General features: G+C 71.5%; 52 protein-coding genes (2 of these 52 running past the window's edge). 27 read left to right on the top strand and 25 right to left on the bottom strand.

Features of this window, described 5'->3' with window-relative positions; all coding sequences use genetic code 11:
* The 7 genes from pucD to ACQPZQ_RS26500 form a co-directional block, all read left to right on the top strand.
* Positions 1 to 796 carry the end of a xanthine dehydrogenase subunit D gene (pucD, locus tag ACQPZQ_RS26530; protein ID WP_433285022.1) on the top strand. 1,532 nt of this gene lie to the left of the window's left edge, so the window shows 796 of its 2,328 coding nt (coding positions 1,533-2,328); the start codon falls outside the window, past its left edge; it ends in the stop codon at positions 794 to 796.
* Between the two features lie 23 nt (positions 797 to 819).
* A complete protein-coding gene (locus ACQPZQ_RS26525; protein ID WP_433285021.1) occupies positions 820 to 1,197 on the top strand; it encodes an allophanate hydrolase-related protein in 378 nt (125 codons plus the stop codon).
* Complete coding sequence (allB, locus tag ACQPZQ_RS26520) at positions 1,194 to 2,516, top strand: allantoinase AllB (RefSeq protein ID WP_433285019.1); 1,323 nt, start codon at positions 1,194 to 1,196, stop codon at positions 2,514 to 2,516. Before ACQPZQ_RS26525 ends, allB begins: the two co-directional genes overlap by 4 nt.
* Positions 2,517 to 2,570: 54 nt before the next feature.
* Positions 2,571 to 3,596 carry an allantoicase gene (alc, locus tag ACQPZQ_RS26515; protein ID WP_433285017.1) on the top strand — a complete coding sequence of 342 codons (1,026 nt, stop codon included), beginning with the start codon at positions 2,571 to 2,573 and terminating at the stop codon, positions 3,594 to 3,596.
* A gap of 146 nt (positions 3,597 to 3,742) precedes the next feature.
* A complete protein-coding gene (locus ACQPZQ_RS26510; RefSeq protein ID WP_433285015.1) occupies positions 3,743 to 4,549 on the top strand; it encodes a hydroxypyruvate isomerase family protein in 807 nt (268 codons plus the stop codon).
* A gap of 16 nt (positions 4,550 to 4,565) precedes the next feature.
* Positions 4,566 to 5,522: a 2-hydroxy-3-oxopropionate reductase gene (locus ACQPZQ_RS26505; protein WP_433299380.1), complete on the top strand. Its 957-nt coding sequence runs from the start codon at positions 4,566 to 4,568 to the stop codon at positions 5,520 to 5,522.
* 140 nt (positions 5,523 to 5,662) lie between these two features.
* The gene (locus tag ACQPZQ_RS26500) at positions 5,663 to 6,805 is read left to right on the top strand and encodes a serine hydrolase domain-containing protein (RefSeq protein WP_433285014.1); all 1,143 of its coding nucleotides are present in this window, start codon (positions 5,663 to 5,665) and stop codon (positions 6,803 to 6,805) included.
* Between the two features lie 9 nt (positions 6,806 to 6,814).
* Here the strand turns inward: ACQPZQ_RS26500 and ACQPZQ_RS26495 are convergent, their stop codons facing one another.
* A complete protein-coding gene (locus tag ACQPZQ_RS26495) occupies positions 6,815 to 8,053 on the bottom strand; it encodes an ROK family protein (protein ID WP_433299378.1) in 1,239 nt (412 codons plus the stop codon).
* Positions 8,054 to 8,165: 112 nt separating this feature from the next.
* On the opposite strand from ACQPZQ_RS26495, the gene ACQPZQ_RS26490 reads away from it, so the two are divergent.
* The 10 genes from ACQPZQ_RS26490 to ACQPZQ_RS26445 all read left to right on the top strand — a co-directional run bounded on the left by ACQPZQ_RS26490 (position 8,166) and on the right by ACQPZQ_RS26445 (position 18,565).
* Positions 8,166 to 9,710 (top strand): sugar ABC transporter ATP-binding protein, encoded by a 1,545-nt coding sequence (locus tag ACQPZQ_RS26490; RefSeq protein ID WP_433285012.1) that lies wholly within the window; start codon positions 8,166 to 8,168, stop codon positions 9,708 to 9,710.
* Entirely contained in the window at positions 9,703 to 10,785 is a 1,083-nt protein-coding gene (locus ACQPZQ_RS26485; RefSeq protein ID WP_433285010.1) for an ABC transporter permease, read from the top strand. Before ACQPZQ_RS26490 ends, ACQPZQ_RS26485 begins: the two co-directional genes overlap by 8 nt.
* Before the next feature lie 35 nt (positions 10,786 to 10,820).
* Positions 10,821 to 11,894 carry a substrate-binding domain-containing protein gene (locus tag ACQPZQ_RS26480; protein ID WP_433285009.1) on the top strand — a complete coding sequence of 358 codons (1,074 nt, stop codon included), beginning with the start codon at positions 10,821 to 10,823 and terminating at the stop codon, positions 11,892 to 11,894.
* Positions 11,895 to 11,929: 35 nt separating this feature from the next.
* Positions 11,930 to 13,072 carry a Gfo/Idh/MocA family protein gene (locus tag ACQPZQ_RS26475; protein ID WP_433299376.1) on the top strand — a complete coding sequence of 381 codons (1,143 nt, stop codon included), beginning with the start codon at positions 11,930 to 11,932 and terminating at the stop codon, positions 13,070 to 13,072.
* 27 nt (positions 13,073 to 13,099) lie between these two features.
* On the top strand, positions 13,100 to 14,107 hold the full coding sequence (locus ACQPZQ_RS26470; protein ID WP_433285007.1) for a sugar phosphate isomerase/epimerase family protein: 1,008 nt from the start codon (positions 13,100 to 13,102) through the stop codon (positions 14,105 to 14,107).
* A gap of 65 nt (positions 14,108 to 14,172) precedes the next feature.
* A complete protein-coding gene (locus ACQPZQ_RS26465; RefSeq protein ID WP_433285005.1) occupies positions 14,173 to 15,261 on the top strand; it encodes a sensor histidine kinase in 1,089 nt (362 codons plus the stop codon).
* Positions 15,258 to 16,052 (top strand): LytR/AlgR family response regulator transcription factor, encoded by a 795-nt coding sequence (locus tag ACQPZQ_RS26460; protein ID WP_433285004.1) that lies wholly within the window; start codon positions 15,258 to 15,260, stop codon positions 16,050 to 16,052. The genes ACQPZQ_RS26465 and ACQPZQ_RS26460 overlap by 4 nt, the downstream gene beginning before the upstream one ends.
* 13 nt (positions 16,053 to 16,065) lie before the next feature.
* Positions 16,066 to 16,446: a hypothetical protein gene (locus tag ACQPZQ_RS26455; protein WP_433285002.1), complete on the top strand. Its 381-nt coding sequence runs from the start codon at positions 16,066 to 16,068 to the stop codon at positions 16,444 to 16,446.
* Positions 16,443 to 18,143 carry a cation acetate symporter gene (locus tag ACQPZQ_RS26450; protein WP_433285001.1) on the top strand — a complete coding sequence of 567 codons (1,701 nt, stop codon included), beginning with the start codon at positions 16,443 to 16,445 and terminating at the stop codon, positions 18,141 to 18,143. The genes ACQPZQ_RS26455 and ACQPZQ_RS26450 overlap by 4 nt, the downstream gene beginning before the upstream one ends.
* A gap of 116 nt (positions 18,144 to 18,259) precedes the next feature.
* Complete coding sequence (locus tag ACQPZQ_RS26445) at positions 18,260 to 18,565, top strand: hypothetical protein (RefSeq protein ID WP_433284999.1); 306 nt, start codon at positions 18,260 to 18,262, stop codon at positions 18,563 to 18,565.
* An 87-nt stretch (positions 18,566 to 18,652) separates the two neighbouring features.
* On the opposite strand, the gene ACQPZQ_RS26440 is transcribed toward ACQPZQ_RS26445, so the two are convergent.
* The 7 genes from ACQPZQ_RS26440 to ACQPZQ_RS26410 all read right to left on the bottom strand — a co-directional run bounded on the left by ACQPZQ_RS26440 (position 18,653) and on the right by ACQPZQ_RS26410 (position 28,206).
* Positions 18,653 to 20,851 (bottom strand): hypothetical protein, encoded by a 2,199-nt coding sequence (locus ACQPZQ_RS26440; RefSeq protein WP_433284998.1) that lies wholly within the window; start codon positions 20,849 to 20,851, stop codon positions 18,653 to 18,655.
* A gap of 101 nt (positions 20,852 to 20,952) precedes the next feature.
* Positions 20,953 to 22,392 carry a GH1 family beta-glucosidase gene (locus tag ACQPZQ_RS26435; protein ID WP_433284996.1) on the bottom strand — a complete coding sequence of 480 codons (1,440 nt, stop codon included), beginning with the start codon at positions 22,390 to 22,392 and terminating at the stop codon, positions 20,953 to 20,955.
* A 46-nt stretch (positions 22,393 to 22,438) separates the two neighbouring features.
* On the bottom strand, positions 22,439 to 23,326 hold the full coding sequence (locus ACQPZQ_RS26430) for a carbohydrate ABC transporter permease (protein ID WP_433284994.1): 888 nt from the start codon (positions 23,324 to 23,326) through the stop codon (positions 22,439 to 22,441).
* Complete coding sequence (locus tag ACQPZQ_RS26425; protein WP_433284992.1) at positions 23,323 to 24,312, bottom strand: carbohydrate ABC transporter permease; 990 nt, start codon at positions 24,310 to 24,312, stop codon at positions 23,323 to 23,325. The genes ACQPZQ_RS26430 and ACQPZQ_RS26425 overlap by 4 nt, the downstream gene beginning before the upstream one ends.
* A gap of 4 nt (positions 24,313 to 24,316) precedes the next feature.
* Positions 24,317 to 25,618 (bottom strand): ABC transporter substrate-binding protein, encoded by a 1,302-nt coding sequence (locus ACQPZQ_RS26420; RefSeq protein WP_433284991.1) that lies wholly within the window; start codon positions 25,616 to 25,618, stop codon positions 24,317 to 24,319.
* 133 nt (positions 25,619 to 25,751) lie between these two features.
* A complete protein-coding gene (locus ACQPZQ_RS26415; RefSeq protein ID WP_433284989.1) occupies positions 25,752 to 27,053 on the bottom strand; it encodes an ABC transporter substrate-binding protein in 1,302 nt (433 codons plus the stop codon).
* A gap of 130 nt (positions 27,054 to 27,183) precedes the next feature.
* Entirely contained in the window at positions 27,184 to 28,206 is a 1,023-nt protein-coding gene (locus ACQPZQ_RS26410; protein ID WP_433284987.1) for a LacI family DNA-binding transcriptional regulator, read from the bottom strand.
* A 281-nt stretch (positions 28,207 to 28,487) separates the two neighbouring features.
* Here ACQPZQ_RS26410 and ACQPZQ_RS26405 point away from each other — a divergent pair, with 281 nt between their 5' ends.
* A complete protein-coding gene (locus ACQPZQ_RS26405; RefSeq protein WP_433284985.1) occupies positions 28,488 to 31,268 on the top strand; it encodes an AAA family ATPase in 2,781 nt (926 codons plus the stop codon).
* Between the two features lie 13 nt (positions 31,269 to 31,281).
* Here the strand turns inward: ACQPZQ_RS26405 and ACQPZQ_RS26400 are convergent, their stop codons facing one another.
* The 3 genes from ACQPZQ_RS26400 to ACQPZQ_RS26390 all read right to left on the bottom strand — a co-directional run bounded on the left by ACQPZQ_RS26400 (position 31,282) and on the right by ACQPZQ_RS26390 (position 33,707).
* The gene (locus ACQPZQ_RS26400) at positions 31,282 to 32,247 is read right to left on the bottom strand and encodes an RluA family pseudouridine synthase (RefSeq protein ID WP_433284983.1); all 966 of its coding nucleotides are present in this window, start codon (positions 32,245 to 32,247) and stop codon (positions 31,282 to 31,284) included.
* Positions 32,248 to 32,287: 40 nt separating this feature from the next.
* A complete protein-coding gene (locus ACQPZQ_RS26395) occupies positions 32,288 to 33,184 on the bottom strand; it encodes a helix-turn-helix domain-containing protein (RefSeq protein WP_433299374.1) in 897 nt (298 codons plus the stop codon).
* Positions 33,185 to 33,494: 310 nt separating this feature from the next.
* Positions 33,495 to 33,707 carry a DUF397 domain-containing protein gene (locus ACQPZQ_RS26390; RefSeq protein ID WP_433284981.1) on the bottom strand — a complete coding sequence of 71 codons (213 nt, stop codon included), beginning with the start codon at positions 33,705 to 33,707 and terminating at the stop codon, positions 33,495 to 33,497.
* Positions 33,708 to 33,820: 113 nt separating this feature from the next.
* Here ACQPZQ_RS26390 and ACQPZQ_RS26385 point away from each other — a divergent pair, with 113 nt between their 5' ends.
* Complete coding sequence (locus ACQPZQ_RS26385) at positions 33,821 to 34,201, top strand: hypothetical protein (RefSeq protein ID WP_433284979.1); 381 nt, start codon at positions 33,821 to 33,823, stop codon at positions 34,199 to 34,201.
* A 22-nt stretch (positions 34,202 to 34,223) separates the two neighbouring features.
* Here the strand turns inward: ACQPZQ_RS26385 and ACQPZQ_RS26380 are convergent, their stop codons facing one another.
* Both ACQPZQ_RS26380 and ACQPZQ_RS26375 read right to left on the bottom strand, forming a co-directional pair.
* Complete coding sequence (locus ACQPZQ_RS26380; protein WP_433284977.1) at positions 34,224 to 36,572, bottom strand: bifunctional salicylyl-CoA 5-hydroxylase/oxidoreductase; 2,349 nt, start codon at positions 36,570 to 36,572, stop codon at positions 34,224 to 34,226.
* 4 nt (positions 36,573 to 36,576) lie between these two features.
* The gene (locus ACQPZQ_RS26375; RefSeq protein ID WP_433284975.1) at positions 36,577 to 38,232 is read right to left on the bottom strand and encodes an AMP-binding protein; all 1,656 of its coding nucleotides are present in this window, start codon (positions 38,230 to 38,232) and stop codon (positions 36,577 to 36,579) included.
* 94 nt (positions 38,233 to 38,326) lie between these two features.
* Here ACQPZQ_RS26375 and ACQPZQ_RS26370 point away from each other — a divergent pair, with 94 nt between their 5' ends.
* Complete coding sequence (locus ACQPZQ_RS26370) at positions 38,327 to 39,172, top strand: PaaX family transcriptional regulator (RefSeq protein ID WP_433284973.1); 846 nt, start codon at positions 38,327 to 38,329, stop codon at positions 39,170 to 39,172.
* Between the two features lie 4 nt (positions 39,173 to 39,176).
* Here ACQPZQ_RS26370 and ACQPZQ_RS26365 read toward each other — a convergent pair whose 3' ends face one another.
* A complete protein-coding gene (locus ACQPZQ_RS26365; RefSeq protein ID WP_433284971.1) occupies positions 39,177 to 39,689 on the bottom strand; it encodes a hypothetical protein in 513 nt (170 codons plus the stop codon).
* A gap of 67 nt (positions 39,690 to 39,756) precedes the next feature.
* Between ACQPZQ_RS26365 and ACQPZQ_RS26360 the strand changes: the two genes are divergently transcribed.
* Positions 39,757 to 40,212, top strand: a complete 456-nt coding sequence (locus ACQPZQ_RS26360; RefSeq protein ID WP_433284969.1) for a MarR family winged helix-turn-helix transcriptional regulator — start codon at positions 39,757 to 39,759, stop codon at positions 40,210 to 40,212.
* Between the two features lie 15 nt (positions 40,213 to 40,227).
* Here ACQPZQ_RS26360 and ACQPZQ_RS26355 read toward each other — a convergent pair whose 3' ends face one another.
* A complete protein-coding gene (locus ACQPZQ_RS26355; RefSeq protein ID WP_433299372.1) occupies positions 40,228 to 40,626 on the bottom strand; it encodes a RidA family protein in 399 nt (132 codons plus the stop codon).
* A 115-nt stretch (positions 40,627 to 40,741) separates the two neighbouring features.
* A complete protein-coding gene (locus ACQPZQ_RS26350; RefSeq protein ID WP_433284967.1) occupies positions 40,742 to 41,500 on the bottom strand; it encodes an SDR family NAD(P)-dependent oxidoreductase in 759 nt (252 codons plus the stop codon).
* Positions 41,501 to 41,545: 45 nt separating this feature from the next.
* Here ACQPZQ_RS26350 and ACQPZQ_RS26345 point away from each other — a divergent pair, with 45 nt between their 5' ends.
* From ACQPZQ_RS26345 to ACQPZQ_RS26335, 3 genes are all read left to right on the top strand, one after another.
* A complete protein-coding gene (locus ACQPZQ_RS26345; RefSeq protein ID WP_433284965.1) occupies positions 41,546 to 42,343 on the top strand; it encodes an enoyl-CoA hydratase-related protein in 798 nt (265 codons plus the stop codon).
* 98 nt (positions 42,344 to 42,441) lie between these two features.
* Positions 42,442 to 43,980, top strand: a complete 1,539-nt coding sequence (locus ACQPZQ_RS26340; protein WP_433284963.1) for a GMC family oxidoreductase — start codon at positions 42,442 to 42,444, stop codon at positions 43,978 to 43,980.
* 67 nt (positions 43,981 to 44,047) lie between these two features.
* Positions 44,048 to 45,730 (top strand): glycoside hydrolase family 13 protein, encoded by a 1,683-nt coding sequence (locus ACQPZQ_RS26335; RefSeq protein WP_433284961.1) that lies wholly within the window; start codon positions 44,048 to 44,050, stop codon positions 45,728 to 45,730.
* Between the two features lie 45 nt (positions 45,731 to 45,775).
* Here the strand turns inward: ACQPZQ_RS26335 and ACQPZQ_RS26330 are convergent, their stop codons facing one another.
* Both ACQPZQ_RS26330 and ACQPZQ_RS26325 read right to left on the bottom strand, forming a co-directional pair.
* Entirely contained in the window at positions 45,776 to 46,639 is an 864-nt protein-coding gene (locus ACQPZQ_RS26330; RefSeq protein ID WP_433284959.1) for a glucose-1-phosphate cytidylyltransferase, read from the bottom strand.
* 154 nt (positions 46,640 to 46,793) lie between these two features.
* Positions 46,794 to 47,786: an aldose epimerase family protein gene (locus ACQPZQ_RS26325; protein WP_433284957.1), complete on the bottom strand. Its 993-nt coding sequence runs from the start codon at positions 47,784 to 47,786 to the stop codon at positions 46,794 to 46,796.
* 67 nt (positions 47,787 to 47,853) lie between these two features.
* Between ACQPZQ_RS26325 and ACQPZQ_RS26320 the strand changes: the two genes are divergently transcribed.
* Positions 47,854 to 48,060 carry a hypothetical protein gene (locus ACQPZQ_RS26320; RefSeq protein WP_241043272.1) on the top strand — a complete coding sequence of 69 codons (207 nt, stop codon included), beginning with the start codon at positions 47,854 to 47,856 and terminating at the stop codon, positions 48,058 to 48,060.
* Positions 48,061 to 48,154: 94 nt separating this feature from the next.
* On the opposite strand, the gene ACQPZQ_RS26315 is transcribed toward ACQPZQ_RS26320, so the two are convergent.
* Together ACQPZQ_RS26315 and ACQPZQ_RS26310 are read right to left on the bottom strand one after the other, a co-directional pair.
* Positions 48,155 to 48,523 carry a DUF2784 domain-containing protein gene (locus ACQPZQ_RS26315; protein WP_433284955.1) on the bottom strand — a complete coding sequence of 123 codons (369 nt, stop codon included), beginning with the start codon at positions 48,521 to 48,523 and terminating at the stop codon, positions 48,155 to 48,157.
* 16 nt (positions 48,524 to 48,539) lie between these two features.
* Complete coding sequence (locus ACQPZQ_RS26310; protein ID WP_433284953.1) at positions 48,540 to 50,156, bottom strand: substrate-binding domain-containing protein; 1,617 nt, start codon at positions 50,154 to 50,156, stop codon at positions 48,540 to 48,542.
* A gap of 192 nt (positions 50,157 to 50,348) precedes the next feature.
* Between ACQPZQ_RS26310 and ACQPZQ_RS26305 the strand changes: the two genes are divergently transcribed.
* Both ACQPZQ_RS26305 and ACQPZQ_RS26300 read left to right on the top strand, forming a co-directional pair.
* Entirely contained in the window at positions 50,349 to 51,083 is a 735-nt protein-coding gene (locus ACQPZQ_RS26305; protein WP_433284951.1) for a DUF3152 domain-containing protein, read from the top strand.
* A gap of 294 nt (positions 51,084 to 51,377) precedes the next feature.
* Positions 51,378 to 52,574, top strand: coding sequence for an ice-binding family protein (locus ACQPZQ_RS26300; protein WP_433284950.1), 1,197 nt, complete (start codon positions 51,378 to 51,380; stop codon positions 52,572 to 52,574).
* Positions 52,575 to 52,663: 89 nt separating this feature from the next.
* Here ACQPZQ_RS26300 and ACQPZQ_RS26295 read toward each other — a convergent pair whose 3' ends face one another.
* The 5 genes from ACQPZQ_RS26295 to ACQPZQ_RS26275 form a co-directional block, all read right to left on the bottom strand.
* Positions 52,664 to 53,551 carry an IS3 family transposase gene (locus tag ACQPZQ_RS26295; protein ID WP_433284948.1) on the bottom strand — a complete coding sequence of 296 codons (888 nt, stop codon included), beginning with the start codon at positions 53,549 to 53,551 and terminating at the stop codon, positions 52,664 to 52,666.
* Positions 53,548 to 53,832, bottom strand: a complete 285-nt coding sequence (locus ACQPZQ_RS26290) for a transposase (RefSeq protein ID WP_433284946.1) — start codon at positions 53,830 to 53,832, stop codon at positions 53,548 to 53,550. The genes ACQPZQ_RS26295 and ACQPZQ_RS26290 overlap by 4 nt, the downstream gene beginning before the upstream one ends.
* Before the next feature lie 103 nt (positions 53,833 to 53,935).
* A complete protein-coding gene (locus tag ACQPZQ_RS26285; protein WP_433284944.1) occupies positions 53,936 to 54,736 on the bottom strand; it encodes a 5-formyltetrahydrofolate cyclo-ligase in 801 nt (266 codons plus the stop codon).
* The gene (locus tag ACQPZQ_RS26280; RefSeq protein WP_433284942.1) at positions 54,733 to 55,551 is read right to left on the bottom strand and encodes an SDR family oxidoreductase; all 819 of its coding nucleotides are present in this window, start codon (positions 55,549 to 55,551) and stop codon (positions 54,733 to 54,735) included. Before ACQPZQ_RS26280 ends, ACQPZQ_RS26285 begins: the two co-directional genes overlap by 4 nt.
* Positions 55,552 to 55,579: 28 nt before the next feature.
* Positions 55,580 to 55,737, bottom strand: the 3' portion of a protein-coding gene (locus ACQPZQ_RS26275) for an alpha-amylase family protein (protein ID WP_433284940.1). It continues 1,435 nt past the right edge of the window; only the last 158 of its 1,593 coding nucleotides appear in the window; its start codon lies off the right edge, out of view; its stop codon occupies positions 55,580 to 55,582.

The raw sequence follows: 55,737 nt of genomic DNA, 5'->3' as shown, positions 1-55,737 counted from the left end.
CACCGTCGAGCAGCAGATCTGCCGCACGGAGCTGGGCGTCGACCGGGTGGTGCTGCACCCCGCCGACACGTCGGTGGGCTCCGCCGGGTCCACGTCGGCGTCCCGGCAGACCTACATGACCGGCGGGGCGGTCAAGGCCGCGTGCGAGGCTGTCCGCGCGGCCGTGCTGCACCGGGCCGCGGTCCTGCTCGGGCGTTCCCCGGTGGAGCTGCGGCTGGACGGCGACAAGATCGTCGACACGACCGGCGAGGTGGGTGCCGCCCTGGCCGAGGTGCTCGGTGACGACGTCGTGGAGGAGACCGTCGAGTTCCGGCACCGGCCCACGGTGCCCTTCGATCCGGAGACCGGTGCGGGCAACGCCCACGTGCAGTACGCCTTCTCGGCGCACCGCGCGGTCGTCGACGTCGACGTGGAGCTGGGGCTCGTGAAGGTCGTCGCGCTGGACACCGCCCAGGACGTCGGCAAGGCGATCAACCCGGACGCCGTGGTCGGCCAGATCCAGGGCGGCAGCGCGCAGGGGATGGGGCTCGCCCTGATGGAGGAGGTGGTCGTCACCGACGGGAAGGTGCGCAACCCGTCGTTCACCGACTACCTCATCCCGACGATCCTCGACATGCCGCCGATGCGTATCGAGGTCCTGGAGTACGCCGACCCGCACGCGCCATACGGTGTGCGTGGCGTCGGTGAGGCCCCGACGATCTCCAGCGGTCCGGCCGTCGCGGCCGCGATCAGAGCGGCGACGGGGAAGGCTCTGCTGCGCGTTCCCGTGCGGCCCGAGCACATCACCGGCACCTGACGAGCACGACGAAGGAGCGCAGGATGCCCTTGATGTTCCTCAACGGCACCGCCATGTCCGGCGGCGCCGACCACCATCTCGTCGGCGACGCGCCGCTGGTCACCCGCACCACCACGGCGCCGCGGTACCGCTTCCACGCCGTCGGCGGGCGCTATCCGGCGCTCGAGGACGTCGGGGACGGGGGAGCGGCGGTGCGCGGCGAGGTCTACGACATGTCCTACGAGCAGCTGCGCGAGGTGCTGCTGCCCGGGGAGCCCGACGGGCTGGAGCTCGGCGTGATCGAGCTGGCCGACGGCACTGGTTCGCTGGCGATGATCCTGCGCCGCGAGTACGCGCAGCTGCCGCCGTTGACGGACATCTCCGAGCAGGCGAGCTGGCGTGCCTACCAGGAGCGCGTGTGATCGTTCTGCGTGCACAGCGCGCCGTCGTCGACGGTGCCGAACGTCCCGCCGCGGTGCTCGTGGACGGCGAGCGGATCGAGGCCGTGCTGCCGTACGACACGCCGATCGACGGCCGGGCCGATGTCGGCGAGGTGGTGCTCGCCGACGACGAGGTGCTCCTGCCCGGGCTCGTCGACACGCACGTGCACGTCAACGAGCCCGGTCGCACCGAGTGGGAGGGCTTCGCCACTGCCACCCGTGCCGCGGCGGCCGGCGGCGTCACGACGATCGTGGACATGCCGCTCAACGCGCTGCCGCCCACCGTCGACGTGGCCGCGCTGGAGGTCAAGCGCAAGGCGGCCGCCGGGCAGTGCACCGTCGACGTCGGGTTCTGGGGCGGTGCCGTTCCTGGCAACGCCGGGGAGCTGCGTGCGCTGCACGACGCGGGCGTGTTCGGCGTCAAGTGTTTCCTGCTCGACAGCGGGGTCGCGGAGTTCCCACCGCTGGTGGGGGAGGACCTCGCGACGGCGCTGCGCGCGGTCGCCGCGTTCGACGGGCTGATGATCGTGCACGCCGAGGACGGCACGCTCGTCAGGGAGGCGAGCGGACGGCGCTACCTCGACTTCGTGGCGTCCCGGCCGCGCGCCGCCGAGGACAGCGCCATCGCGGGACTGCTGGCGCTGGCCCGTGAGACCGGGGCTCGGGTGCACGTGGTGCACCTGTCCTCGGCCGATGCGCTGCCGCAGCTCGCCGCCGCCCGTGCCGACGGCGTCCGCGTCACCGTGGAGACCTGCCCGCACTACCTCGCGCTCACCGCCGAGGAGGTGCCCGACGGCGACACCCGCTTCAAGTGCTGCCCGCCGGTGCGCGAGGCCGACAACCGGGACGCGCTGTGGCGCGGCCTGGCCGATGGCGTCATCGACATGGTCGTGAGCGACCACTCGCCCTGCACCGCCGACCTGAAGCAACTGGATCGGGGCGACTTCGGCGCTGCGTGGGGCGGGATCGCGTCGCTGCAGCTCGGGCTCCCGGTGGTGTGGACGCAGGCGCGCGAGCGGGGGCACTGCCTCGTGGACGTCGTCCGGTGGATGGCGGAACGGCCGGCGGCGCTGGTCGGGCTCGAACGCAAGGGCCGGATCGCAGCGGGCGCGGACGCGGACCTCACGATCGTCGCCCCCGATGCGACGTTCACGGTGGGGGAGCTGCACCACCGCAACCCGATCACCCCGTACGCGGGGCGGGAGTTGCACGGCGTGGTGCGCAGCACGTGGCTACGCGGTGAGCAGGTGGACGTCGGCGGGGTGCCGCGCGGACGCCTGCTGTCGCGGGAGGGCGAGTGAATCAATGGAACAGTGCGTGCGGGACGCACGGGCCGAGCGCGAAGAGGGCGAGCGATGACTGATTTCCGGCAGCTGCCCGACCTCGCTCTGCGGACGCTCGGCGGCGGCGTCGTGTGGGCCAACGACGAGGCCTTCGCCGCGCGGGAGAACCTGATCACGCCCGGGCCGGCGACGTACGAGCCCGCCACGTTCGGGCACAAGGGCCAGGTCTACGACGGCTGGGAGACCCGCCGTCGCCGCGAACCGGGCCACGACGAGGCGATCGTCCGGCTCGGCGCCCCGGGGATCGTCCGGGGGGTCGTGGTCGACACGGCGTGGTTCACCGGCAACTACCCGCCGGAGGTGGCGGTCGACGGGCTCGCCGCCGCGGGGCACCCGTCGGTCGCCGACCTACTGGCCGACCCGGGCTGGGAGCCGCTGCTACCCCGCTCGGCCGTCAAGGGCGACACCGAGAACGTGTTCGCGGTGACGAGCGATCGTCGGGTCACGCACGTGCGCCTGCGGATCTTCCCGGACGGCGGGGTGGCGCGGCTGCGGGTGCACGGCGAGGCGCTGCCCGACCCACGGCTGCTCGACGCGCTCGGCACCGTCGACCTGGCGGCGATCGAGAACGGTGGCCGGGTGGTGGGCTGCTCGAACCTCTTCTACAGCTCCCCGAACAACCTGCTCGTCCCCGGCCCGCCCCGCTCCATGGGCGAGGGCTGGGAGACCTCCCGCCGCCGCGACGACGGCAACGACTGGGTGGAGGTGGCCCTCGCGGGCGAGTCAGTGATCGGGGTGGCGGAGATCGACACGAGCTACTTCCTGCACAACGCGCCAGGCTGGGCCACGTTGCGCGGCCGGCGGGAAGGCGGCGAGTGGTTCGGCCTCGTGCCACGCACGGCGCTGCAGCCCGACACCCGCCACCGCATCGTGCTCGGGCCGCCGGAACAGTCCGGGCAGGCCCGGCCCGTCACGCACGTCAGGCTCGACATCTTCCCCGACGGCGGCGCCGCCCGGCTGCGCATGCACGGGCGGCTGACCACGGAGGGCCGGGAGGCCCTCGACCTCCGCTGGCAGGCCGCGACCCCCCGGGCGTAATCCGCGCCGAGGGCTCAGCTGCCGGACGAGCGGCGCGTTCGTCCGGCAGTTCTGGATGGACAGGACTGTCGTTCGGCGGGTGTGGCGGGGTGGCGTTTCCGACGCCCGCTCGCGGTGTGACCCCGTGCACCGCAAGGATCAGGCCCATGGCCCGCTATACCGTCAACTGCTCGATCCTGTTCACCGAGCTGCCGCTCCTGGAACGGCCGGCCGCTGCCCGGGCCGCCGGGTTCGACGCCGTCGAGTTCTGGTGGCCCTTCCCCACGGCCACGCCCGAGGACGCGGAGGTGGAGCGGTTCGTCCGTGCTGTCGAGGATGCCGGTGTGCGGCTGACCGGGCTCAACTTCGCGGCGGGGGACATGCCGGCGGGTGACCGGGGGCTCGTGTCCTGTCCCGGGCGGGAGGCGGAGTTCCGGGCCAGCGTCGACATCGCGGTGGGCATCGGGGGACGCCTGGGCACCGGCGTGTTCAACGCCCTCTACGGCAACCGCATCGCCGGCACCGACCCCATGGAGCAGGACGACGTGGCGGTGGAGAACCTCGCGTACGCCACCGGCCGGGTCGACGGCGCCGTCGTGGTCGAGCCGGTCAGCGGCGTGGACCGCTATCCCCTGCGCACGGCCGCCGACGCGATCGCGGTGGCCGACCGCGTCGCCTCGCCGAACCTGAAGCTGCTCGCCGACCTGTACCACCTCACCGTGAACGGCGATGACGTCGCCGCGGCGATCGAGCGGTACGCCGACCGGATCGGACACGTGCAGATCGCCGACGCGCCCGGCCGGCACGAGCCCGGAACCGGCGAGATCCCCTTCGACCGGCACCTCGCGGCACTCGACCGCGCCGGGTACACCGGGTGGATCGGCCTGGAGTACCAGCCGTCCACCACGAGCGACCGCGCATTCGACTGGCTGCCGTCCGCGCAGCGCGGCGCGGCGACCCAGGAGAACCGATGAGTGAGCGTGCGAGCGAATCAACGAGACAGCGCCTCCGCGGAGCGGCGGCCGAGCGCAGGGAGGGCGAGCGATGACCACACCGCAGCAGACCACGATCGCATTCATCGGGCTGGGGATCATGGGTGCTCCCATGGCGGGCCACCTGATCGACGCCGGGTACGACGTCGTCGGCTTCAACCGTTCCCGTCCCGCGGTGGATCGGCTGGTCGAGCGCGGCGGGCGGGCCGCGCAGAGCGTGGCCGAGGCCGTGCGTGATGCGGACGTCGTGATCACGATGGTTCCCGACAGCCCGGACGTCGAGGGGCTCGCCTTCGCCGAGGAGGGGATCTACGCCTCGGCGAAGCCCGGCACGCTGTACATCGACTGCTCCACCATCCGCCCGGACGTCGCCCGCCGCGTGGCTGCGGCCGGGGCCGACCGCGGCATCCGCGTGGTCGACGCCCCGGTCAGCGGCGGCGAGGCCGGGGCGAAGGAGGGCTCGCTGTCGATCATGGTCGGTGGTGAGGCCGAGGACGTCGAGGCCGCCCGTCCATACCTGGACGTCGTCGGCGCCACCGTGGTGCACGTCGGCCCGCCGGCAGCGGGTCAGACCGTCAAGGCCGCGAACCAGCTCATCGTCGCCGGCAACATCCAGTTGCTCGCCGAGGCGCTGGTGTTCCTCGAGGCGCACGGCGTGGACACCGAGTCCGCCACGACGGTGCTCGGCGGCGGGCTCGCCGGGAGTGCCGTGCTGAACCGGAAGGCGGCCGGTATGCGGGCTCGCGAGTTCGCCCCGGGCTTCCGGATCGACCTGCACCACAAGGACCTGGGCATCGTGACGGCGGCGGCACGCGAGGCCGGCGTCGCGATCCCGCTCGGCGCGCACGTGGCTCAGCTGGTGGGGGCGCTGCGCGCACAGGGTCACGGGGGCCTCGACCACAGCGCGCTGCTGTTGCTCGTGGAGCAGCTGTCCGGGCGGGACCAGCGCGACTGAGCGGATACGGGGCGTCCTCCGGTGCTCCGCGGGGATCGATTTCGACCTACCGGCGGTTGAGAGCTGTATTCGTGTCCTAGAACAGCGTCCGGTCAGTGTTGATCCCACTACGTGCTCGACGACGAGGAGCAACTTCAGCCATGGCTGACATCAAGGGTGTGTGCAGCGACCGCTTCGACGCCGTCCGGACCGCGCTGGAGAAGAACCTCGATTCCGGTGAGGAGCTCGGAGCATCGATCGTGCTCGACGTGGACGGCGACGTCGTGGTCGATCTGTGGGGTGGCTTCGCCGACGAGGCGCGGACGACGCCGTGGGCGGAGGACACGATCGTCAACGTGTGGTCCTCGACGAAGACCCTCACCAGCCTGTCCGCGTTGATCCTGGTGGACCGGGGGGAGCTCGACCTCCATGCCCCGGTGGCCACCTACTGGCCGGAGTTCGCGGCGAACGGGAAGCAGGGCGTCGAGGTCCGGCACCTGCTCGCGCACACCTCCGGTGTGTCGGGCTGGGACCAGCCCTTCGCCATCGAGGACATGTACGACTGGGAGCTCGCCACCTCCCGGCTCGCCGCGCAGGCGCCCTGGTGGGAGCCGGGCAGCGCGTCGGGCTACCACGCCGCCAACCAGGGGCATCTGGTCGGTGAGGTGGTGCGGAGGGTGAGCGGGAAGCCGCTCAAGCAGTTCGTCGCCGAGGAGATCGCCGGTCCGCTGGGCGCCGACGTCCAGATCGGCGCCGTCGAGAGCGACTGGGCGCGGATCGCCGAGGTGATCCCGCCTCCTCCGAGCCCGATCGATTTCGGCTCGCTCGATCAGAACAGCCCGGTCTACAAGACCTTCACCGGGCCCGGACTCGACGCTGCCACGGCCAACACGCCCGCGTGGCGCCGTGCCGACATGGGCGCGGTCAACGGCCACACGAACGCCCGTGGGATGGCTCGCGCCCTGTCGGTCGTCGCTCGCGGTGGTGAGGTCGACGGGGTCCGCCTGCTGTCGCCCGCGACGATCGACAGGATCTTCGACGAACAGGCGAACGGTGTGGACCTGGTGCTCGGTGTGCCACTGCGCTGGGGCATGGGCTTCGGGCTGCCCCAGCTCGACACCGTCCCGTACGTCCCGGACGAGAAGATCTGCTTCTGGGGAGGCTGGGGCGGGTCGGTGATCATCATGGATCTCGGCCGCCGCATGACGATCTCCTACATGATGAACAAGATGGGTCCGGGCATCATCGGCTCCGACCGCAGCGAGTCCTACGTGCGGGCGATCTACCAGGCACTGGCGCCGTAGCCTGCGGCGTCACCGCCCGCTCGTCAGCACCCCGATCTGCTCGGCCGACAGCACGCGTTCGATGCCGAGCACGGCGGCCCCGGCCAGGCCTGCGTACTCGCCCAGCACGCTGTTGGTGAGCACGAGGTTGCGGGTGGCGAGCGGCAGCGCCCGCTGATAGACGACGCTGCGCACGCCGGCGAGAAGCTCGTCGCTCGCCGCGGTGAGGGATCCCCCGATCGTCACCCGCGCCGGGTTGTAGAAGTGCACGAGCGTGGCCACGAGCTCGCCGATCAACCCGGCGGCGTCGCGCACGGCGCCGAGTGCGGTGGCGTCGCCGCGGCCGGCGAGCGCGCGGACGTCGGCGATCGAGATCGCCTCCCCGTGCGTGCGCCCCAGCCTGCGAGCGATCGCTCCGGCGGACGCCACGGCCTCGATGCAGCCCACGTTGCCACAGACGCAGGCGTCGTCGGGTGCCCCGCGGACGCGGACGTGGCCGATGTCGCCCGCCGCGCCGTCGGCGCCGTGGTGCAGTACGCCCTCGCCGGTGACGAGCCCGCCGCCGATGCCGGTGCCGACCTTGACGAACAGCAGCGGCACCTGGTCGGCCGGTAGCGCCCGCGCTTCGCCGAGCGCGCGAAGGTTGACGTCGTTCTCCAGGACGGCGGGGCAGCGGTAGGTCTGCTGCAGCCGCGCCGTGACGGGATAGGCGTGCCAGCCCGGCATGATCGGCGGGCGGACCGGCACCCCGAGCTGCCCGTCCACGGGGCCTGGCAGCCCGATCACGACGGCACGCACCGGCACGTCTCCGGGTGCCCGCGCACGCAGCGCGGTGAGGTGCGACTCGACGGTGCGGAGGACGACCTCGGGGCCGTCGGTGACGTCCACCTCGACATGGGCGTGGCCCAGCATGCGCTGGCTGAGGTCGACGACGGCCAGGTGGGCGGCGGTCGCGCCGACGTCGGCCAGCAGGACGTGCCCGCCCCGGGGAGAGAGCGCGAGCCGGTCGGCGGGCCGGCCCCGCCCCGCCGTGGGCCGTGTTCCGTCGAGCCGCAGCACGCCCCGGGCGAGCAGTTGGTCGACGGCGGTGCTCACGGTGGTGCGGGCGAGCCCCGCGGCGGGGACGAGATCGGCCTTGCTCACGGCCGTGCCGGAGGCGACCAGCCGGGCCACGGTGCTGAGGGTGACGGCCGACTCGAAACGGCCCGAGAGCGCGGGCGTGCTCAGGCGCAGCGGGGGCAGCAGGGGTGGCGGGGAGGGCAGGAGCATCACGGTCCGATTTCGACGGAAAAACAGCGCAAAGACGCATTATTCGGTCGTTGTACGGCACTGGTCAATGCTCCTACCGTTCCCCCGCCGGTGAACCACGTCGAGGTGGGGGATGACAGCGAGGATGGCGGAGGAACCGCTGCTCACGATGCGCGGCATCGTCAAGCAGTTCCCGGGCGTGCGCGCTCTGGACGGGGTGGACCTCGACGTCGCCGCGGGCGAGGTGCACTGCCTCCTCGGGCAGAACGGGGCCGGCAAGTCGACCCTGATCAAGGTGCTGGCCGGCGCGCACCAGCCGGATTCCGGAGAGATCGTCTGGGCGGGGGAGCCTGCTTCGTTCGGCTCGCCCCAGGCCGCCGACGCTGCGGGGATCGCCACGATCTACCAGGAGCTCGACCTCGTTCCCGGGCTCAGCGTGGCCGAGAACGTGGTGCTCGGCCACGAGCCCGCGCGCCTGGGCTTCACCCGGCCCCGCGACGCCGAGAACCTCGCGCGGACGCTCCTGCGCAGGCTCGGCCATCCGGAGATCCCGCCGCGGCGCGAGCTCGGGCGGCTCTCGGCTGCGGGGCAACAGGTGGTGAGCATGGCCCGCGCCCTCGCGAGGGACGCGCGTCTGATCGTCATGGACGAGCCGTCGGCGGTGCTCGACCCCGAGGAGGTCCGCAACCTCTTCCGGGTGATCAGGGAGCTCACCGCGGACGGAGTGGCCGTCGTCTACATCTCCCACCGGCTGGAGGAGATCCGCGAGATCGGCGACCGGGTCACGGTGCTCAAGGACGGGCGCAGCGTCGCCCGCAACCTGCCGGCCCGCACCACGCCGACCGCTGATGTCATCCGGCTGATGACCGGCCGGACGATCGAGTACGTCTTCCCCGAGCGCCCGGACACGCCTCCCGGCGACGTCGTCCTGGAGGTCGACGGCCTCGCGCGCGCCGGGGAGTTCTCCGACGTGTCCTTCACGGTCCGCGCGGGGGAGATCGTCGGGCTGGCGGGTCTCGTCGGGTCGGGCCGCTCGGAGATCCTCGAGACGGTCTACGGGGCACGCAAGGCGAGCGCCGGCACCGTGCGGGTTCGGGGCACGGCGCTGCGGGCCGGCTCGGTGCCCGCCGCGGTGCGGGCCGGGATGGGACTGGCGCCGGAGGAGCGCAAGAGCCAGGGCCTGCTGATGGGCGAGCCCGTGTACCGCAACGTCTCGCTGTCGGCACTCGCCCGGTTCGCCCGGTTCGGATTCCTGACCGCGGACGCCGAGCTCCCCGCAGCAGGGGCGATCACCGCGCAGCTCGACGTGCGTCCGGCCGACGCCACCCGCCCGGTCCGGACGCTCTCGGGCGGCAACCAGCAGAAGGTCGTGCTGGCCCGCTGGCTGCTGCAAGGGTGCTCGGTCCTGCTGCTGGACGAGCCCACCCGCGGTGTGGACGTCGGGGCGCGCAGCGAGATCTACGGGCTGATCCAGCGGCTCTCCGCCGAGGGGGCGGCGATCGTGCTGGTGTCCAGCGAGGTGCCCGAGGTGCTCGGCCTCGCCGACCGGGTGCTGGTCGTGCGCGAGGGCCGTGTGGTGCACGAGGCGCCGAGCGCCGAGCTCGACGAGGGACGGGTTCTCGACCTCGTCATGGAATCGCTCGACGAGTCTTCGAAGGAGAGAGCGGGCCATGAGTGACAAAGGCGCTGTGAGCGGCACGGAAGCCGCGCCGGCCGCGCCGCCGCCGGATCGGGTCCCCGCCGCCGACGAGCGGGGCCGGGTGGAGCAGGCCGCGCGGGCCGCCGAACCCGCCCGCTCCTCGTGGAGCAGGCTGCTCGACAGCGGCGCGGGCCGCAACCTCGGGCTCGTCGCGGTGCTCGCGCTGCTGTGCGTCGTGGGCGTCGTCTCCGCCGACACCTTCCTGACCACGTCGAACCTGCTCACGATCCTCACCTCGGCGTCGATCATCGGCGTGCTGACCGTCGGCGTGACGTTCGTGATCATCGGCGGCGGCATCGACCTGTCGGTCGGCAAGGTGATGGCGCTCGCCTCGGTGTGGGCCACCACCGTGGCCACGCAGTCCTACGGCGCGGCCGTGATGGTGTTCTGTGCGGTTGCCGTGGGCGTCGGCGCGGGCCTGGTCAACGGGATCCTCATCGCCTACGGCCGGATCGTGCCGTTCATCGTCACGCTGGCGATGCTGATCTCGGCTCAGGGTCTGGCCGAGCAGATCTCCGACCGGCGCAGCCAGATCGTCACCGACCCGGTGATCGCGGGCATCGCCAACACCCGCCTGCTCGGAATCCCGCTGCTCGTCTACATCTTCGCGGCGGTGGTGGCCGTGGGCTGGGTGGTGCTCAACCGCACCACGTTCGGCCGCCGGACGTTCGCGATCGGTGGCAACGCCGAGGCGGCCCGCCTGGCCGGGGTCGACGTGCGCCGGCACACGATGCTGCTGTACGCCGTGTCCGGCCTGTGCGCCGGCATCGCGGCGATCATGATCGCCTCGCTCACCACCACGGGTTCGAGCACCCACGGCACGCTCTACGAGCTCGACGCGATCGCCGCGGTGATCATCGGCGGCACGCTGCTCACCGGCGGCCGCGGCACCCTGATCGGCTCGATCCTCGGCGTGCTCGTCTTCACGACGATCACCAACCTCTTCGTGCTCAACAACCTGGCGACCGAGGTCCAGAACATCGCCAAGGGCGTGATCATCGTCGTCGCCGTGCTGATCCAGGCTCGCGCACAGCGCTCGTCTGCTGCCGGTTGACACCGCAGGACCGAACCACAACAAAGGAGTTGATCATGCCCGACCCCATTGCCGTCCCTGGTGTCCTGCGGCGCCGCGGCTTTCTCGCCGGCGCCCTCGGCGTCGGAGCCGGTGCCGCGCTCACCGCGTGCACCAGCAACGAGGCCCCGTCCTCGGGCACGGCACCGGCGCCCGCCGCAGCGGGCGGAGGTGACAACGCCGCGCCCGGCCAGCCGGTGACGATCGGCTTCTCCGCACCCGCCGCCGACCACGGGTGGATCGCCGCGATCGCGAACAACGCGAAGGCGCAGGCGGACCGCTACACCGACGTGACCTTCGAGGCCGTCAACCCCACCAACGACATCACGCAGCAGATCGCCGCTGTCCAGACCCTCATCAACAGGGGCGTCGACGCACTGGTGCTCCTGCCCAACGACGGCAGCCAGCTCACGTCCGTCGGGCGGGCCGCGATGCAGGCCGGGATCCCCGTGATCAACCTCGACCGCGTCTTCGACTCGCCGTTGGCCTACCGCACCTGGATCGGTGGGGACAACTACGGCATGGGTGTGAGCGCGGGCAACTACATCGGCGAGCGGCTGCGCAGCGCCGGGGTGGCCAACCCCGTGATCGGCGAGATCGCGGGCATCGACAACCTCCCCCTGACCGCGGCCCGCAGCCAGGGCTTCGCCGACGCGCTGAGCAGCTTCGGCTTCCAGGTCGGCCCCCGCCAGGCGGCCGACTTCACCGCGCAGGGCGGCCAGCGGGTCACCGCCAACCTGCTGCAGGCGGCACCGCGGCTCGACGCCGTCTGGAACCACGACGACGACCAGGGCATCGGCGTCCTCGCCGCGATCAACCAAGCCGGGCGCAACGAGTTCTTCATGGTGGGCGGTGCCGGCTCGGCCAACGCCATGCGCGACATCCAGGCCGACAACACGGTGCTGAAGGCGACCGTCACCTACAGCCCGTCGATGGCCTCTTCTGCCGTTGCGCTGGCGCGGCTCGTGGCGCAGGGTCGAGGCATGGGCGATCTCGCGGAGCAGGAGGTGCCGGCGTCGATCACGCTGGCGTCGGCAACGATCACGAAAGAGAACGTTGCGACGTACCTGCCACTCGGCTTCGAGTCCTGACCGCCGTGGGTGGAGAACGGACCCTCGGGGTCGGGATGATCGGCTACGCCTTCATGGGCGCAGCCCACTCCCAGGCATGGCGCACGGCACCGCGTTTCTTCGACCTGCCGATCGAGCCGGACATGGCGGTGCTCTGCGGCCGCACGCCCGAGGCGACCACGGCGGCGGCGCGGCGGTTGGGGTGGCGAGCCACCGAGACGGACTGGAAGGCGCTGCTCCGGCGCGACGACGTCGAACTCGTGGACATCTGCACGCCGGGTGACACGCACGCGGAGATCGCGATCGCCGCGCTGGACGCCGGCAAGCACGTGCTGTGCGAGAAGCCGCTGGCCAACACGGTCGACGAGGCGCGCGCGATGGTCGCCGCCGCGGAGCGCGCGCAGGCCAAGGGCGTCCGCAACATGGTCGGGTTCAACTACCGCCGGGTGCCCGCCGTGGCGCTGGCCCGGCGACTGGTGGAGCAGGGCCGGATCGGGCAGGTGCGCCACGTCCGTGCCCAATACCTGCAGGACTGGATCGTGGATCCGGAGTTTCCGCTGGTCTGGCGGCTGCAGGCGGAGCGGGCCGGGTCCGGGGCGCTCGGCGACATCGGTGCCCACATCGTCGACATGGCCCAGTTCGTCACCAGCGACCGGCTCGCCGACGTCACGGCGCTCACCGAGACGTTCATCACGGAGCGGCCGCTGCCCGAGGCGTCGAGCGGGCTGACGGCGTCCGGGTCGACCGCGCGCGGCCCGGTCACCGTCGACGATGCCGCGCTGTTCATCGGCCGGTTCGCCGGCGGCGCGGTGGCGAGTTTCGAAGCCACCCGGTTCGCCACCGGGCGCAAGAACTCGATCCGGCTGGAGATCAACGGCAGCACCGGATCGCTGGCGTTCGACTTCGAATCGATGAACGAGCTGTCCTTCTACGACGGCACGGACGACCCGGAGACGGCAGGCTTCCGCCGGATCCTCGTCACCGAGCCGACGCACCCGTACGCCGGTGCGTGGTGGCCGCCGGGCCACCTGCTGGGGTACGAGCACTCGTTCACCCACGAGATCGTCGACCTCCTGCGCGACATCGCGGCCGGTGCCGATCCCACGCCGTCGTTCGCCGACGGCCTGCAGGTGCAACTCGTGCTCGACTCCGTCGTCCGGTCCGCCCAGAGTGGCAGCTGGCACTCGATCCCATCCTGATCACGCTCGCGAAAGGGGCTCGGCGCGATGGCGCGACCGATCACGCTGTTCACCGGCCAATGGGCCGACCTGCCGTTCGAGGAGGTCGCCCGGCTGGCCGGGGAGTGGGGCTATGACGGGCTGGAGATCGCCTGCTGGGGCGATCACTTCGACCCGTGGGCGGCGGTCGAGGACGACGGTTACGTGCAGGGCCGCCGCGACATCCTGGCCAAGCACGGGCTGGAGGTCTACGCGATCTCCAACCACCTCACCGGGCAGGCCGTCTGTGACGACCCGATCGACGAACGCCACCACGCGATCCTGCCCGCGCGGGTGTGGGGCGACGGAGAGCCCGAGGGGGTGCGGCAGCGCGCGGCGGAGGCGATGAAGACCACCGCCCGCGCTGCCGCCAAGCTCGGCGTCGACACGGTGATCGGGTTCACGGGTTCGAAGATCTGGAAGACCGTGGCGATGTTCCCGCCGGTGCCGCAGTCCATGGTGGACGACGGCTACCGCGACTTCGCCGACCGCTGGAACCCGATCCTCGACGTGTTCGACGAGGTGGGGGTCCGGTTCGCCCACGAGGTGCACCCGTCGGAGATCGCCTACGACTACTGGACCACCGTCGCGGCGCTCGACGCCGTCGGGCACCGGCCGGCGTTCGGGCTGAACTGGGACCCGAGCCACTTCGTCTGGCAGGACCTCGACCCCATCGGGTTCCTGTGGGACTTCAAGGACCGGATCTACCACGTCGACTGCAAGGACGCGAAGCGTCAGGTCGGCAACGGCCGCAACGGGCGGATGGGCTCGCACCTGGCGTGGGCCGACCCGCGCCGGGGCTGGGACTTCGTCTCCACCGGCCACGGGGACGTCCCGTGGGAGGCGTGCTTCCGCATGCTCAACACGATCGGCTACGCCGGGCCCATCTCCATCGAGTGGGAGGACGCCGGGATGGACCGCCTCGTCGGGGCGCCGGAGGCACTGGAGTTCGTGCGCCGTCTGGCGTTCGACCCCCCTTCTGCGGCTTTCGACGCGGCTTTCAGCAGCAACGGCTGATCCTGCGGCTTGGCCCCGATGTCCGGCGTGTCTTACCGTCGCGCTGATCACGGGACGGAGGCTGCATGGTGGAGCTGGATGCGGTGCGGGCTTCCGGTGGCGGCCGTGCCCGCCGGTGGCGCGGCCCCCGGAGGGGGGCGGATGCGATGCAGACGCTCGCCGCCGGGCGCACCATCGCGGCGGGCCTGCGCGGCGGCATCGACGGCTCGGGTGCCGGTGGTGCCGCGCGCGGGCTGCGCCGGCTGCTCGACGCCGACGCCGTCGGGCTCGGTGGTCTGCACGGCGAACTGGCCTGGTCGGGGCGGCCCTTCGACGTCCACGCCGCCGAACAGCTCGCCGACACGGCGCTGCGCACCGATGCGCGCGCGGCGGGCGGCGGGGCGGTTGCGCTGCCCGTCCATGCGCGTGACGAGCTCGCCGGGGTGCTGGTCGTGGCCGGACCGGTGCCCGGCGCGGCCGTGCGCGAGGCCGCTTCGTGGGTGGGTGAGGCGCTGGAGCGGGCGTTGCTCGAGAACTCGGCCGCCGTCGCCCAGCAGGCCGAGCTCCGCGCATTGCGAGCGGAGATCTCCCCGCACTTCGTCTACAACAGCCTCACCACGATCGCGTCGTTCGTCCGGTCCGACCCGGAGCGGTCGCGCGACCTGATGCTCGACTTCGCCGAGTACACCCGGCACAGCCTGGCCCGGCACGGCGACTACACGACGATCGCGGGGGAGTTCCGCGCGATCGAGGCCTACCTCGCTCTCGCGCGCGCCGTGCTCGGTGACCGCCTGCGGGTGCAGGTGCGAATCGCCCCGGAGATCCTGCCCGTCGCACTGCCGTACCTGGTGCTGCAACCGATCGTGGAGAACGCGGTGCGCCACGGGGTGGAGCTGCCAGGTTCCAGCGGGCTCGTGCAGGTCAGCGGGGAGGCCGACGGCACCGACTGCGTGATCATCGTGGAGGACGACGGGCCCGGTATGGACCCGGAGTACGCTTCCGCCGTCCTAGCGGGGTGTGGGACACCGGGGAGCCTCGGACTGGTCAACGTCGACCGGCGGCTGCGCACCGTGTTCGGTGCCGGTTACGGCCTGGTGATCGAGACGGCGGTCGGCGCGGGCGCCCGGGTCGTGCTGCGCATCCCGCGTTTCCAGCCGGGGGTGGTTGTGTCATGACCGGGGGGCCGGGGCTGCGTGTGCTCGCAGTCGACGACGTCACTCCTGCGCTGGAGGAACTGCGCAGGATGCTGGTGGAGTCGCCGGAGGTGGCCGCGGTGGAGGTCGCGGCTGATCCGATCTCGGCGTTGCGGCTGATCCAGGCCGGGCCGCTCGACGTGGTGTTCCTCGACATCTCGATGCCGCAGTTGACCGGCATGGAGTTGGCGTCGCTGCTCAACCGCATGACCGACCCACCCGCGGTCGTGTTCGTCACCGCCTACGAGGAGCACGCCGCCGCGGCGTACGGTATCGGCGCCGTCGACTACCTGCTCAAACCCGTCCGCGCCGAGCGGCTCGCCGCCGCGCTGGCCAGGGTGCGGCGCTTCACCGCCGCCACTGCAGCCGGTCCGGACGCGCCGCCCCCCGCCGTCGACGCGCTCGCCGCCGTTCCCGTGGACCTTGCGGGCTGCACCCGCTTCGTCCGGCGCGACGACGTCTGCTTCGTCGAAGCGCAGGGCGACTACGTCCGGCTGCACACGCCGACGGGCGCGCACCTCGTGCGGATCCCGATCTCCCGGCTCGAACAGCACTGGCAGGCCGCGGGGTTCATCCGCGTGCACCGCAGCTACCTGCTCGCCGTGCACGCCGTGCGGGAGCTGCGCAGCGACCTCGGCGGCGGGCTGCTCGCCCACACTGATCTCGGTGACGTCCCCGTCAGCCGCCGGCACGCCCGAGACCTGCGGGAACACCTGCTCGACGCGGCCAGGCGCGGAGCGTTCGACCACGCGAACCGGCAGCGACTGCGGTGACGAGGACGGCCCGATGACCCGGCAGCGCCGGGTCGCTGTGACGAGCCCACAGACCAGGCTCTCGCTCGCGGGACGGCGAACGGGCGCGCCCGCCACGGTGCCGCACCTCGCCCCCGCCGACGCCGAGCGGGCACGCCGGATCCACCGCAGGCAGTTGCGCTACGCGCTCACCGTGCTCGGTCTGCTCGCCGTCCTGCTGCTGGGCCTGCCGGTGCTGCTCGCCGCGGCGCCCTGGCTGGACACGGTGCGGCTCGGCGGTATTCCGATCTCGTGGCTGGCCGTGGCCGTGCTGCCCTACCCCGTGCTCGTGATGCTCGCCCAGTGGCAGCTGCGCAGGGCTGAGCGCACCGAGCAGTCGGAGACGTCCGGACCCCGGGCAGGGGCCGGGGAGTGATCCTCGCAATCGTCCCGGTGCTGTTGATCACCTTGCTGATCGGCGCACGCGGGGTGGCGGCGATGCGCACCACCTCGGACTTCCTCGTGGCCTCGCGCCGCATCTCCCCGACCGTCAACGCCGCCGCCGTCTCGGGCGAGTACCTCTCGGCCGCGTCATTCCTCGGCGTCGCCGGGCTCGTCGTCAAGGACGGCGTCGGCGCACTCTGGTACCCCGTCGGCTTCGCGGCGGGCTACATCGTGATGCTCGCGTTCGTGGCCGCTCCGATGCGGCGCACCGGTGCGCTCACCGTGCCGGACTTCGCCGAGGCCAGGCTGGGTTCGCCGGTGCTGCGCAGGCTCGCGGCGGTGATCGTGCTGGTGATCGGCTTCCTCTATCTGGTGCCGCAGTTCACCGCCGCGGGGCAGGTGCTGGCCGCCGTCGGGGGCAGCCCGTACTGGCTCGGCGTGGTGATCGCCGGCGCGGCCGTCAGCGTCACGCTCGCCCTCGGTGGCATGCGCGCCGCCACCTACGTCCAGGCGTTCCAGTTCGGCCTCAAGCTCCTGCTGTTCATCGTCCCGGCGATCTGGCTGGTGCTGCACGTCGGTCCGAGCACCCGCGCCAACGCGCTCGAGCCTGTCGAGTTCACCCGGTTCACCGCCGCGACGCCGGTGGAGTTCCGGCTCGACACCGAGCTCACGCTCACCGAGCCCACACATGCGTCGATCGCGGGTCACCCGCAGCAGCTGCTCGCACCGGGGCGCTACACGGCGGATGCCGGGAGCACCTGGGTGTTCGCCGCCGGGGCGCCCGTCCCGCGCGTCGGAACGGGGCAGCCCCCTGGCGGTGACGAGTGGGCGCGGCCGCTGCTCGATCCCGGCGGCTACCCGGTGCTCGCCACGTGGTCGGTGCTGGTGGCGACCGTGCTCGGGACGATGGGGCTGCCGCACATCCTCGTCCGGTTCCACACCAGCGCGGACGGCCGCGGTGCCCGGCGCACGGCAGCCATCACCGTCGGGATGCTCGGCGTGTTCTATCTCTTCCCCGCGGTCTACGGACTGCTCGGTGCGGTGCTGCTGCCGCAGCTCTACCTGTCCGGTGGCACCGACACCGTGGTGGTGGCCCTCCCGGCCACCGTCGACCAGGGCTGGGCGGGAACGACCTTCACGGCGTTGCTCACCGCAGGCGCTTTCGCGGCGTTCCTCGCGACGTCGCTCGGACTGCTCCTCGCCGTCTCCGGAGCCCTCGCGCACGACCTGGTGCCGGGCACGCTCCGGCGGCTGCGATTCACCCCGCTCGTCGCCGCCCTGGTGGTGGTGCTGCTCGCGCTGCCCGCCGAGCGCCTCGACGTCGGTGTGCTGGTGACATCGGCGTTCGCCGTGGCGGCATCGACGTTCTGCCCGCTGCTCGTACTCGGGATCTGGTGGCCGCGGCTGACGGCGCAGGGCGCACTCGTGGGCATGGTGGTGGGGCTGATCTGCTCGGCGGGTGTGATCGCCGTCGACCTCTTCCTCGGCGCCCCGCCCGGACTCATCGACATCGTGCTCGGGCAGCCTGCCCTGTGGTCGGTGCCGTTGGCGTTCGCGACCATGGTGCTCGTGTCGCTGCGCGGGAGGCCGCCGGCCTGGGCCGCGGCGGCGATGCTGCGGCTGCACCTGGACGAGAACCGGTCGGGATCCGCCGCGACCGATGATTTCTCCCCGCCGCGGGCGTCTTAACGGGCAGTGGGCTCCCAGGGTCCACCCGAAGTTGGGAGGCCCGGTGAACCGCTTGTTGTCCGACGTGGTCCTGGTTCTGGACTGCGCCGCGCCCGGCCACGGGTGAGGCTGCACCGATGGACGTCGAGCCCCTCTCGTTCGGCCGGCCGTCGGGGCCGTCGTTTCGCACCACCGTCGTCACGATCGCCTGCGGCGACACCCGGGTCTACGACGACGCGGAGTGGCGTGACGCCCTGGTCATCGTCGAGGCGGGGGAGGTCGACCTGGAGTGCGAGGCGGGTGGCCGTCGCCGCTTCCGCACCGGGAACGTGCTGTGGCTGACGGGGCTGGGCCTGCGCGCCCTGCACAGCGTCGGTGCGGAGCCCGTGGTGCTCGTGGCCGTGTCGCGGCGGGATCCCACCCCGGATCCGGACCCGCCCTGACCCAGGCCGTGCGCCCCCGCGGCCATGACCTCCCGTGCCCTGGGCACTACCCACGCTCGGGACGGCGGCGGGCTATCGCAGCCGGGGTCAGAGGTCGTCGACGCCGGACGAGACCAGGTCGGTCACCGACGACAGCAGGGAGCCTCCGTGGCCGGAATCCCCGCCCCGGCCGGAACCGCCCCGGCCGGAATCGCTCCCGCTGGAGTCGCCCCGGCCGGAGTCGCTCCGGCTGGAGTCGCTCCGATTCGAATCGCTCCGGTCGGAACTGCCCTGGCCGGAGTCGCTGCTGTCGGAATCGCTCCGGTCGGAACCGCCTCGGTTCGAGTCGCTCCAGTTCGAGTCGCTCCGATTCGAATCGCCGCGGTTCGAATCGCTGCGGTTCGAATCGCTGCGGTTCGATTCGGCGGTGCCGTCGCCGGTGTTCTGCTCCGAAGAATCGGAGGAGCCGGCGGCGTCCGAGTCGCCGTTGCCGAAGCTGGCGCCGTCGTTGTTCCGGGAGCCATCGTCGTCCACGGCATTGTCGTTCTCGGCGGAGTCGTTCTGGGCGGAGTCGTTCTGGGCGGAGTCGTTCTGGGCATTGACGGATGAGTCGGCGGCGGCGTTGGACCGGTCGGAATCCCCGCCGGAGTCGGAGCTGTCGGAGTCGGAGTCGGCAGCGGCGCCGGCGTTGTCCGGGCCGGAGTTGTCGTTGGTGATCTCGGCGTTCGAGCCGTCGTTGCCGGCGCTGTTGTCAGCGCTGTTGTCGGCGCTGTTGCCGGAGTCGGCATTCTCGGCAGGGCCGCTGTCGTCGTCGCTGCCGAGGACGTCCGTGGAGCCGTCGTTGTCGTCGGTGCCGAACGTGTTCGACCCGTCGCCGTTGCTGCCGGAGCCCGCGTCGCCCTGCCCGCTGTCGTCGGCGTTGTCCGAAGTGGAGTCGCCCGCCGAGTCGTCGGCGGTCGGACCGGACGGCTGGTCGGGCGCGGAGGCGTCACCTGCGACAACCGGCTCGTCTTGACCGCCCGGTGAGGTGGAGGGCTCCGGCTGGGCCTCGGGGGACCCCGGCCCGGACATGGGCTGTGACTCGGGCTGATCCGACTGCGGGGTGCCAGAACCCACCTGCGGCTCCGGCTGGTCGGCACTGCCCGAATCCGTGCCCGAGGTGGGCTGGGTCGGTCCGCCGGGCTCCTGCCCGGTCGGGGTCTCGCCGGTGCCCGTCTCGCCGTCCTGATCGACTGCAGCGCTCGTGGGTGTGCCGGTGCCCGGCTCGTTGTCGGTGCTGGTGGGGGTCTGGCCGGCTTCGGTGCTGGACGGTGTGTCGATCACAGCGGGTGCCTCGACGCCTGCTCCTGGCGCGCCCGGCGGGGGGCTCGTGGGGACGGAGGGGGACGGGGCGGGTGCGCCGGCGCCCGCCGTGCGGCCGGGGCCGATCGAAGCCGCGGGCGGAACCACTTCGCGGGAGGCGCCGGGTAGCGGCGGCGAGGCCAGCGCGGTGCTGCCGGACGGAGCGGCAGTGGGGACGGGGATGGCCGTGCCGGCCTGGCCTGACGGTGCCGTGGCACCGGAGTTCGGGTCGCGCCGGACGGGTGTGTCACCGAGAGCGGAGAGCAGGCGCTCTTGCTCGCGGGCGAGCTGGTCGTGGCCCTCGGCGGGCCGGACTTCCTCGAGGCGGGGCGCGACCTGCGCGATGGCGCGGGCGGCCTCGGCCGGGCGGCCCTGGCGGATCGCGGTGCGTGCGACTTCGAGGCCCGAGTTGATGTCGGCGGCGGCCTCGAGCGACCGGGCGCGATCGGCGTAGAACACCTTGGAGATGGGCCAGAGGACCTCGCCGGGCGAGGCCTCGGACGACCCGACCGCCAGTCCGGACGTGCCGATCAAGACCAACGCCGCAGCGATGGCGAGCCGCCGGGCGTAGGGCGCCACGGCCCGGTGCTTCCCGTGGCCGTGCTTGGCGGGCGGAATCGGGATGACGGATGCGGGGTGGTCGGGATCGCCGTTGTCGTGCCCAGAGGCGGCCACGGGGGCGGCCGCCTGCGTCTCGTCCTCGGGCCGGACCTCCGCCACCCACGCGGCGAGCATGGCCACCAGCTCGTCGTCGGTGCTGCGTGGCTCGCGGGGGAGCTGGCCCAGGGCCACGAGCCCCGCGGCCAGCTCCTCGACAAGGGCGTCGTCGGCCCGGAGTGCGGCGAGATCGACCGGATGGTCGCCGCCGCGCCCCGGTGCGTCGCGCTCGTGGTTGTTGTTGTCCATGGGGTCGCGGTCCTCGGGATCAGGTCCCTTCCGGGCATCGTCCTCGTCGCCGAGCCGCACCCCGACCTCCGTTCGTGAGGCTACTGCCGGCCGGTGAGCCACTGGCGGGTAAGACTACCCTGTCCATACCGTCTACCGGGCCTGTCCCACTTGAAGTCGGTTCAACGCGTCAGGGCGTTTCTCCGAATCACGTCCGCATAGAACAACGCGCTGTCCTTCGGCGTGCGGACCTGCGTGTTGTAGTCCACGTGGACGATACCGAAGCGTTTTCCGTACCCCCACGCCCACTCGAAGTTGTCGAGCAGTGACCAGAGGTAGTAGCCGGTGACCGGGGCGCCCGCCTCGATCGCTTCGTGCACGGCGGCCAGGTGCCCGCGCAAATAGTCGATACGATCCGTATCGATAACGCGGCCGTTCGCGTCGATCACATCGGGAAATGCAGCCCCGTTCTCGGTCACCATGATCTCGCATCCCGGTGCCTCCCGCGCCACGCGCAGCAGCAGCTCGGTCATCCCGCGCGGGTCGATGCTCCAGCCCATGTCGGTCTTGCGGCCGTGCTGGAACGGGAACTCGACGTCGTCGCAGGCGATCCACGGGCTGGCCTTGCCCTCGCCGTGGCCGTCGGCATGCTCCTTCGGACGCTCGCGCGTCCAGTGCCGCACGTAGGTGGGGGAGTAGTAGTTGACGCCCAGGACGTCGATCGGCGCCGCGATCACATCGAGGTCCCCGGGCTGCACGAAGGACCAGTCCGTGACGGCCGCGGTGTCGGCCTGCACGTCGGCGGGGTAGGTGCCCTGCAGCACCGGGTCGAGGAACACGCGGTTCTGCAGCCCGTCCACGCGCCGGGCCGCCTCGGCGTCCTCCGGGGAGTCGGTCTCCGGCCGGACCCACGCCAGGTTGAGCGTGAGGGCCACGCGTGAGGTGGGTGCTGCGCGCCGGATCGACGCGGCCGCCAGCCCGTGCGCGAGGTTCAGGTGGTGCACCGCCGTGAGTGCGGCGGCGTCGTCCGTGCGGCCGGGGGCGTGCACGCCGCTCGCGTAGCCGAGGTAGGCACTGCACCACGGCTCGTTGAGCGTGATGAACAGGGGTACCCGGTCGCCGAGGGCTGCGGCGACGACCTCGGCGTACTCGCCGAACCGCTCCGCCGTACGCCGCGACGTCCAGCCTCCGGCGTCCTCGAGGGCCTGCGGGAGGTCCCAGTGGTAGAGGGTGATCGACGGCGAGATGCCGGCGGCGAGCAGTTCGTCGACGAGGTCGGAGTAGAACCCGATGCCCTCCGGGTTGACCGGCCCGAGGTCGTCTGCGGTGACCTGCGGGGTGATCCGCGGCCAGGACACGGAGAACCGGTAGGTGGTGAGCCCCAGCCGCGCCATGATCGCGACGTCCTCGCGGAACCGGTGGTAGTGGTCGTCGGCGACGTCACCGGTCTCGCCGCGCTCCACGCGGCCGGGGGTGTGGGAGAACGTGTCCCAGATGGACGGGGTGCGGCCGCCCTCGGTGACAGCGCCTTCGATCTGGTAGGAGGCGGTGGCCGAGCCCCACAGGAACCCCGCGGGGAACTGCAGGGCATCGGTCGACGGAGCAGCCTGGGTGGTGGTCAATGGGTCCTCTCAGATCGGGTTACGGCACAGCACGAGTTCTCGTCCATCAGCCCTTGACCGCCCCGGCCATGATGCCGCCGACGATCTGGCGTCCCAGCAGCACGAACACGACGAGCACCGGCAGCGTGCCGATGAGCGTGCCGGCCATGATCACGGCCGTGTCCGGGACGTAGCCGCTGCCGAGGTTGTTGAGCGCCACCTGGACGGTGGGGTTCGAGGAGTTGAGCGTGATGATGGGCCAGAAGAAGTCGTTCCAGGCCGTCATGAAGGTGAGCATCCCGAGCACGGCGGCGCCGGGCCGGGCGATCGGCAGGACGATGCTGAAGAACGTGCGCAGCGTCGTCGCGCCGTCGACCTTGGCCGCCTCGAGCAGTTCGTCGGGCAGCGCCTGGATCAGGTACTGCCGCATGAAGAACACGCCGAACGCCGTGACGAGCGTCGGCAGGATCACCGAGCTCAACGTTCCGGCCAGGCCGAACTCGGCCATGATCGAGTAGAGCGGGACCACGGCGAGGCTCGGCGGGATCATCATCGTGCCGAGCGTGATCGCGAAGAGCACATTGCGGCCGCGGAAGCGCAGCTTCCCGAACGCGAACCCGGCCAGGGTGCAGAACAGCACGGTGGCCGCGGTCGTGATCGTCGAGACCACGAGCGAGTTCCACAACGCCAGGCCGATGTTCTGCTGGTGGATGGCCGTGGCGATGTTGTCGAACAGGTCGGGCCCGGGCACCAGCGGCGGCGGGAAGGTGTTCATCTCCGACATCGGCCGGCTCGCGGCCACGAGCATGTAGTAGAACGGCGCCACGAACAGCAAGGTGGTGACGGTGAGGATCGTGTAGGTCAGCCATCCCGCGGCGTCCTGCGATGGCGCTCGTCGCCTGCCCGGTGCCGGCGCGAGGGGCGTCGCGATCCGGTGCACGTCGACGGTCGTCACGACAGGGTCCCCTCGGTAGCGGGCCGGCGTCGGCGCGCCAGCCAGGTGTTGAGCAGCACCAGCCCGATGATCAGCACGAACATCACCCAGGCGACGGTCGCCGCCCGGCCGAGCTGGCCGTACTGCCAGCCCTGCTGGTACATGAACAGGCCGACCGTCTGGTACTGGTTCACCGACCCGCCGTTGGCCTGGCCGCCGCCGAACAGCAGTGGCTCGCCGAACAGCTGGCTCGCCCCGATCGTCGACACGATGATCGTGAACAGGATGGTCGGGCGCAGTCCCGGAATCGTGACGTGCAGGAACTGGTGCCACCGGTTGGCGCCGTCGATCGCCGCGGCCTCGTAGAGATCCTTGGAGATCGACTGCATGCCGGCGAGGTAGATCAGCGCGTTGTAGCCCGTCCAGTGCCAGATCACGATCACCGAGATCGCGATCTGGGCCGTCCAGTTGCCGTTGCGCCAGTCCACCGGCTCGATGCCGACCACGCCGAGCAGTCCGTTCACGATGCCGCCGTCACGGCCGAAGATCAGCGCGAACACCAGCGTGGCGGCCGCGACCGAGGTGGCGTAGGGCATGAGCATCGCGACACGCAGGAACGTGCGGCCGCGGAGCCGGTAGTTGAGCAGGTGGGCCAGGCCCAGGGCGAGCAGCAGCTGCGGGACGGTCGACAGGATGCCGATCGTGAACGTCTTCCACAGCGCGTTGTAGAAGCTCGGGTTCGTGAAGAGCCAGACGAAGTTGTCGAACCCGACCCATCGCATCCGACCGCCGAGCCGGTAGGAGTGCAGGCTGATCCACGCCGTGTAGATCAGGGGGAACAGTCCGAAGGCGAAGAAGACCAGGAAGAACGGCGCCACGTAGACGTACGGTGCCGAGCGGCCCTCGAACGCGTAGAGACGCGAGCGCCACGGGGGACGAGCCGGTGTCCCGGCCGCCGGGGGCGTCCCGCGCTCCCCGGCGACCGGACGATCGACCTGCGTCGTCATGGCGTCAGCCGGCCTGGTTCTTCACGTTGCCCACCGCCGTCTTCCAGGCGTTGTCGGGGGTGGCGCCGGTCGTCTCCACCGAGAGCAGCGCCTGCACCATCGCGTTCTTGATGACGCCGTCCTCCGGGCCGAGGATCTGCACGGGCGCGTTCTTCGCCGACTCCGAGAAGATCTTGCCGATGGGAGCGTTGTCGAAGTACGGGTCGGTGGCGTCGGCGACCGAGGCGATGCCGTCGGTGGTGGACGGGAAGTTGCCGACCGCGCGGAAGACCTTGGCCTGCTGCTCCGGGGCGGTGAGCCACGCGATCAGCTTGGCGGCCTCGTCCTTGTGCTTGCTGGCCTGCGGGATACCGAGGTAGGCGCCACCCCAGTTGCCGCCTGCGCCGCCGGGTAGCGACGTGACGTTCCACTTGCCGGAGCCGCCGTCACCGGCCTTGCCCTTGATGTAGCCGATCATCCAGGACGGGCAGGCGATCGTGGCGAAGCTGCCGGAGGAGAAGCCCTGGTCCCACCCGGGGTCGACGTACTGCTCGAGCTTCGCGGTGAGCCCGGACTGGCCGGCGTGCGCCGCGGTGTCGAACGCCGAGCGGACCGCGGGGTTGCTGTCGAAGACCAGGTCGCCGCCCTGGCTGTAGTAGATCTGCTGCTGCTGCGAGACGATCGCGTTGTAGAGGCCGCCCGCGGAGTCGTGCCACGCGGTGCCGGCGGGGGCCGAGGCCTTGAAGCGCTCGCCGAGGGCGAGGAAGGCGTTCCAGTCGGGCATCTCGGCGGAGAGCGCGGCAGGGTCGGCGGGCAGGCCGGCCTGCTCGAGGAGGTCGCTGCGGTAGCAGAGGCCCATGGGGCCGATGTCGGTGCCGAGGCCGAGGACCGCGCCGTCGGGCGTGGTCGCGGCGGCCTCCTTCCAGCCGATGTAGCGGCTGATCGCGTCGGCGGCGGGGGTGTCGCGCAGATCGGTCCACTGGTCGGGCTGGTTGGCCACGACATCGGAGATCCGGGCGACCTCGATGCCCTGCACGTCGGCCACGCCGGCGCCGGACGCGAGCCGGGTCTGCAGCGCAGGCCAGTACTTGTCCTCACCCTGGGTGGACTCGTACTTGATCGTGACCCCGGGGTTCTGGGCCTCGTACTCCTTGAAGAGCCCGACCTCGTCGTAGCCGAATGTGCCGAAGAGGCTCACCCCGAGCTCGACGGGGCCACCCGCGGCGGCGTCGGCATCGCCCGAGCCGCCGCCGCAGGCACTGAGCAGCAACACGCTGCTCGTGGCGACGGCTGCCAGTGCGGCCGCCGTTCTCCGTGGGGTTTGCATTGATCCTCCAGATTGTCTAAATGAGAGCGCTCTCACATGGCGGGCGGGACCACCCGGACGAGCGGCGCTCTCGCCCCATGGGTGTGGACGAACGCGCCGCTCGTGCGGATGGTGAACTGCCCTGCGCCCCTTGTCAGCCGGCCTGGTTCTTGACGTTGTTGACGGCCGTGTTCCACGCGTCGTCCGGGGTGACTCCGGCCGTCTCGACCGAGAGCAGCGCCTGCGACACCTCGTTCTTGATCACACCGTCCTGCTGTCCGAGCACCTGGATCGGTGCGGCGTTCGCCGAGTCGGAGAAGATCTTGCCGATCGGCGCGCCGTTGAAGTACGGGTCGGTGGTGTCGGCCACCTTCGCGATCCCGTCCTTGGTGGAGGGGAAGTTCCCGACCTTCGCGAAGAGCTGGGCCTGCTGCTCGGGTGCGGTGAGCCAGGCGATCAGCTCGGCGGCCTCGGTCTTGTGCTCGCTCGACGCGGGGATGGCGAGGTAGGAACCGCCCCAGTTGCCGCCCGCCCCGCCGGGGAGCGACGTGATGTTCCACTTGCCGGAGCCGCCGTCTCCTGCCTTGCCCTTGATGTAGCCGATCATCCAGGACGGGCAGGCGATCGTGGCGTAGCTGCCGGAGGAGAAGCCCTGGTCCCAGCCCGGGTCGGCGAACTGCTCGAGCTTCGCGGTGAGACCCGCCTGAGCCGCCTTCGCCGCGGTGTCGAACCGCGAGCGCAGCTCCGGGTTGGAGTCGAAGATCAGGTTGCCCGACTTGTCGTAGTTCTTCACCTCCAGCTGGGAGGTCATCGCGTCGTAGATCCCGCCCGCGGCGTCCGCCCACGCGGTGGTGGCCGGCGCGGCGGCCTTGAAGCGCTCACCGAGGGCCAGGTAGGCGTCCCAGGTGGGCATCTGGGCGGCCAGTTCGGTGGGGTCGGTGGGCAGGCCGGCCTGCTGCAGGAGGTCCGAGCGGTAGCACATGCCCATCGGGCCGATGTCGGTGCCGAGGCCGAGCACGGCGCCGTCGGGCGTGGTGGCGGCCGGTTCCTTCCAGTCGATGTAGCGGCCGATGGCGTCGGCGGCGGGGGTGTCGCGCAGGTCGGTCCACTGGTCGGGCTGGTTCGCCACGACGTCGGCGATGCGCGAGACCTCGATGCCCTGCACGTCGGCCAGACCGCTTCCGGAGGCCATGCGCGTCTGGAGGGCGGGCCAGTACTTGTCCTCGTCCTGGGTGGACTCGTAGCTGATCGTGATGCCGGGGTGCTGCGCCTCGTACGCCTCGAAGAGGCCCAGTTCCTGGTAGCCGAAGGTGCCGAACAGGTTGACCTTGAGCTCGACGGGGCCACCCTGGGCGCTGGTGTCGCTCTCGCCCGAGCCACCGCAGGCGCTGAGCAGGAGCACGCTGCTCGTGGCGACGGCCGCCAGCGCTGCCGCCGTTCTCCGTGGGGTCTGCATTGATCCTCCAGATCGTGTGAGAGCGCTCTCACCGCGTGGAAGGAGGGTCCCGATCGAGTGATGACTTGTCAATGAAGTGTCCGGGTGCGTGACCGAACTGTGCTCCCGGCGCGCCCCGGAGCCGGAACCGTCAGGCCGAGTCGCGCAGCACGAGCTCGGTGCCCATCACCATCGGCTCGAGCGGCTCGCCCCGCTCGATCAGCGCGAGCAGGCGGGTGGCCAGCGCCTCGCCCATGCCGATGATCGGCTGCCGGACGGTGGTGATGGCGGGGTGGCTCGACGACGCCGTCGGAGAGTCGTCGAAGCCGACGACCGCGACGTCGCCCGGCACGCTGCGACCCGTCTCGGTGACGGCCTGCATCGCGCCGAACGCCATCAGGTCGTTCGCGGCGAACACGCCGTCGATCAGGGGCTCGGCCGCGAGCATCTCCAACATGGCGTGGCGCCCGCCCGCGATGGACCAGTCGCCGTCCCGGACGCCGTGGCTGCGTAGGCCCTGGGCCGCGAGCTCGTCCTGGAAGCCCACACGCCGGTCGATCGCCGCCGTCATGTCGAGCGGGCCGGTGATCGTGGCCAGCCGCGTCCGTCCGCGCTCGACCAGGAGGCGTACCGCCGCCCGCGCGCCCCCGACGTTGTCGGCGTCCACATAGGACAATCCTGCGGTCTCGGTGAACGGGCGGCCGGAGAGGATCACGGGGACGCCGGCTTCCTGGAGTCTCCTGGGCAGCGGGTCGTCGCCGTGCAGGGACACGAGGATGACGCCGTCGAGGTGGCCGCCACGGGCGAAGCGCTCGAAGCGGTCGCGGTCGGCGCTGGTGCTCAGGATGCTGAACACGAGTTGGACGTCGTGCGCGGCGAGCACCGCGTGGGCGCCGCGCAGGACCAGCGCGAAGTGCGGGTCGCCGAAGAACCGCTCCTCCGACTCGGCGACGACGAACGCGATCGAGTCGCTGCGGCGCGTCATGAGTGACCGTGCGGCGCGGTTCGTCACGTAGGACAACTCGGCGGCGGCTCGCAGCACGGCCTCGCGCGCCTGCTCGCCCACGGTGGTGGAGCCCGCGAGCACCCGTCCCGCTGTCGCGCGCGACACGCCCGCTCGTGCCGCCACCGACTCCAGCGTCGGTGCTGCTCGTCCCGCCGGTCTTGCTGTCATGCCGAAGAGGATGTCAGGACGAGGCGGCTTGTCGCCTCCACTTCCTCACGCACGTGCCGGATTCTCCCCGCGGCCCGTGTACCGCCCGGATACGTGTACAACTGGAAGCGACCACAGCGGGGGGCTGCTGACCAGCGTAAGAAGGCACATATCGGCCGTAGGGGACGCTATCGGTTGCTTGACCCGCCCCGGTCACGACGGTTCCATTCCAGGCTCGCCGACGAGGTGCGACGGGCGCTGGCGGTTCGCCCTGACCGTCTTCGGGGCTGCGGAGGTCGCCGATGAGCGATGCGGCCGGTCGACCTGAGGGGGGTCCCACCGGCCTGGTCGGCCGTGACGCGGAGCTGGACGTCATTCGTTCGTTCCTGTCCGGGGTGGCGGTCGACGGGCGCGCTCTCCTGCTGGTCGGTGACGAGGGTCTCGGCAAGACGACGTTGCTCGACGTCTCCGCGGATATGGCGTCGGCGGCGGGTATGCGGGTACTGCGTGCCGCCGGTGTGCAGTTCGAGGCGGACGTGAGCTTCTCCGGGCTCCACCAGACGCTGCTCCCGCTCCTCGACGGGCTGGTCCTGATCGACGCCGAGCACCGCGACGCACTGTCCGTGGCGATGGGGTCGGGGGACGGCCCGTCCCCCGAGCGGTTCGTGGTGGTCGACGCAACGCTCTCGCTGCTGCGCGCGGCGGCCGTTCCCCAACCGGTCGTCGTGGTGATCGACGACCTGCAGTGGCTCGACCGCGTGAGCGCTTCGGTGCTCGGGTCCGTCGCCCGGCGCCTCGCAGGCAGCCGGATCGGGATCCTGGCCGCCTCGCGACCGGACGGCGGGGGCTTCATGGAGCTCGCTGGCCTCCCCGCGCTCCGGCTCGACCCGCTCGTCGACGATGCGGCGGTCGACCTCGTGGCACGCCGGTTCCCCGTGCTGGACCAGCGTCTGCGGCGCCGGGTCCTCACCGAGGCGCAGGGGAACCCGCTCGCGCTGTTGGAGCTGCCGACGGCGCTGGCCGGCACCACGCGCGCCCCGGTCCCGGGGCTGCCGTCGTTCCTGCCGCTCACCCGCCGCCTCCAGTCGCTGTTCGGGGCGCGGGTGTCCGATCTTCCGTCGGCCGGCCGCGAGGCGTTGCTCCTCGCCGCGCTGGACGGAACGGATGATCTCCGGACCCTGCGCGCAGCGGTCGGGCTCCGCGCGGAGGGCGACCCGCTCGTGCACGCCGTGCGCGCCCGGCTGGTGTGGGTCGACGAGCACCGCGGCTGCCTGTCGTTCCGGCACCCGCTGATCCGCTCCGCAGTGGTCGAGCTGTCCTCCGACCAGGAGCGCCGACGTGCTCACCGGACGCTCGCCCTCGTACTCGCCGACCAGCCGGACCGCCGGACCTGGCATCTGGCCCAGGCGGCGATCGAGCCCGACGAGCACGTGGCGAGCCTGCTCGAAGAGGTGGCTCACCGGGTGCTGCGTCGCGGCGACGGCACCGGCGCCGTCTCGGCGCTGACGCGCGCCGCGGACCTCAGCCCGGCCCGGCCCGACCGCGCGCGGCGGCTGGCCGAGGCGGCGTTCATCGGCGCCGACCTGCGAGGGGAGTCGGGCAACGCGTCGCAGTGGCTCATCGACGCGCGCCAGGCCGACCCGGAGGTCGGCAACTCGTTGCACGCGGCCTCGGCCGCGGCGTTCCTGCTCACCATCGGCGAGAGCGACGTCGACACCGCGCACCGGGTGCTCGCCGGCGCGATCGAGACCGGGTCCCACCACTACGACGCTCGCGACCCCGCACTGATCGCAGCGCTGCACACCCTCGTGCTCATGAGCTGGTTCGGCGAGCGGCCCGAGCTGTGGCGGCCTGTCCGCGCCGCGCTCGAACGGCTCACGCCGGAGGTGCCCGAGATCCTGGCTGTGCAGAGCGCGACCATGCCCGACCCGGCACGCATGGACATCCGCATCCTGGACCGGCTGGACATTCTCATCGCAGGCCTCGCCGACGAGCTCGACCCCATCGCCATTTCGCGCATCGGTATCGCCGCGATCTCCGCCGACCGTCTGTCGGACTGCCGGGAGGCGTTCTGGCGGGTGGTGCGGCTCGGCCGCGAAGGCAGTTTCTCCCGGCGCTACGCCGGGTGCCTGATGATGCTCGGCTCCGACTACTTCTCCGTCGGCGAGTGGGAACAGGTCGACGAGCTCGTCGAGGAAGGCCTCATGGCGTGCACGGGCCCGGAGGCCGAGTTCTTCATGTGGTGCTTCGTCGCCAGCAAGGCGATCCTCGCCGCCGTGCGCGGAGACACCGACACCGCACGATCCCTGGCGGATCGCGTGACCCGGGTGGCTCCGCGCGGGGTCGTCAGGGCCCGGGGCATCGCCGAGTACGCGCATCTGCTCGCCGCGCTCGGTGACGGCGATGCCGAGGCCGCCTACCTCCACGCCACCGCGATCAGCCCCGCGGGCACCCTCGCGTCCCACGTGCCGATCGCGCCGTGGGTGTGCCTCGACCTCGTGGAGTCTGCTGTCCGCACCGGCCGCCACGACGAGGCGGTCGCGCACGTGGCCGCTCTTCAGGAGGCCGGTATCGCGAGGATCTCACCCCGGCTCGCGATGCTCTCGGCCGCTGCGGCGGCAACCGTCGCCGAGGGGGACGCAGCGGTCAAGCCGTTCGAAGAGGCGCTCGCCGCCGGTGCCGGCCGGTGGCCGTTCGAGGAGGCACGGGTGCAGCTCCTCTACGGCGAGAGCCGCAGGCGGGCGCGGGCGACCGTGGAGGCGCAGCCGCTTCTCGAGGCGGCGGCGTCCACGTTCGAACGCCTCGGCGCGCGTCCCTGGGCGGCGCGCGCGAGGAGGGAGCTGCGCGCGACCGGCTATCACGTGCCGCGCCACCTCGACTCCGGTTCGTCCCCACTCACGCCGCAGGAGCGGGAGATCGCGGATCTCGCGGCGTCGGGGCTGAGCAACAAGCAGATCGCGGCGCGGCTCTTCCTCTCCCACCGCACGGTGGGTGCCCACCTCTACCGCATCTACCCCAAGCTCGGCATCAGCTCACGCGCCGCGCTGCGTGACGCACTCGACGCGCTGGACATGGGCACGTGACCGGCGCGGCAGCTCACGCGCTCGCGGCCGACCCCGATCCCGCCCATTCGCCGTAGGACGTGAAGGACTGCAGCGCGAGCCGGGTGCGGAAGCTGCGCTCCTCACCGCTCACCGGATCGGTGAAATCCAGCGTGGCGGAGAGCAGTTGCAGCGGGCGGCTGAAGTCATCGAGGGGTTTCTCGGTGAGCACGGGGTAGAAGTCGTCGCCGAGGATCGGCAGCCCGAGACCGCTCATGTGCAGCCGCAGCTGATGGGTACGGCCGGTGTGCGGGGCGAGGCGGTAGCGGCCGAGCCGCCGGCCGTCCGGGCCCTCGCGGTGTTCCAGCAGTTCGATCAGCGTCTCGGCGTTGACCGGGCCCGGCTCCTCACGCGCGCAGATGATGCCCCGTTCCTTCATGATCCTGCTGCGCACGGTGCGGGGGAACGTCAGCTGCGGGTCGTACGGTGCGATGGCCTCGTAGGTCTTGCGGACCAGCCGGTCCCGGAACAGCGTCTGGTAGGCGCCGCGCCGCTCCGGGCGCACCACGAACATGAGCAGTCCGGCGGTCACGCGGTCCAGCCGGTGCGCCGGGCTGAGAGTGGGCAGGCCGAGCTCCCGGCGCAACCGCACGAGCGCGGTCTCCACGATGTGCTGTCCGCGCGGGATCGTGGCCAGGAAGTGTGGCTTGTCGATCACCACCAGGTCCTCGTCGCGGTGCACGGTGCGGATCTCGAACGGCACCGGCACCTCGGTCGGCAGGTCCCGGTGGAACCACAGGAACGACTCGGGGACGAACGGCGCGTCCGGTGCGATCGGACCGCTGAGGTCGACGATCCGCTGCTCGCGCAGCATGCTGTCGATGCGGGCCGGGTCGACGCGGGGCAGTCGCTCCACGAGGTGGTCGCGCATCGTCGTCCAGGACCCCTCGGCAGGCGTCCGCAGCCGCACGGCGTCGAGGCCGTGCCGTTGCGGAAGTGGGGACCGGAGCTTTCGCCGCATCGTCCGAGACTACGGGGCAGGTTGCGACTCGGATCGGGGCTCAGATCTCGGCGCGGATCCGCGTGATGATCTGCGCCGTGCGGTCCGGCGGGTCGACCTGAGCGCAGAGCCGATCCATGACGGCGGCGTAGCGCTCGACGTCGGGCCGCTTGTCGAGGTAGAGCGCACTCGAGAGCTGCTCGATGTAGACGACGTCGGGCAGATCCGGCTCCGGGAACCGCAGGAGGGAGAACGAACCACCCGCGGCGGCGTGCCCGCCGTAGCTGAAGGGCACGATCTGTAGGGAGACGTTCGGCAGCTCGCTCATCTCGATCAGGTGCGTGAGCTGCGCGCGGCTGAGCTCGGGTCCGCCGAGCGGCCGCCGCAGCGCCGCCTCGTCGATCACCGCCCACAGCGTCGGGGCGGCCACCGCGGTGAGCAGTTCCTGGCGTCGCATCCGCAGCTCGACGCGGCGCTCGACCTCCGCCGCGTCGGTGTGGCCGAGCCGGGTGACGGCTCGCGCGTAATCGGCGGTCTGCAAAAGCCCGGGAACGAACTGCAGCTCGTAGGTCCGGATCACCGATGCGGCCTGTTCCAAACCGATGTAGGTCTCGAACCATGTGGGCAGCAGGTCGGCGTAGCGGTGCCACCAGCCCGGCGCGTTGGCCTGGCGGGCCAGTGCGAGGAACTGGGCACGTTCCTCGCCCTCGCCGACGCCGTAGAGGGTGAGCAGGTCGGCGACGTCGCGCTCCTTGAACCCGACGCGACCGAGCTCGAGCCTGCTGATCTTCGCGGGGGAGGCGCGGATGGCCTCGCCCGCGGCCTCGCGGGTGACGCCTGCGGCCTCGCGCCTACGGCGCAGCTCACCTCCGAGGCCGATCCGCAACACCGTGGGTCCGCCGCCCGCGCCCCGGATGATGCTGGTCGGGCGCACGATGTTCCCGGTGCCTCCGGGCATGGCGCCCCCGTCGTCGGTGGTGGGGTGGTTGCCGGGCTTGTCATCGGGCGTGACGCCGTCGGCTCCGCCGTCCTCGGGCCCGATCTTGTCGGGCAGCACGTTCACAGTCGCCGCGCGATCGCCGCGGCGCGCGTCGCAACGCCTGTGGTGGGCGCGTATACGCCTGATGATTGAGTCGTCGCCACACCGGTCATCGCCGTACGCGCTCCCCCCGGAGTACCGCTCACTCGCTCGCGCAGATTGATGAGAGCTAACACTCTGCCCAGCCCGTGTCGTTCCGACAAGCGGGTGTATGGCATCCGACGTGCGCTCATCCTGCGAGATCGTCGAACTCTCCCCGGTGAACACCCTCGAGGAAGGCTGCGATCTCGGCCCGAGTGTAGATCAGCACCGGGCCGTGGGGCTCCCGGGAGTTTCGCACCGCCACCGTCCCATCGGCGAGTTCGGCCAGCTCAACGCAGTTGCCGCTAGGGTTGCTCACCGAACTCTTACGCCAGGTCACTCTGAGGTACTTTACCTGCACGTGCAGATGGTTGTGCAGGAGTACTTGCGGATGCAAGGCTTTACGGCAAAGATCGTATACGGGGACACCACCCAACTGGGTGACATCCGGGGTACGGCGAGCGGGGGGAAGCCATGAGTTACTCCTGGGGTGCAGGACGAAGCGCGACCCGGCTGAACGATCGCGGGAGGCCCCTGCTCGAGGCCGTACCTGCGGTGCCGATCCGGGTGGCGGACATCCGCCCCGCCCCGCCCCGCGACGATCGTTCGGGCTCCCCGGGTGGTGAGCACCGGAGGGTCGCCGACGAGCTCGCCCCGATGGTGGAGGTCTGGCAGCGCCTGCTCGTGGAGCACGTGCCGGATGCGGCCGGGCGCTGCCGCACGTGCACGAAGGGCGGCACCGGCCTGCCGTCCATGCCGTGGCCCTGCTCGATCCACGGGATCGCCGACATGGCCCGGCGGGTGCACGACGGGGACGAGTCCGCTGCCATCGGGCCGGACCGGCTGTCGTCCTGACCCCTCCGCCGGCCCCACCTGCCTAGGCTTCCCGTCCGGGTCGCCACCGCTGGTGTCGCGTGCCCGCCGTCGTGCTGCGGATGAGCTCCAGGCGCGGCCGGGGATCATCGGTCCGGCCGGCGCGGGGCTTCCGGCTACCCGCGGCGAACGGCTTCGGCCACGACACGGCCGGCCCCGTGTACCCCTGATCGGCTGCGGCGTGCAAGGTCCAGTGCGGGTCGTAGAGGTGGGGCCTGCCGATGGCGCACAGGTCAGCGCGCCCGGCCAGGAGGATCGAGTTGACGTCGTCCCACGAGGAGATCGCACCCACCGCGATCACCGCCACACCGAGCTCGCGACCGACCTCGTTGCGGATCCGGTCGGCGAACGGCGTCTGGTAGCTGCGTCCGAACGCGGGCTGCTCCTCGGACACGACCTGCCCGGTCGACACGTCGATGCCGGCCGCCCCGTGCTCGGCGAACGCCCGGGCGATCACCACGGCGTCGTCGACGTCGATCCCGCCGTCGTACCAGTCGGTGGCAGAGATCCGCACGGTCATCGGCCGCTCCGCGGGCCATGCCGCACGCACGGCGTCGAACACTTCGAGCGGAAAGCGCAGGCGACCCTCGACGTCGCCGCCGTAGCGGTCGGTGCGGGTGTTGGACAGCGGTGAGAGGAATGACGACAGCAGGTAGCCGTGGGCGCAGTGCAGCTCCAGCACGTCGAACCCGGCACGCGCGGCGGCTCGGGTGGCGACCACGAACTGCTCGCGGATGCCGGTCAGTTCGTCCGTGTCGAGCTCCCGCGGCACGGCGTTGGCGGGGGAGTAGGGGATCGGCGACGGCGCGACGATCTCCCAGTTGCCCTCGGGCAACGGCTCGTCGATCCCCTCCCACATGAGCTTCGTGGAGCCCTTACGCCCGGAGTGGCCGATCTGCACGCCGATCTTGGCGTCGCTCTGGGTGTGCACGAAGTCGACCACCCTGGTCCAGGCGGCCTCCTGTTCGGGCGTGTAGAGGCCCGTGCATCCGGGGGAGATCCGGCCTTCGGGACTGACGCACACCATCTCGGTCATCACCAGTCCGGCGCCGCCCATGGCCTTGCTGCCCAGGTGCACGAGGTGGAAGTCGCCGGGCAGCCCGTCGTCGGCGCGGTACATGTCCATGGCGGAGACGACCACCCGGTTGCGCAGCGGCAGGTTCCCGAGCCGGAACGGCTGGAACATCGGCGGTGCCGTGTGCTCCTCGCCCGCGAACCAGCGTTCGGTGGCGGCCACGAACTCGGGATCGCGCACGCGCAGGTTGTCGTGGGTGACCCGGCGGCTACGGGTGACGATGTTGAACGCGAACTGTGTGGGGTGCTGGTGCACGTAGTGGCCGATGTCCTCGAACCACTCGCGGCTCGCCTGGGCGGCACGCTGGGTGGAGAGCACCACCGGCCGCCGCTCCTCCTCGTAGGCCGAGAGCGCGGTGTCGAGGTCGGGCTGCTCGTGCAGGCAGGCCACCAGAGCGAGGGCGTCCTCCATGGCGAGCTTGGTGCCCGAGCCGATGGAGAAGTGGGCGGTGTGGGCGGCGTCGCCGAGCAGCACGACGTTGCCCTCGCGCCAGGTGGTGGTGGTGACGGTGGGGAAGGCGAGCCAACGCGAGTTGTTGCCCGAGAGCTTCGCGTCGCCGAGCAGGTCGGCGTAGAGGTCGGCGATGGCGGCGATGGAGGCGGTGTCGTTCTCACCGGGGGCGAGGTCGCGCGACGCGATGTCGCCGAACGCCCGGCGCCAGACGTCCTCGTGCATCTCGACGATCACGGTGCTTGCGTCGCTGCTGTAGGGGTAGCCGTGCAGCTGCACGACCCCGTGCGCGATCTCCCGGACGTCGAACGTGAAGGCCTCGAGCACGTGGTCGGTGCCCAGCCACATGTACCGGCTGCGCCCCGTGCTGACCGCGCCGCCGAAGTTTCCCGCCGCGCGGACGGCGGAGTTGGCGCCGTCGCTGGCGATCACCAGGTCGTGCGAGGTGCGCAGCGTGGCAAGTGGAGGTGCCGGCGTGCGGAAGTGCACCACGACGCCCACCTCGGCGCAGCGCTGCTGCAGGATCGCGAGGAGCTCCTTGCGGCTCATCGCCGAGAACCCGTGGCCGCCCGAGGTGGTGACCGTGCCGCGGAAGTGGACGTCGATGTCGTCCCACCGCGCGGTGTGCCGCTGCATCGCCGCGAACACGGCGGGGTCGGCGTGCTCGATGCCGCCCAGCGTCTCGTCGGAGAACACCACGCCGAAGCCGAACGTGTCGTCCGCGGCGTTGCGCTCCCACACCGTCACGTCGTGGCTCGGGTCGAGCTGCTTCGCGAGCGCTGCGAAGTACAGCCCGCCGGGGCCGCCGCCCACCACCGCGATCCGCATGTGCCTACCGTCCCCCAGCGTCGTCGGGAGTTGTCTCTCGTGTTGCAGCGCGATCGCGGAGCACGAAGCGCTGGAGCTTGCCGGTGCTGGTGCGCGGAAGCTCGGGCAGGAACCGCACGATCCGCGGGTACTTGTAGGGAGCGATCACCTGCTTGGCGAAGTCCTGCAGCGCCAGCGGGTCGGGGGCGGCCCCATTGCGTAGCACGACGTAGGCCGTGACGACCGCGCCGCGCTGCTCGTCCGGTGTGCCGACCACCGCGCAGTCGACGACATCGGGGTGCGCCAGCAGCGCCTGCTCGACCTCCGGGCCGGAGATGTTGTAGCCGGAGGAGACGATCATGTCGTCGCTGCGGGCGAGGTAGGTGAAGTAGCCGTCGGCGTCGCGGACGAACGTGTCGCCCGTGTGGTTCCAGCCGTGCCGGACGTAGTTCTGCTGGCGGTCGCCGTCGAGGTAACGGCAGCCGGTGGGGCCCTGCACGGCGAGGTGGCCGGGCGTGCCGTCGGGCACGGGGTTGCCGTCGTCGTCGAGGATGGCCGCCCGGTAGCCGGGTACGGCGCGGCCGGTGCAGCCGGGACGGATGTCGTCGTCGGCGGCGGAGATGAAGACGTGCAGCATCTCGGTGGAGCCGATCCCGTCGATGATCCGCAGGCCGGTGGCGTTGTACACCGCGTGCCAGACCGACGACGGCAGCGCCTCGCCCGCGGAGATCGCACGACGCAGGCCCGCGAGCCGGTCGAGCCGCCCGCCCGCGAGTATCGCCCGATACGCCGTGGGTGCGGTGAAGAGCACGGTGGCGCCCTCCGCGGCGACGGCGTCCGCGAGCTGGTCGGGGGTGACGCGGTCGAGCAGCACCGTGCTCGCCCCGGCGTGCATCGGGAACACCAGGAGCCCGCCGAGGCCGAACGTGAACGCGACGGGCGGCGTGCCGACCACGACGTCGGTCGGCTGCATGTGCAGGACGTGACGGGAGAACGTGTCGGCGATCGCGAGGATGTCGCGGTGGACGTGCATCGTGGCCTTCGGGCGCCCGGTGGTGCCCGAGGTGAAGGCGAGCAGGGCCACGTCGTCGGCGGCCGTGTCGACGGCGACGAAGTCGGTGGCCTTCCCTGCGCTGCGGCCCGTGAGCTCGGCGTCGCCTGCGTAGGCCACGGTGGGCAGGTCCGCGGGCAGCGCCTCGGTGTAGGCGTGGTGGCACAGCGCCAGTGACGGCCGGGCGAGCTCGCAGATCGCGGTGATCTCGCCCGCGCGCAACATCGGCATCGTGCTCACGGCGACGCCACCGGCGAGCAGTACCCCGAGCCAGCACGCGACCAGCCACGGCTCGTTCGGTCCGCGCAGCAGCACGCGGTTGCCCGGGACGAGGCCCATGTCCTCGGTGAGCACGGCGGCGATCTGGGCGGCTCGGCTGCGGAGCTGTCCGTACGTCCACTCCTCGCCGGAGCCCCGGACGCACGGCCGGTCGTCGGGGGCCGCCGTGGCCAGGACCTGCGCGGCGTTGAGCCGGTGGGGGTATCGCAGCTCCGGCAGGTCGAACTGCATCTGCGGCCACTGCTCACGGGGTGGGAGGTGATCCCGGCAGAAGAGGTCGACGTGGGAACTGTGCGGGCGGGCCTCGCCGGTCTGGTCACTGCGGGCGTCGACACTGCGGGACACGGTCATGGACGCCACCTCCTCCCCGGTGAGATCGAGTATGGCGAGGGCGTGACGAGAGTCAAGTAAACAGCACGTACCGGTGGGCCGATATCGTGGGCCCGTGACCGCCGTCGACCGTGCGCCTCTGGTCGGAGGCGTCCTGCAGCCCCGACAGCTGATCGTCACGCTCTACGGGCTCTACGCCCGCGACGACGACGGTCGGCTCTCGGTGGCGGCTCTCGTGCGGCTGCTGGCCGGGCTGGGGGTGGAGGAGCCCGCGGTGCGCTCGTCGATCTCGCGGCTCAAGCGCCGGGGCCTGCTCGCGCCCGACCGGCGCGACGGCACTGCCGGGTACGTGCTCACGCCCGCGGCGCGGCAGATCCTCATCGACGGCGACGCACGGATCTTCGGACGGCGGCGCGCCACCGAGAGCGACGGCTGGGTGCTCGTGGTGTTCTCGGTGCCCGAGTCGGAGCGGGAGAAGCGCCACGCGCTCCGTTCACAGCTGGCCAGGCTGGGGTTCGGCACAGCGGCCCCAGGGGTCTGGATCGCGCCCGGTCACCTGGCCGACGAGGTGATCGACGTGTTGCGCAGGCTCGGCCTCGACGGTTACGTCCAGCTGTTCCGCGGCGAGCACCTCGCGTTCGGGGACCTGCCCGCCACCGTGCGTGAGTGGTGGGATCTCGACGGCTTGTGTGATCTCTACGCCGCCTTCCTCGAGCGGCACGGTCCGGTGCGGGAGCGGTGGTCGCAGCGGCGTTCGCCCGACCCTGCGGCGGCCTTCGCCGACTACGTGCGTCTCGTCACCGACTGGCGGCGGCTGCCGTATGCCGACCCGGGCCTGCCGCTGCACCTGCTGCCGCCGGACTGGAACGGCGTGCGCGCCGCGGAGCTGTTCGCGGAGCTCGCGCAGCTCCTGGCCGAGCCGGCGCGAGCACACGTCCGGGAGCTGATCGCGGGGCGGTGAGGGCTCAGGCTCGTGCCGGGGCGGCGGTGATCAGCGCCTGTCGCACCGCGCCGACCAGCCAGATCATGGTGAACGGGATGACCGTGAGGTTCTTGGCAGCGAGCAGGACGGCCCAGTAGAGCGGGCCGACCGGCGTCAGGGCGGGGACGAGCCGCTCGGGCACGACGTCGGCGAGCACGAAGAGCAGTGCGATCAGCACGACCTGCAGCACCAGGCTCCGCGGGTGCTGGGCCGAGAACGCCCGGAGCCGCCGTCCGACCTCGGTCGCACCGATGGGCCCGATGGTCGGCTCCTGCTGGATGGCGAACCGGAGGACCAGGGCGATGAATGCGACGCGCGCCGCCAGGGTGGTCAGCTCGAGCGTGGCCCCCAGGACGGGGTCGCGCGCGTTCATCTGCCCCGTGAACCGTTCCACGGCGGGGACCGCCGAGAGCGCCACGACCATGACCAGATGGCGGCGGAAGAAGCCCAGAGCCCAGCGAGGCACGGCGATGGCGACGCGAAGTTCGTTTAGCATGCTAAAAGGTATAGCATGGTAAAGTAATATCGGTCCAGAGTCCGAATTGCCCGGAGGGCGAGTGACGATGAGCGAGATCCCCGACCCCGCCGAGTGGGGGCGGCGGCTGAGCACGGCCGTGGTGATGTTCCACGAGGCGGTCGGCACCCGCCTCGGTCTCAGTGCTGCCGACCAGCGGGCGCTGGCCCTGGTGACCGGCGAGGTACCGATGACGGCGGGCCGCCTGGCGCAGCTGACCGGGCTGACTCCCGGTGCGGTCACCGGGCTCGTCGACCGGCTGGAGCGCGCCGGTCACGTGCGACGCAGCCCCGATCCCGCCGACCGCAGGCGTGTCCTCGTCGTCCCTGTGCCCGGACGCCGGGCCGATCCCGGTGACGCCTTCGCCGAGCTCGGCCGCGACATGGCGGGCTTCATGGAGAAGTACGACGAACACGAGCTCGCGGTGATCGCCGACTACGTGCAGAACACGATCGACGTGCTGGAGCGCCAGACGCGCCGACTCGGAGGCGGGGGCTCCGCCTGACGTGACGGGCTGCGCTCAGTCCTCGAGGGGCAGCACCGCGGTGCCCTGCAGCTCCACCAGCGCCTCGGCGTCCCACAGCCGGGCGACACCGATGCCCGCCATCGCGGGGTACCGCGCGCCGACGAGGCGCCGCCACACCGTGCCGATCTCGCGGGCGTGTTCGCGGTAGCCGTCCATGTCGACGATGTAGATCGTCAGCTGCGCCAGGTGCTCCGGCCCGCCGCCCGCGGCCCGCAACGCGATGAGCAGGTTCTCGAGGGCGCGCTCGAACTGCGCCACCAGCCCGCCGGGGACGATGTTCCCCGCGGCGTCCATCCCGGTCTGGCCGGCGAGGAACACCGTGCGTCCGGTCGCCACCACGGCGTGCGCGAACCCGGAGGGCCGGGCCAGCTCCGGCGGGTCGACGCGCTCGATCACGACTGCCTCGCTTCGCCCACGCCGACGACTGTCCTGCTCACGTCTGCTCCGCTCATGACTGTTCCGCTCGCGACTGCCCTGCTCACGACTGCGCTGCTCACGACTGCCCTGCTCACGACTGCACGGCCCCGCCGTCGACATTGATGCCCTGTCCGGTGATCGCCGCGCTCGCCACGCACAGCAGCACGGCGTCGGCCACCTCGTCCGGGGTGATCAGTCTGCCGATCGGCTGGCGGCCTTCGAGCCACTTGCGCGCCTGCTCCGGGGTGCGGCCCGTGATCGAGCTGATCGACGCGATGGTGACGTCGGTCATCGGCGTGTCGACGAAGCCCGGACACACCGCGTTGACCGTGACGCCGGTGGTGGCGAGCTCCGCGGCCGCGGCTCGGACGAGCCCGAGCAGTCCGTGCTTGCTCGCGGTGTACGCCGCGATGTACGGCTCGCCTTGCTTCGCCGCCATCGACGCGATGGCCACCACGCGGCCGAACCCCTGCTCGACCATGCCGGGCACCGCTCGGCGCAGCATCCGGAACGGCGCCGTGAGGTTGAGGTCGAGCATCCGCTGCCAGTCGGCGTCGGTGGTGCGCCGCAACGGGGCGGACGCTCCGGCGCCGGCGCTGAGGACGAGCACCTCGACCGGTCCCCACGCCCGTTCCACGTCGGCGAACGCGCACTCGACGGCCTCCGGGTCGGTGACGTCGGCCGGCACGATCAGCGACGGGCCCGGCAGCTGCGCGGCCAAGGCCTCCAGCTCGCCGGCGCTGCGCGAGGTGAGTGCCACCCGGTGACCGGCGGCCGATAGTCGCTTCGCGACCGCCGCTCCGATCCCTCGACCGGCTCCGGTCACCAGGCAGCGGCGCGCGTCGTCCACCGGTCGAGCTTGTCAAGCGGCGATGACGGCCGTCAACATCGCAGCATGCGGATCGACGAGTTCACCGACATCGAATACGTGGTCGAGGACGACAACCACGCTGTGATCACGATCGACCGGCAGGAGCGGATGAACTCCTTCCGCGGCCGCACGGTCGACGAGCTGATCTCTGCGTTCAAGCATGCCTGGGCCGACCGCCGCGTCGCAGCCGTCATTCTCACGGCCACCGGTGACCGCGCGTTCTGCACCGGCGGCGACGTCAAGGAGCGCGCGGAGACCGGCGGCTACGGCGAGACCGAGTGGGGGACCTTCGAGATCGAACGGTTGCACCGGATCATCCGCGACATCCCCAAGCCGGTGATCGCGGCCGTCAACGGGATCGCGATCGGTGGCGGTCACGTCCTGCACGTGCTCTGCGATCTCACCGTGGCCGCGGAGCACGCGACCTTCGCGCAGGCCGGACCGCGGGTCGGATCCTTCGACGCCGGGTTCGGCTCCGCCTACCTCGCCCGTGTCGTGGGGGAGAAGCGGGCGCGGCAGATCTGGTTCCTGCTCGACCGCTACGACGCCGCCACCGCGGAGCGCTGGGGCCTGGTCAACGAGGTCGTTCCGGCGGCTGACCTGCTCGACACGGCTCGGGCATGGGCGCGCAAGATCGGCTCGTACTCGCCGACCGCGCTCAAGTTCCTCAAGCACTCGTTCAATGCCGACACCGACCACATCAGCGGCATCTCCCACCTCGCCTTCGACGGACTCGAGGAGTACGCCCACGGCGAGGAGGGCATGGAGGGGGCACGGGCGTTCGCGGAGAAGCGGCCGCCGGACTTCTCCCGTTTCCGCTGACCTGCATCGGTCACGGCATACCCACGGTGCCTGGAATGCGTGACCGGCCGGGCTAGACTTTCCTGACGTCGCGAAACGGATTTTCCCTGGAAGGAACGATGAGCGACCAGGAGCACCAACCGGAAGCCGATTTCGTGGTGGTCGGCGCAGGCACCGCCGGGTGCGTCATTGCTGCGCGATTGTCAGAAAATCCCGATAATCGAGTGGTGTTGCTGGAAGCCGGACCGGTCGACGGGCCGGAGATGATGGCGATCCCGTCCGCTTTTGCCGAGTTGTCCGGCACCACGGTCGACTGGGCCTTTCGCAGTGAACCGCAGTCCGCATTGGACGGAGCTGTTCTGGAGTACCCCCGGGGTCGAGTCCTGGGCGGGTCGAGCAGCATCAACGCGATGGCCCACATTCGTGCCCACCGGTCGAGCTACGACGACTGGGAGCGGGCCGGGGCCAGTGGCTGGGGTTACGACGACCTGCTGCCCTACTTCCGTCGCAGCGAACGCGCGGACGGCCCGAACAGCCGGTGGCGCGGCGTTGACGGGCCGATACAGGTCGCTGTGTCGGCTCAGGCCGGCCCGTTCACGCTCGCCCTCCGCGATGCCGTCCTGGGCGCCGGAATCCCGTTCTCGGACGACCTCAACGGCCCCGACGCGGAGGGCGCGGGATGGCTGGAGAGGAACATCGTCGACGGTGTCCGTCAGTCGGCCGCCGACGCCTATATCCGACCGGTACTGGCGGATCGCCCGAATCTCACGGTGTCCGCAGGCGCGCTGGCCCGTCGACTTCTCGTTTCCGGGGAACGCTGTCGCGGAGTGGAATACTCGACGGGCCGCCAGGTGCACCGCGTGAAGGCCGGCCGTGAGGTGATTCTCTCGGCGGGAGCGATCGGATCACCGCACCTTCTGCTGCTTTCCGGTATCGGGCCGGAAGCTGATCTGCGCGGCCACCGCATACCGGTGGTCGTCGACCTTGCCGGGGTCGGGGACAACCTGCAGGACCACGCGATCGCCGACGTCGTCTACTCGGCCACGAAGCCACTCGTGCCGGACCGGGATGTGGAACGCAGCCTGACCGTGATGATGCGCAGCGACTCGGACATCGGATATCCGGACGTCCAGTTGTTGTGCTGGACCTTCCCGTCCTGTCCACCGACGGTGCGACGACCGGATCTGGGCTACACGCTGGGCGTCGTCGTGGCCCGTCCGAGGAGTCGCGGGCGGATCAGGCTCGCATCCGACCAGGCCGACACCCCACCGTTGATCGACCCCCGGTTCCTCACCGATTCCCACGACGTACAGGTGCTTCTGACAGGGCTCCGCAGGGCACGGGAGATCGGTGGTGCTGCGGAGCTCGACGAATGGCGCGACACGGAGTTTCGGCCGGGCCCGGACGTCCGCGAGCCCGAACAGTGGCGGGAGTACCTCAGCGAGGACACACACAGCGCCCGGCACCCCGCGGGAACCTGCCGAATCGGCGACGACGACGGCGCCGTGGTCGACACCGAGCTCCGCGTCCGGGGTATCGCCGGTCTGCGCGTCGCCGATGCGTCGGTCATGCCGTCGATGGTGGGCGCGAACATCAACGCCACCGTGCTGGCCATCGCCGAGCGTGCGGCGGAACTGATCGAGTCCGCTCACGCCTGACGCGTGCGGGTGCGCTCCGGGCATCAGATGATGATTCCGGCACATAGTCGATCGACGAGGAGAGCGCATGGGCACGGCCGAGGTCGCCGGGCAGCGGACCGACGTGGAGACCTGGTGGCGCGACGCCGTGGTGTACCAGCTCTACATCCGCAGCTTCGCCGACGGGAACGGTGACGGGATCGGCGACATCGCAGGTATCCGCGCCCGGCTCGGGCATCTGCGCGATCTCGGCGTCGACGCGGTGTGGATCAACCCCTGGTACCCCTCGCCCATGGCCGACGGTGGGTACGACGTGGCCGACTACCGCGCCGTGGAGCCGATGTTCGGCACGGGTGACGAGGCGGCGGCGCTGGTGGACGAGGCGCACGCCCTCGGGCTGCGGGTGATCCTCGACATCGTCCCGAACCACAGCTCCGACCAGCACGCCTGGTTCCGGGAGGCGCTCGCGGCCGCCCCCGGATCTCCGGAGCGTGGCCGCTACCACTTCCGGCCCGGCCGGGGCCCGGGTGGCGACGAACCGCCCAACGACTGGCGCAGTGTCTTCGGCGGCCCGGCGTGGAGCAGGGTGACGGACGACGGCAGGCCGGGGGAGTGGTACCTGCACCTCTTCGACGCGGCCCAGCCCGACTTCAACTGGAGCGACCCGCGGGTGCAGGAGGAGTTCGAGTCGATCCTGCGGTTCTGGTTCGACCGGGGTGTCGACGGGTTCCGCATCGACGTGGCGCACGGGCTGGTCAAGTCGGACGGCCTGCCGGACGTGGGCCACGACGAGCAGAGCATGCTCGGCCCGGTCGACCGCGGCAATCACCCGCACTGGGACCGCGACGGCGTGCACGACATCTTCCGCGCGTGGCGCCGTGTCGCCGACTCCTACGCGGAGCCGCGGGTCTTCGTCGGCGAGGCGTGGGTCGACTCGCCCGAGCGGCTCGCGCGCTACCTGCGGTCGGACGAGTTGCACACCGCGTTCAACTTCGACTTCCTGCGCGCCCCGTGGGACGCGCCTTCCCTGCGCCGCGCCATCGACCACTCGCTCGAGACGGTGGCCGCAGTGGGCGCGGCCGCGACCTGGGTGCTGTCCAACCACGACGTCGTCCGGCACGTCTCCCGGCTGGGTCGCCCGGCCACCAACGGCGCGGGGCACTCCCTCACAGACCTCGCTCCCGCCGTGGCCTTCGATCGGGAGCTCGGCAGGCGCCGGGCCAGGGCCGCAGCCCTGCTGATGTTCGCGCTGCCCGGCGGTGCGTACGTCTACCAGGGCGACGAGCTGGGGTTGTGGGAGGTGGAGGACCTGCCGGACGAGGTGCTGCAGGACCCCACGTGGAGCCGCTCCGGGCACACCGACCGCGGCCGCGACGGCTGCCGCGTGCCACTGCCCTGGTCGGGCACCACTCCCCCGTTCGGTTTCAGTCCGGCGGGAGCGCACGCCGTGCCCTGGCTGCCGCAGCCCGCGGACTTCGCGGCCGTCACGGTGGAGGCGCAGATGGACGACCCGGAGTCGATGCTCAGCCTGTACCGGGCGGCGCTGACGCTGCGGCACGAGCACCCGGCGCTGGGCGACGGGCCGTTCACGTGGCTGCCGAGCGAGCCCGGCGTGCTCGCGTTCTCCCGCGGCGCGGGCTTCGCCTGCGTGGTGAACCTGTCGGACGGTCCGGCGCAGCTCCCGGTCGGGGGGAGCGTGCTGCTCGGGAGCGGTACGGATGCCGGGGACGGGATGTTGCCGCCGGACGCGGCGGTCTGGCTCGCCGTCTGAGGGGTTCCGCCCGGCGACCCGGCTCCCGGGTCGCCGGGCCAGGAGCTACCGGGGTGTGGGGACGGTGATCGTCTCCGGTTGGCCCGTGCTCACCTTCATCTCGGCGATGGTGGCCTGTAGGGGGTCGCGGTCGCCTGTGCTGTTCTCCCAGAGCATCCACGGCCGGGTGCCACCCTGGTAGGCGGCCTCCAGCGCGGTGCGCTCCTTGACCGTGTCGGCAGGCTGCCAGAACCCCCGATGCCGATAGGCCATCATCCGGCCCTCCTTGGCCAGCACCGCGGCCCCGTCCGCGATCAGATCCCCGTTCTCCGGGATGTAGTCGAAGATCTCCGGACGCAACACGAAGTACCCGCCGTTCTCCCACAACGGCATCTGCTGCAACGTGGTGATCGCCGAGATCCGATCATCCGACCCCACGTCCACACAGTGGAACGCCGACTGCGGCGGCACCGCCAGCAACGCCCCCACCGCATCCGAGGCCGCGAACTTCCCGATCATGTCGTTCAACGGCAGGTCGGTGAGCACATCGGCGTAGTTGGCCAGGAACATCTCCTCCTCACCCACCAACGACCGCACCCGCCGCAACCGCTCCCCGATCGGAGAGTCCAACCCGGTGTGCACAAACGTGATCGTCCAGTCCTGGATGTCCGAACCCAGCAACTCCACGCTGCCGCCACGCAGCACGAAGTCGTTGGAGGCCGTCTCGGAGTAGTTCAGGAAGAAGTCCTTGATGTGATGCGCCCCGTACCCCAGGCACAACACGAAATCCGTGTGTCCGAAGTGGGCGTAGTAGCGCATCACATGCCAGATCAGCGGCCGTGGCCCCACCGGGTGCATCGGCTTCGGCAGATCCGACACGCCATCGCGCATCCGCATGCCGTAACCACCGCAGAACAGCACAACCTTCACGAAGCGTCCCCCCGATTGTCCCCGTCGGTCCAACTGCAGGACCCCCAAGCCCTGCTCCTCCCTCATCGTGGCGGTTGGAGCGCGTGTTAGCGATGCTTTTCGCCGTAACGACGGGATGGCGGAGAACACTCGGACTTGCGTCTTGTGACCGAACTCAGCCGGTGGTGCCGAAGCGCAGGATGCTCCGTGACCGGTAGACCTCGCCGGGGCGCAGGACAGTGGACGTGAAGTCGGGCCGGTTCGGGGAATCGGGGAAGGCCTGCGGCTCGAGGCAGAACGCATCGCCCTGTCGGGCTGCGCTGCCGTCGCGGAGCACGAGCGTGCCGTCGAGCATGTTGCCCGTGTAGAACTGCACGCCGGGCTGGTCGGTGCGCAGTTGCAGCGTCCGCCCGCTGCGTGGCTCCACCACGAAGGCTGCGGTGCGCAGCGCGCCGCTCGGTCCGTCGATCACGAAGGTGTGGTCGTAGCCGCGAGCGGCTCGCAGCTGCGGGTGTCCTTCGCGCAGCCGCGCCCCGATCCGCTGCGGCGTGCGCAGATCGAAAGGTGTGTCGGCCACCGCCACGGGCGAGCCGGACGGGATGAGGTGCTCGTCCACCGGCAGGAACTGCCAGGCGGTCAGCGACACCTCGTGGTCCTCGACGCTGCCGCCCCCGGCCAGGTTCCAGTAGGTGTGGTTGGTCAGGTTGACCACGGTGGGGGCATCCGTGCCGGCTTCGTGCTCGATCCGCAGCTCCGCGCCGTCGACCGCGTAGGTGACGCTCACCTGAAGTGCTCCGGGGAAGCCGTTCTCCCCGTCGGGACTGAGCCGGTGCAGCGTCACCGCCCCGGCGCCGGACTCGTCCTTCTCCCACGTGGCGTGCTCGAACGCCTCGGGCCCGCCGTGCAGCGCCGCGCCCGGTTCGTTCTGTGGAATCCGGTACTCGGTGCCGTCCAGGGTGAACCGTCCGCCGGCGATCCGGTTCGCGAAGCGGCCCACGCATGCCCCGAGGTAGTCGCGGTCGCGACGGTAGGCGTCCTCGTCGGCGAGCCCGAGTGCGATGTCTCCCCAGCGGCCCTCGCGGTCGGGCGTGCGGACCGCCACGATTCGTGCTCCGTGGGCGATCACGCCCACCTCGAGGGTGTCGCTACGCAACCAGGTGACGTCCATGAGCCGTCATGCTGCCGCACCCCGATCGTGGCGAGCGGCGGACGCCACGGAGTGCCACCCTTCACACATGAGCGATCAGCAATGGTTCTATTGCCTCAAGCACGGCACCGTCGAGCCGCCGGAGGGCTGCCGGGCCGCCGATCGGCTGGGCCCCTACCCCGACCGCGAGACGGCGGCGCGGGCGCTCGAGATCGCGCACGAGCGCACCGCAGCCGCAGACGAGTCCGACCGCGAGTGGGACGAGCGCGGTTCCGACCGCGACCCCGGCCGCTGATCAGCGGGAGCCGCACACCACCGCCGGGTCGACGGCCCGGAGGCGCGTGGCCGGCGGCAGCCATCACGCCTTGCGGGCCGGGCGGCGGCAGCCATCACGCCTTGCGGGCCGGGCGGCGGCGCAGTCGCACGGCGAACCCGATCCAGGAGACCAGCACGACGCTCGCCACCAGAAGCTGTGCCTCGACGAGACGGTCGGCGGGGTAGATCACGCCGGTCAGGTAGGTGCCGATGAAGCCGTGCGGGAGTCCCTGCTCGCCTGCGTGGCGGCGGGCGGCGTCCTCCCACGCGGTGAGCGGGCAGTCCATGCCGACGGTTGCACTGAGTAGGCCCCAGGCTGCCGCCGCCACGTGCGGGACGATCAGTCCCGGCCTGCGCCAGGCGAGGAACCCGCCCAGCGCGACGTACAGCAGGAACACGAAGTGCACCAGCATCACCACGTCGGCGGCCAGGGCGTAGGCCATACGTCGAGGATCGTGCTCAGCAGCCCGGCCGGCAACCGCGTCCGAAGAGTCCGTCGAGCACGACCGAGCCGATGTCCTCCGGATCCTCCGCCTCGTAGGCACGTCCGCCGGTGGCCTCCGCGATCCGGCGGAGCGCATCGTGGTCGACGTCCGGACCCAGCCCGATCGCGATCACCGGAACCGGCTGGTCGGGCTTGGCCTCGGCCCGCAGCGCCTCCAGCGCGGTGGGCTGGTCGACCGCGTCGTTCCCTTCGTTCGTGCCGTCGGTGACGAGAAGGACCGTGTTCGGATGCCCGGGGTCGTAGGTGCCGCGGACGGCCCTGGTGGCGGCGAGCGCCGTGGCGTAGAGCGACCCCTCTTCACCGAGCCGGTCGGGCAGGGCTTCGATGGCGACGGTGAGCGCGGTGCGCCGGGTGGGTTCCCCCGCGGCCGGCTCGGTCAGCGGGCCGAGCGGGACGAGCTCCTGCCACGGGCCCGCCTGTGGGCGAGGTGACGGGAACGTCCAGAGCCCGGCGGATGCCGAGTCGGGCAGGAGCGAGAACCCCGTCTGCGCCGCTGCCGCGGTGAGCGCCACGCGGTTGCTCCTCCCCGCGGGCTCCGCCATCGAGTCGGACACGTCGATCACCGTCAGAAGCCGGCTCGGCGTGGTGAGCAGGCCCCAGAGCCGCAGCGTCTCGCGCGCGATCGGCCGCGGGGGAGGCGCAGCGGCCGCAGCCTGGAGGGTGAGCCGCGCGGTCTCCCCGTTCCCGGGCAACCGGCTGCCGTCCGGTTCGCGCAGCCCCGCGGCGGCGAACGCCGCTCGCGCCGCCGGACCGTGCAGGTGGTCCTCGACGGCGTCGATCGTCTCGCGGAGCGCGGGGTCGCTGCCTGCGGGCCGGCCGGCGCGGATGCGCACGAACGGGAAGTCCAGAGCAGCGGCCCCTTCCCGCAGCCCGCGGGACGTGACCGGTGCGCCGCCGCTCCCAGCGGCGCGCTGCCGGTCGTGGCGCACCACGGCCTGCTCGGACGCGAGGAACGCCCGGGCCGTGCTCCCGTCGCGCTGCACGGCGTCGAAGCCCGCCGCCACCGAGGCCGGCGCGTCGCGGGAGAGCGAGAGCACTGCGGCGACGAACGCCGGACGCGGTCTGCCGTCGTCGTCACCGATAGCGATGTGCAGGGCGGTGAGTGCTGCGAGTCCGGCGTGTTCGGTGGCGGGATCGGGCAGGGCCGGAGGGTTCGCATGGGTCAGGAGCGTGTTCCACGACACGGGCCTCGCGGGGTCGCCGTAGCGCTCCGCGTCGGCCTCGGGGAGCACCAGCATGATCGGCGAGGAGGCCAGTGACGACCGCTGGTCCACCACGGAGCCCGACGCGGTGTCCAGCGTGTCGAGGGCGAGCGAGGAGTCCGGGATCCACACGTCGGGCAGCCCCGGAGCGTTGGCCTGGATGTCGTCCGCCAGCGTGGGCGAGGCCTCGATCACGCGAACCGAGGCGCACCTCGCTGCGCCTCGGCGTTCGGCAGCGAGCGCCTGGCGCACGGGCTCGATCACTGCGGGGTCGGCGGCGATGGTGAGGTCCACCGGCCGGCACGCGGTGAGGGTTCGCGTCCCGAGCACCACGCCCGCGCCCACCACGAGCAAGGCGGTGACCGTCACGACGGGCCAGCGCCGTCGCTGTCCACTCCGCCGGTGCCGACCGCCCACGTCACCCCCCGTCGTTACTGGCAGTAGCTAACCGCACGGACGGTGCGGACGCCACAGGCCATTCGGTTGCGGGAGTGATCACTTTCCGTATCGATATGGCCGTTTCCACGGGCAGGAACACCCGATCGGTGACAGGGTGGCGCGATGCGTTCGGTGAACCGGCGCGTGCGACTGGTTCCTGTCGCCTTCGTGCTCGGCGTGGTCCCGCTCGGGGTCGTCGCCGGGGCCGGACCTGCGCAGCCCCCCGATGTCGTCGACGCTCCCGTTGCCCGCGAACCGGTTGCCGCGCCACCTGCTCCCGTCCCGGTCGTGGCGGCGGTGAGCGGGCCCGACGCCGTCGCCGGGATCGTCACGCGCGAGGTGCCTCTCGTCGGGACGGGCGTGTTCACGGTGGTGCCGGTATCGACATCGGCGCCCGTGCCGGGGGTGGTGCGGACCGTGCGCGTGGAGGTGGAGGACGGGCTCCCGATCGAGCCTGCGGCCTTCGCGCGATTCGTGATGCGCACGCTCAACGACCCCCGAGGCTGGGGCCGGGACGCGACGTTCACGCGCACCGCGGGTGCGGCCGAGATCGTGGTGCGGCTCGCCGGCCCGGACACGACCACACGGCTCTGCGCGCCGATCGACACCGGTGGCCCGCTGTCGTGCCGTTCCGGGCCGGACGCCGTGGTCAATCACCACCGCTGGGTCGAGGGGCACCCCGACTATCGCGGAGACCTCACCGGCTACCGGCGTTACGTGGTGAACCACGAGGTGGGTCACCTTCTCGGGTTCGGTCATGTGGAGTGCCCCGGAATCGGGGCGCCCGCGCCGGTGATGCAGCAGCAGTCGCTCGGGCTCGACGGGTGCGCGCCCAACCCGTGGCCCTACCCGGGTTGATCCATCCGCCCATCTGATCGTGTGCGGTGCGTGGCGCCCGATGCGTTCGGACGCCTGCGATTCCCTCCCTTGCGGAGTGATCGCTACGCGCTGTGCCGATGAATCGGCGCGCCACACTCTCGATGGGGTATTTCCCGACTCGCTTGTGTGAAAGAGCGGCTCACGGCCGCTACCTGCGTTTCCCGAGGGAATCGGCATTCGTTGATCCCGCTGAGAAGCCAGGTCAGATCCCGGCGCGGTCCGAGTCCATTCAGATGCCGATCCCGGGGACGATCAGCGGTAGGGAGAATCTTCGTGGCAGCGGGAAATCATGCGGCTCGCAGGGGCAGGCTCCGTGCCTGGCTGGCGGGCGCACTGGCCGTGGGAACCACCTCGGCCGTAGTGATCATCGTCAGCACCGCCGAGCCGGCAGCGGCCCAGTCGTCCCCTGCGCCCGTGGATCTGGGCAAGGCGGGGTCGTTCGCCGCGTTCGCGGAGGACAGTGTGGGCAACGGCCGGCTCCCCACGGTCATCGCGGGTGACGTGGGTGTCAACCAGGCCGGTCCGGATGCGCTCGAGGGCTTCCCGCCGGGAATCCTCGATGGCGAGGTCCACGTGGCCGACGCCGTCGCGGAGCGGGCGGACTCCGACATCGAGACGGCCTACGACGACCTCGCCGGGCGTGCCGCGGACGAGACGGTCGGTCCCCAGTTGGGCGGCATGACCCTCGCTCCGGGCGTGTACCGCAGCATCGATGATCTGGATCTGGACGGCACGCTCACCCTCGACGCGCAGGGTGATCACGATGCGGTCTTCATCTTCCAGACGCCGGAGGATGCGTCGCTGATCGCTCAGCTGAACAGCGCGGTCGTGCTGACCAACGGGGCGGACGCGTGCAACGTGTTCTGGCAGGTGGGTCAGGACTTCGCATTGTTCAACGGATCCCGTTTCGCCGGCACCGTTCTGGCGAGCCGGTTGGCGGCCCTGAATGAGGGAGCCGCGGTGGCGGGCCGGCTGCTCGTCCGCGACGGTCCGGTCGTCTTCGTCGCCGGCAACAATGTGGTCACCTTGCCGGACTGTGATGCCCGCGCGGCCTCCACCACGAGGCACAGCAGCTCGACCCAATCCGACGGGCGGCAGGCCGGTCCTCATGAGTCCGCCGACCGGGAGCCTTCCGGTGGCGAGTCCGCCGACCGGCGGTCCGCTCGCACCGAGTCGGCCGATGACCAGTCGATGGCCGACGAGTCGGCCGGTGACGAGTCCAGGGGTGAGGAGTCCGCGAGCCGTCGGTCCGCCGATGGCGACTCCACGGGCGACGAGTCGACCGGTGGCGACCCGGCCACCGGCCGGTCCGCAGGTGATCAGCAGGCTGGTGATCTTCCGCCCTATTGGCCGACGACCGCCCGCTTGCCCGGTCCGGACGGCTCCATCCCAGGGTTCGTCCTCCCGCAGATCGGCGGCGTGCCGAGCGTCGACGGCCTCCTCGGCCTGGGCGGCCTCCTGCCCTCGTAGAAGCGTGCCAATCTGACGGCCGCACAGATCGGATGGCCACCGCACACACGGCAGTGGGCTTGCCTGGGTTTCGTGGACACGTCGGTGTGTCAGGCCGCGGGTGCGGCGTGGGTGTGGGCTTGTTCGTAGTCGTTGGGTGAGTGGTAGTCCAGCGCGGAGTGGCGGCGGCGGGGGTTGTACCAGGTTTCGATCCACTCGAAGATTGCCTGTTCGAGGTGGCGGCGGTGGTGCCAGGGTCGGCGGTCGAGCAGTTCGGTTTGCAGGGTGGCGAAGAAGCTCTCGGCCAGGGCGTTGTCGTAGCAGTCCCCGACGGTGCCCATGGAGGCGTGCAGGCCGGCGGCGGCGAGCTGGGTGGTGAAGGCCCACGAGGTGTATTGGGCGCCGTGGTCGGAGTGGAACACGGTGCGTCCCGGGGTGGGGTGGCGGCGCTGGCAGGCCATGGTCAAGGCGTCGGTGATCAGCTCGGTGCGGGCGTGTTCGGCGATCGAGTAGCCGATGACCCGGCGGGAGTAGACGTCGAGGATGACCGCGCAGTAGACCCAGCCCTCGCCGGTGAGGTGCTGGGTGATGTCGGAGACCCAGAGCTGGTCGGGTGCGGCGGCGGTGAAGTCGCGTTCGACCAGGTCGGGGGCCGGGGTGGCGTGTGGGTCGCGGATGGTGCTGGGCCGGTGGCGGCGCGCCGCGGTGGCGCCGGTCAGGCCGCGGGTGCGCATGAGCCGGGCGACCCGGGCCCGGCCGATGCGCAGCCCGTGCTGGTGGCGGAGCTCGGCGTGGACCCGGGGCGAGCCGTAGGTGCGGCCGGAGCGGGCGTGCACGGTGCTGATGATCTCGGTGAGCTCGCGGTCGGCGCGGCGGCGTGGCGGGCTGGGCCGGTCCCGCCAGGCGTAGTAGCCGCTGGTCGAGACCCGCAGCACCCGGCAGGCCACCGCGACCGGAATGCGGTCGAGGGCCAGCTCGCGGACCACCGGGTAGATCATTTTGGGTGGATCTCCCGGGCGAAGAATGCCGCGGCCCGGCGCAGGATCTCGTTCTCGGTCTCCAGTCGGAACTTCTCCCGCCGCAACTCGGCCAGCTCGGAGCGGTCCTGGCTGCTCAGTCCGGGTTTGCGGCCCTCGTCGATGTCGGACTGGGTGATCCAGTTCCGCAGCGCCGAGGGCGAGACCCCCAGCTCCCGGGCCACCTGGGTCACCGACTTGTCGCTCTCCCGAGCCATCTGTACGGCGCGGCGCTTGAACTCCGGCGGGAACGGTGCAGGCATCCGAACTCCTTCCGTGCTGACCATCGTCAGCCACAGACAGGTGTCCGCGAAACCGAGGCAACCCCAGCAGGACCTGTGTGCGGTGGCCATCACGTGGGTGCGGTCAACTTTGGGCGAGCGCGCGTAGGAGGGGGATCGCCGCGATCTTTTCCGGCGTCAGCTCCGACCAGCGGATTCCTTCTGTCGGGCGGGCGCCACGGCGGGTGCGGCAGTCCAGGACGCGGTCCGGGGTGATCACCAGGTCGACGGGCGCGTCATGGGGGGCTGTCGGGATCTCGCCTGCGGGACGCACCTGCAGCTCGTGCACCGTGGTGACGACGAGCGTCTCGGGGCCGATCAGGCCCGCCGCGGTGGCGAGTGCGAACTCCAGGTCGGCGAACCCGCCGCCCTTGCCCAGCCGGGCGCCGTCCTCCCCGACGGCGACGCAGCCGCTCACCACCAGGTCCACGGCCGAGAGATCCGCCACCGCGACCCGGCGGGCCGACCGCGTGGCGCCCGCGATCGAGGCGGCCTTGCGGGGCGGATCCGCGAGGTGGTCGGGATCGAGCAGGAAGAACGGTTCCGGCTCGGCCAGCCGCGGCACGGCCATGTAGACGGTCTTGCCGTCCTCGAGAGCCCGCTGCCGGACGGGGAGCTGGGCCGAATCCGGGTTGGCCTTGACCGTCTCGGCCGCGCGCCAGGCGTCGGTGTCGCGCAGCCGTTGCGCAGCCGCCTCGGCGCCGACGAAGTTCGAGATGCGGTTGCGCGCCCCCGGGAAGCGCGCCACCCGTGCTTCGGTGAGCGCGGTCCACACCTCGTCACGCAGCGCGGCCTTGGCCGCCAGCAGCTTCGGGTCGCCGCCGGCGTCGTGGTCGTGCCGCTTGCCCCGGCCGCGTCCGCCCGAACCGTTCGCCGCACCCGTCATGCGCGGCCCGTCCGTCGCCGGTCGCCCTGGGCCCGCAGGAGCGCCAGCGCGGGCAGCGCCACGCGTGGGATCAGTGCGCCGAGCCGTGCGAGCCCCGCCCGGTGGGTGGGCAGGGAGCGCACCAGGCGGCGCCCGTCGAGCAGTGCGACGGCCGCGTCGGCGACCGCACCGGGCGTGAGCAGGGAGCGCTGGGAGAACAGGAGCGCGACGTCCGGGCTCGACTGCTCGTTGCGTACCAGCGCCGTGTCGGCGGCGTCGGGACACAGCGCATGGACGCGGATCGGTACCCGGGCGAGGTCGAGATCTCCCTGCAGGCTGGTGCTGAAGTTCAGCACCGCCGACTTGGTGGCCGCGTACACCGCGAGCCCGGGCACCGGGCCGTGCGCCGACATCGAGGCGATGTTGAGCAGGTGCCCGCCGCGCTCGCGCATCACCTCGACCGCGGCACGGGAGCCGTGGATCACACCCATGATGTTGACGTCCACCATCAGCGCCTGGTCCGCCTCCGGCTGCTCCCACACCGGTCCCGAACGCAGCACACCCGCATTGTTCACCCACGCCGTCACCGGCCCGAGCTCGGCGGCGGACGCCGCCACGCGACGGTGGTCGGCCGCGACGCGGGCGTCGGCGGCGATTCCGACGACCAGACCGTCGCCGGCGTGCGCCAACTCCTTCGCGGTGACGGTGACGGCGTGGTCGTCGAGGTCGGTGATGACGACGTGGTGCCCGCGGGTGAGAAGGCGGCGGGCGATCTCGCGGCCGAACCCCCGGGCTGCCCCGGTGACGACCGCGACACTGCGGCTGGTGGCGTTCACGCCGCAGACCTTGCCACTACGCGCGCCACTACTGGTCCTGGACACAGCGCAACCACCGGCAACCGTAGGGCGGCAGCGTCACGGAGATCGTGCCGTCCTTGCGGGAGCGCACGGGGTTCGCGCGTGGGTCGAGCACATCGGTGAGTTGCAGCCGCGAGAGTCCCTGCAGCACCGGCGCGGCATCGA

Source organism: Pseudonocardia sp. CA-142604 (assembly GCF_050948475.1).
Classification (GTDB): Bacteria; Actinomycetota; Actinomycetes; order Mycobacteriales; family Pseudonocardiaceae; genus Pseudonocardia; species Pseudonocardia alaniniphila.
Note: the sequence above shows the minus strand (reverse complement) of the source record. Positions and strands in the feature narration are given on the sequence as shown.

Bases quoted from the DNA above. Each gene is read 5' to 3' on its own strand.
- ACQPZQ_RS26525 (WP_433285021.1), top strand. From the start codon at position 820: ATGCCCTTGATGTTCCTCAACGGCACCGCCATGTCCGGCGGCGCCGAC.
- alc (WP_433285017.1), top strand. From the start codon at position 2,571: ATGACTGATTTCCGGCAGCTGCCCGACCTCGCTCTGCGGACGCTCGGC.
- ACQPZQ_RS26510 (WP_433285015.1), top strand. From the start codon at position 3,743: ATGGCCCGCTATACCGTCAACTGCTCGATCCTGTTCACCGAGCTGCCG.
- ACQPZQ_RS26500 (WP_433285014.1), top strand. From the start codon at position 5,663: ATGGCTGACATCAAGGGTGTGTGCAGCGACCGCTTCGACGCCGTCCGG.
- ACQPZQ_RS26495 (WP_433299378.1), bottom strand. From the start codon at position 8,053: ATGCTCCTGCCCTCCCCGCCACCCCTGCTGCCCCCGCTGCGCCTGAGC.
- ACQPZQ_RS26490 (WP_433285012.1), top strand. From the start codon at position 8,166: ATGACAGCGAGGATGGCGGAGGAACCGCTGCTCACGATGCGCGGCATC.
- ACQPZQ_RS26485 (WP_433285010.1), top strand. From the start codon at position 9,703: ATGAGTGACAAAGGCGCTGTGAGCGGCACGGAAGCCGCGCCGGCCGCG.
- ACQPZQ_RS26480 (WP_433285009.1), top strand. From the start codon at position 10,821: ATGCCCGACCCCATTGCCGTCCCTGGTGTCCTGCGGCGCCGCGGCTTT.
- ACQPZQ_RS26475 (WP_433299376.1), top strand. From the start codon at position 11,930: ATGATCGGCTACGCCTTCATGGGCGCAGCCCACTCCCAGGCATGGCGC.
- ACQPZQ_RS26470 (WP_433285007.1), top strand. From the start codon at position 13,100: ATGGCGCGACCGATCACGCTGTTCACCGGCCAATGGGCCGACCTGCCG.
- ACQPZQ_RS26465 (WP_433285005.1), top strand. From the start codon at position 14,173: ATGGTGGAGCTGGATGCGGTGCGGGCTTCCGGTGGCGGCCGTGCCCGC.
- ACQPZQ_RS26460 (WP_433285004.1), top strand. From the start codon at position 15,258: ATGACCGGGGGGCCGGGGCTGCGTGTGCTCGCAGTCGACGACGTCACT.
- ACQPZQ_RS26455 (WP_433285002.1), top strand. From the start codon at position 16,066: ATGACCCGGCAGCGCCGGGTCGCTGTGACGAGCCCACAGACCAGGCTC.
- ACQPZQ_RS26445 (WP_433284999.1), top strand. From the start codon at position 18,260: ATGGACGTCGAGCCCCTCTCGTTCGGCCGGCCGTCGGGGCCGTCGTTT.
- ACQPZQ_RS26425 (WP_433284992.1), bottom strand. From the start codon at position 24,312: ATGACGACGCAGGTCGATCGTCCGGTCGCCGGGGAGCGCGGGACGCCC.
- ACQPZQ_RS26420 (WP_433284991.1), bottom strand. From the start codon at position 25,618: ATGCAAACCCCACGGAGAACGGCGGCCGCACTGGCAGCCGTCGCCACG.
- ACQPZQ_RS26415 (WP_433284989.1), bottom strand. From the start codon at position 27,053: ATGCAGACCCCACGGAGAACGGCGGCAGCGCTGGCGGCCGTCGCCACG.
- ACQPZQ_RS26410 (WP_433284987.1), bottom strand. From the start codon at position 28,206: ATGACAGCAAGACCGGCGGGACGAGCAGCACCGACGCTGGAGTCGGTG.
- ACQPZQ_RS26405 (WP_433284985.1), top strand. From the start codon at position 28,488: ATGAGCGATGCGGCCGGTCGACCTGAGGGGGGTCCCACCGGCCTGGTC.
- ACQPZQ_RS26400 (WP_433284983.1), bottom strand. From the start codon at position 32,247: ATGCGGCGAAAGCTCCGGTCCCCACTTCCGCAACGGCACGGCCTCGAC.
- ACQPZQ_RS26395 (WP_433299374.1), bottom strand. From the start codon at position 33,184: ATGCCCGGAGGCACCGGGAACATCGTGCGCCCGACCAGCATCATCCGG.
- ACQPZQ_RS26385 (WP_433284979.1), top strand. From the start codon at position 33,821: ATGAGTTACTCCTGGGGTGCAGGACGAAGCGCGACCCGGCTGAACGAT.
- ACQPZQ_RS26380 (WP_433284977.1), bottom strand. From the start codon at position 36,572: ATGCGGATCGCGGTGGTGGGCGGCGGCCCCGGCGGGCTGTACTTCGCA.
- ACQPZQ_RS26375 (WP_433284975.1), bottom strand. From the start codon at position 38,232: ATGACCGTGTCCCGCAGTGTCGACGCCCGCAGTGACCAGACCGGCGAG.
- ACQPZQ_RS26365 (WP_433284971.1), bottom strand. From the start codon at position 39,689: ATGCTAAACGAACTTCGCGTCGCCATCGCCGTGCCTCGCTGGGCTCTG.
- ACQPZQ_RS26360 (WP_433284969.1), top strand. From the start codon at position 39,757: ATGAGCGAGATCCCCGACCCCGCCGAGTGGGGGCGGCGGCTGAGCACG.
- ACQPZQ_RS26345 (WP_433284965.1), top strand. From the start codon at position 41,546: ATGCGGATCGACGAGTTCACCGACATCGAATACGTGGTCGAGGACGAC.
- ACQPZQ_RS26340 (WP_433284963.1), top strand. From the start codon at position 42,442: ATGAGCGACCAGGAGCACCAACCGGAAGCCGATTTCGTGGTGGTCGGC.
- ACQPZQ_RS26335 (WP_433284961.1), top strand. From the start codon at position 44,048: ATGGGCACGGCCGAGGTCGCCGGGCAGCGGACCGACGTGGAGACCTGG.
- ACQPZQ_RS26325 (WP_433284957.1), bottom strand. From the start codon at position 47,786: ATGGACGTCACCTGGTTGCGTAGCGACACCCTCGAGGTGGGCGTGATC.
- ACQPZQ_RS26320 (WP_241043272.1), top strand. From the start codon at position 47,854: ATGAGCGATCAGCAATGGTTCTATTGCCTCAAGCACGGCACCGTCGAG.
- ACQPZQ_RS26315 (WP_433284955.1), bottom strand. From the start codon at position 48,523: ATGGCCTACGCCCTGGCCGCCGACGTGGTGATGCTGGTGCACTTCGTG.
- ACQPZQ_RS26305 (WP_433284951.1), top strand. From the start codon at position 50,349: ATGCGTTCGGTGAACCGGCGCGTGCGACTGGTTCCTGTCGCCTTCGTG.
- ACQPZQ_RS26295 (WP_433284948.1), bottom strand. From the start codon at position 53,551: ATGATCTACCCGGTGGTCCGCGAGCTGGCCCTCGACCGCATTCCGGTC.
- ACQPZQ_RS26290 (WP_433284946.1), bottom strand. From the start codon at position 53,832: ATGCCTGCACCGTTCCCGCCGGAGTTCAAGCGCCGCGCCGTACAGATG.
- ACQPZQ_RS26285 (WP_433284944.1), bottom strand. From the start codon at position 54,736: ATGACGGGTGCGGCGAACGGTTCGGGCGGACGCGGCCGGGGCAAGCGG.